At 50.0% G+C, this 57671-nt stretch carries 49 protein-coding genes and 1 pseudogene (1 of these 50 running past the window's edge); 16 read left to right on the top strand and 34 right to left on the bottom strand.

Annotated elements, in window-relative coordinates:
• On the bottom strand, positions 1–795 hold the 5' end (the start) of the coding sequence (locus tag ACFPYJ_RS20030) for a response regulator (protein ID WP_379189970.1). 3072 nt of this gene lie to the left of the window's left edge; 795 of the gene's 3867 nt are visible here — the first part of the coding sequence; the start codon lies at positions 793–795; the stop codon falls past the left edge of the window.
• A gap of 584 nt (positions 796–1379) precedes the next feature.
• Between ACFPYJ_RS20030 and ACFPYJ_RS20025 the strand changes: the two genes are divergently transcribed.
• The gene (locus tag ACFPYJ_RS20025; RefSeq protein ID WP_379189969.1) at positions 1380–2264 is read left to right on the top strand and encodes a helix-turn-helix domain-containing protein; all 885 of its coding nucleotides are present in this window, start codon (positions 1380–1382) and stop codon (positions 2262–2264) included.
• Positions 2265–2360: 96 nt separating this feature from the next.
• Entirely contained in the window at positions 2361–3275 is a 915-nt protein-coding gene (locus ACFPYJ_RS20020; protein ID WP_379189968.1) for a phosphatidylinositol-specific phospholipase C/glycerophosphodiester phosphodiesterase family protein, read from the top strand.
• Between the two features lie 87 nt (positions 3276–3362).
• Here ACFPYJ_RS20020 and ACFPYJ_RS20015 read toward each other — a convergent pair whose 3' ends face one another.
• The 5 genes and pseudogenes from ACFPYJ_RS20015 to ACFPYJ_RS19995 form a co-directional block, all read right to left on the bottom strand.
• On the bottom strand, positions 3363–4841 hold the full coding sequence (locus ACFPYJ_RS20015; protein WP_379189967.1) for an HD-GYP domain-containing protein: 1479 nt from the start codon (positions 4839–4841) through the stop codon (positions 3363–3365).
• Between the two features lie 175 nt (positions 4842–5016).
• The gene (locus tag ACFPYJ_RS20010; RefSeq protein ID WP_379189966.1) at positions 5017–5967 is read right to left on the bottom strand and encodes a DUF4097 family beta strand repeat-containing protein; all 951 of its coding nucleotides are present in this window, start codon (positions 5965–5967) and stop codon (positions 5017–5019) included.
• The gene (locus tag ACFPYJ_RS20005; RefSeq protein ID WP_379190003.1) at positions 5964–6338 is read right to left on the bottom strand and encodes a DUF1700 domain-containing protein; all 375 of its coding nucleotides are present in this window, start codon (positions 6336–6338) and stop codon (positions 5964–5966) included. The genes ACFPYJ_RS20010 and ACFPYJ_RS20005 overlap by 4 nt, the downstream gene beginning before the upstream one ends.
• A 19-nt stretch (positions 6339–6357) precedes the next feature.
• A pseudogene (locus ACFPYJ_RS20000) lies at positions 6358–6519 on the bottom strand (DUF1700 domain-containing protein); the annotation flags it as partial.
• Positions 6519–6839, bottom strand: a complete 321-nt coding sequence (locus ACFPYJ_RS19995) for a PadR family transcriptional regulator (RefSeq protein WP_379189965.1) — start codon at positions 6837–6839, stop codon at positions 6519–6521. The pseudogene ACFPYJ_RS20000 and the gene ACFPYJ_RS19995, both read right to left, overlap by 1 nt.
• 430 nt (positions 6840–7269) lie before the next feature.
• Between ACFPYJ_RS19995 and ACFPYJ_RS19990 the strand changes: the two genes are divergently transcribed.
• Both ACFPYJ_RS19990 and ACFPYJ_RS19985 read left to right on the top strand, forming a co-directional pair.
• On the top strand, positions 7270–8160 hold the full coding sequence (locus tag ACFPYJ_RS19990) for an aldose epimerase family protein (RefSeq protein ID WP_379189964.1): 891 nt from the start codon (positions 7270–7272) through the stop codon (positions 8158–8160).
• A gap of 26 nt (positions 8161–8186) precedes the next feature.
• Positions 8187–9167 carry an aldo/keto reductase gene (locus ACFPYJ_RS19985; protein ID WP_379189963.1) on the top strand — a complete coding sequence of 327 codons (981 nt, stop codon included), beginning with the start codon at positions 8187–8189 and terminating at the stop codon, positions 9165–9167.
• A 198-nt stretch (positions 9168–9365) separates the two neighbouring features.
• On the opposite strand, the gene ACFPYJ_RS19980 is transcribed toward ACFPYJ_RS19985, so the two are convergent.
• Positions 9366–10340 (bottom strand): TRM11 family SAM-dependent methyltransferase, encoded by a 975-nt coding sequence (locus ACFPYJ_RS19980; protein WP_379189962.1) that lies wholly within the window; start codon positions 10338–10340, stop codon positions 9366–9368.
• The gene (locus tag ACFPYJ_RS19975; protein WP_379189961.1) at positions 10330–11262 is read right to left on the bottom strand and encodes an ArsR/SmtB family transcription factor; all 933 of its coding nucleotides are present in this window, start codon (positions 11260–11262) and stop codon (positions 10330–10332) included. The genes ACFPYJ_RS19980 and ACFPYJ_RS19975 overlap by 11 nt, the downstream gene beginning before the upstream one ends.
• Before the next feature lie 172 nt (positions 11263–11434).
• On the opposite strand from ACFPYJ_RS19975, the gene arfA reads away from it, so the two are divergent.
• Positions 11435–12925 (top strand): arabinosylfuranosidase ArfA, encoded by a 1491-nt coding sequence (gene arfA, locus ACFPYJ_RS19970; RefSeq protein WP_379189999.1) that lies wholly within the window; start codon positions 11435–11437, stop codon positions 12923–12925.
• An 877-nt stretch (positions 12926–13802) separates the two neighbouring features.
• Positions 13803–14237 (top strand): hypothetical protein, encoded by a 435-nt coding sequence (locus ACFPYJ_RS19965; protein ID WP_379189960.1) that lies wholly within the window; start codon positions 13803–13805, stop codon positions 14235–14237.
• Positions 14238–14368: 131 nt separating this feature from the next.
• On the opposite strand, the gene ACFPYJ_RS19960 is transcribed toward ACFPYJ_RS19965, so the two are convergent.
• The 13 genes from ACFPYJ_RS19960 to ACFPYJ_RS19900 form a co-directional block, all read right to left on the bottom strand.
• Positions 14369–14974 carry a pentapeptide repeat-containing protein gene (locus ACFPYJ_RS19960; RefSeq protein ID WP_379189959.1) on the bottom strand — a complete coding sequence of 202 codons (606 nt, stop codon included), beginning with the start codon at positions 14972–14974 and terminating at the stop codon, positions 14369–14371.
• Positions 14975–15138: 164 nt separating this feature from the next.
• Positions 15139–16650 carry a sensor histidine kinase gene (locus ACFPYJ_RS19955; protein WP_379189958.1) on the bottom strand — a complete coding sequence of 504 codons (1512 nt, stop codon included), beginning with the start codon at positions 16648–16650 and terminating at the stop codon, positions 15139–15141.
• On the bottom strand, positions 16647–17330 hold the full coding sequence (locus ACFPYJ_RS19950) for a response regulator transcription factor (RefSeq protein WP_379189957.1): 684 nt from the start codon (positions 17328–17330) through the stop codon (positions 16647–16649). The genes ACFPYJ_RS19955 and ACFPYJ_RS19950 overlap by 4 nt, the downstream gene beginning before the upstream one ends.
• A gap of 183 nt (positions 17331–17513) precedes the next feature.
• Positions 17514–17804: a small, acid-soluble spore protein, alpha/beta type gene (locus tag ACFPYJ_RS19945; RefSeq protein WP_379189956.1), complete on the bottom strand. Its 291-nt coding sequence runs from the start codon at positions 17802–17804 to the stop codon at positions 17514–17516.
• Positions 17805–17927: 123 nt separating this feature from the next.
• Positions 17928–18878 carry a magnesium/cobalt transporter CorA gene (gene corA, locus ACFPYJ_RS19940; RefSeq protein WP_379189955.1) on the bottom strand — a complete coding sequence of 317 codons (951 nt, stop codon included), beginning with the start codon at positions 18876–18878 and terminating at the stop codon, positions 17928–17930.
• Between the two features lie 157 nt (positions 18879–19035).
• Positions 19036–20448 (bottom strand): transglutaminase domain-containing protein, encoded by a 1413-nt coding sequence (locus tag ACFPYJ_RS19935; protein WP_379189954.1) that lies wholly within the window; start codon positions 20446–20448, stop codon positions 19036–19038.
• A 182-nt stretch (positions 20449–20630) separates the two neighbouring features.
• Complete coding sequence (locus ACFPYJ_RS19930) at positions 20631–21233, bottom strand: response regulator transcription factor (protein WP_379189953.1); 603 nt, start codon at positions 21231–21233, stop codon at positions 20631–20633.
• Positions 21230–22384, bottom strand: a complete 1155-nt coding sequence (locus ACFPYJ_RS19925) for a sensor histidine kinase (RefSeq protein ID WP_379189952.1) — start codon at positions 22382–22384, stop codon at positions 21230–21232. The genes ACFPYJ_RS19930 and ACFPYJ_RS19925 overlap by 4 nt, the downstream gene beginning before the upstream one ends.
• A 3-nt stretch (positions 22385–22387) precedes the next feature.
• Positions 22388–23137 (bottom strand): ABC transporter permease, encoded by a 750-nt coding sequence (locus ACFPYJ_RS19920; protein ID WP_379189951.1) that lies wholly within the window; start codon positions 23135–23137, stop codon positions 22388–22390.
• 87 nt (positions 23138–23224) lie between these two features.
• Complete coding sequence (locus ACFPYJ_RS19915; protein ID WP_379189950.1) at positions 23225–24118, bottom strand: ABC transporter ATP-binding protein; 894 nt, start codon at positions 24116–24118, stop codon at positions 23225–23227.
• Between the two features lie 555 nt (positions 24119–24673).
• Positions 24674–25654, bottom strand: a complete 981-nt coding sequence (locus ACFPYJ_RS19910) for a Gfo/Idh/MocA family protein (protein WP_379189949.1) — start codon at positions 25652–25654, stop codon at positions 24674–24676.
• Between the two features lie 418 nt (positions 25655–26072).
• Positions 26073–27182, bottom strand: coding sequence for an ABC transporter substrate-binding protein (locus ACFPYJ_RS19905; RefSeq protein WP_379189948.1), 1110 nt, complete (start codon positions 27180–27182; stop codon positions 26073–26075).
• Between the two features lie 190 nt (positions 27183–27372).
• Positions 27373–29655: a beta-L-arabinofuranosidase domain-containing protein gene (locus tag ACFPYJ_RS19900; RefSeq protein ID WP_379189947.1), complete on the bottom strand. Its 2283-nt coding sequence runs from the start codon at positions 29653–29655 to the stop codon at positions 27373–27375.
• 102 nt (positions 29656–29757) lie between these two features.
• Here ACFPYJ_RS19900 and ACFPYJ_RS19895 point away from each other — a divergent pair, with 102 nt between their 5' ends.
• Positions 29758–30693, top strand: a complete 936-nt coding sequence (locus tag ACFPYJ_RS19895) for an ArsR/SmtB family transcription factor (RefSeq protein WP_379189946.1) — start codon at positions 29758–29760, stop codon at positions 30691–30693.
• Positions 30694–30755: 62 nt separating this feature from the next.
• Here the strand turns inward: ACFPYJ_RS19895 and ACFPYJ_RS19890 are convergent, their stop codons facing one another.
• The 4 genes from ACFPYJ_RS19890 to ACFPYJ_RS19875 form a co-directional block, all read right to left on the bottom strand.
• Positions 30756–31706 (bottom strand): glycoside hydrolase family 43 protein, encoded by a 951-nt coding sequence (locus ACFPYJ_RS19890; protein WP_379189944.1) that lies wholly within the window; start codon positions 31704–31706, stop codon positions 30756–30758.
• Positions 31707–31747: 41 nt separating this feature from the next.
• Positions 31748–32605 (bottom strand): carbohydrate ABC transporter permease, encoded by an 858-nt coding sequence (locus tag ACFPYJ_RS19885; RefSeq protein ID WP_379189997.1) that lies wholly within the window; start codon positions 32603–32605, stop codon positions 31748–31750.
• 51 nt (positions 32606–32656) lie between these two features.
• The gene (locus tag ACFPYJ_RS19880; RefSeq protein WP_379189996.1) at positions 32657–33514 is read right to left on the bottom strand and encodes an ABC transporter permease; all 858 of its coding nucleotides are present in this window, start codon (positions 33512–33514) and stop codon (positions 32657–32659) included.
• Positions 33515–33691: 177 nt separating this feature from the next.
• A complete protein-coding gene (locus tag ACFPYJ_RS19875; RefSeq protein ID WP_379189943.1) occupies positions 33692–35335 on the bottom strand; it encodes a type 2 periplasmic-binding domain-containing protein in 1644 nt (547 codons plus the stop codon).
• Between the two features lie 446 nt (positions 35336–35781).
• Here ACFPYJ_RS19875 and ACFPYJ_RS19870 point away from each other — a divergent pair, with 446 nt between their 5' ends.
• On the top strand, positions 35782–36249 hold the full coding sequence (locus tag ACFPYJ_RS19870) for a heme-degrading domain-containing protein (protein WP_379189942.1): 468 nt from the start codon (positions 35782–35784) through the stop codon (positions 36247–36249).
• Between the two features lie 1066 nt (positions 36250–37315).
• Here ACFPYJ_RS19870 and ACFPYJ_RS19865 read toward each other — a convergent pair.
• The 3 genes from ACFPYJ_RS19865 to ACFPYJ_RS19855 all read right to left on the bottom strand — a co-directional run bounded on the left by ACFPYJ_RS19865 (position 37316) and on the right by ACFPYJ_RS19855 (position 41368).
• Positions 37316–37744, bottom strand: coding sequence for an MFS transporter (locus ACFPYJ_RS19865; RefSeq protein ID WP_379189941.1), 429 nt, complete (start codon positions 37742–37744; stop codon positions 37316–37318).
• 455 nt (positions 37745–38199) lie between these two features.
• Positions 38200–39102, bottom strand: a complete 903-nt coding sequence (locus ACFPYJ_RS19860) for a DMT family transporter (RefSeq protein ID WP_379189940.1) — start codon at positions 39100–39102, stop codon at positions 38200–38202.
• Positions 39103–39307: 205 nt separating this feature from the next.
• Positions 39308–41368, bottom strand: a complete 2061-nt coding sequence (locus tag ACFPYJ_RS19855; RefSeq protein WP_379189939.1) for a GxGYxYP domain-containing protein — start codon at positions 41366–41368, stop codon at positions 39308–39310.
• Between the two features lie 438 nt (positions 41369–41806).
• On the opposite strand from ACFPYJ_RS19855, the gene ACFPYJ_RS19850 reads away from it, so the two are divergent.
• Complete coding sequence (locus tag ACFPYJ_RS19850; RefSeq protein WP_379189938.1) at positions 41807–43039, top strand: aminopeptidase; 1233 nt, start codon at positions 41807–41809, stop codon at positions 43037–43039.
• Positions 43040–43168: 129 nt separating this feature from the next.
• On the opposite strand, the gene ACFPYJ_RS19845 is transcribed toward ACFPYJ_RS19850, so the two are convergent.
• Positions 43169–43834 carry an ABC transporter transmembrane domain-containing protein gene (locus ACFPYJ_RS19845; protein WP_379189937.1) on the bottom strand — a complete coding sequence of 222 codons (666 nt, stop codon included), beginning with the start codon at positions 43832–43834 and terminating at the stop codon, positions 43169–43171.
• 17 nt (positions 43835–43851) lie between these two features.
• Between ACFPYJ_RS19845 and ACFPYJ_RS19840 the strand changes: the two genes are divergently transcribed.
• Complete coding sequence (locus ACFPYJ_RS19840; protein ID WP_379189936.1) at positions 43852–44796, top strand: alpha/beta hydrolase; 945 nt, start codon at positions 43852–43854, stop codon at positions 44794–44796.
• A 117-nt stretch (positions 44797–44913) separates the two neighbouring features.
• On the opposite strand, the gene ACFPYJ_RS19835 is transcribed toward ACFPYJ_RS19840, so the two are convergent.
• The 3 genes from ACFPYJ_RS19835 to ACFPYJ_RS19825 form a co-directional block, all read right to left on the bottom strand.
• Positions 44914–46740 carry an APC family permease gene (locus ACFPYJ_RS19835; RefSeq protein ID WP_379189935.1) on the bottom strand — a complete coding sequence of 609 codons (1827 nt, stop codon included), beginning with the start codon at positions 46738–46740 and terminating at the stop codon, positions 44914–44916.
• A 315-nt stretch (positions 46741–47055) separates the two neighbouring features.
• Entirely contained in the window at positions 47056–49344 is a 2289-nt protein-coding gene (metE, locus tag ACFPYJ_RS19830; RefSeq protein ID WP_379189933.1) for a 5-methyltetrahydropteroyltriglutamate--homocysteine S-methyltransferase, read from the bottom strand.
• A gap of 236 nt (positions 49345–49580) precedes the next feature.
• On the bottom strand, positions 49581–50483 hold the full coding sequence (locus ACFPYJ_RS19825) for a LysR family transcriptional regulator (protein ID WP_379189932.1): 903 nt from the start codon (positions 50481–50483) through the stop codon (positions 49581–49583).
• A gap of 171 nt (positions 50484–50654) precedes the next feature.
• Here ACFPYJ_RS19825 and ACFPYJ_RS19820 point away from each other — a divergent pair, with 171 nt between their 5' ends.
• Entirely contained in the window at positions 50655–51329 is a 675-nt protein-coding gene (locus ACFPYJ_RS19820) for an HAD family hydrolase (protein WP_379189931.1), read from the top strand.
• Positions 51330–51345: 16 nt separating this feature from the next.
• Entirely contained in the window at positions 51346–51786 is a 441-nt protein-coding gene (locus ACFPYJ_RS19815; RefSeq protein ID WP_379189930.1) for an HIT family protein, read from the top strand.
• 274 nt (positions 51787–52060) lie between these two features.
• On the opposite strand, the gene ACFPYJ_RS19810 is transcribed toward ACFPYJ_RS19815, so the two are convergent.
• Entirely contained in the window at positions 52061–52597 is a 537-nt protein-coding gene (locus ACFPYJ_RS19810) for a PadR family transcriptional regulator (RefSeq protein WP_379189929.1), read from the bottom strand.
• Between the two features lie 208 nt (positions 52598–52805).
• Here ACFPYJ_RS19810 and ACFPYJ_RS19805 point away from each other — a divergent pair, with 208 nt between their 5' ends.
• The 3 genes from ACFPYJ_RS19805 (at position 52806) to fdhD (ending at position 56544) form a co-directional block, all read left to right on the top strand.
• Positions 52806–53177 (top strand): Na-translocating system protein MpsC family protein, encoded by a 372-nt coding sequence (locus ACFPYJ_RS19805; protein ID WP_379189928.1) that lies wholly within the window; start codon positions 52806–52808, stop codon positions 53175–53177.
• Positions 53178–53326: 149 nt separating this feature from the next.
• Positions 53327–55681 carry an FdhF/YdeP family oxidoreductase gene (locus ACFPYJ_RS19800; protein ID WP_379189927.1) on the top strand — a complete coding sequence of 785 codons (2355 nt, stop codon included), beginning with the start codon at positions 53327–53329 and terminating at the stop codon, positions 55679–55681.
• Between the two features lie 68 nt (positions 55682–55749).
• Entirely contained in the window at positions 55750–56544 is a 795-nt protein-coding gene (gene fdhD / locus ACFPYJ_RS19795; RefSeq protein WP_379189926.1) for a formate dehydrogenase accessory sulfurtransferase FdhD, read from the top strand.
• Here the strand turns inward: fdhD and ACFPYJ_RS19790 are convergent.
• Positions 56541–57035 (bottom strand): glutathione peroxidase, encoded by a 495-nt coding sequence (locus ACFPYJ_RS19790; RefSeq protein ID WP_379189925.1) that lies wholly within the window; start codon positions 57033–57035, stop codon positions 56541–56543. The genes fdhD and ACFPYJ_RS19790 overlap by 4 nt on opposite strands.
• A 156-nt stretch (positions 57036–57191) precedes the next feature.
• On the opposite strand from ACFPYJ_RS19790, the gene ACFPYJ_RS19785 reads away from it, so the two are divergent.
• Positions 57192–57569, top strand: coding sequence for a ribosomal maturation YjgA family protein (locus ACFPYJ_RS19785; protein ID WP_379189924.1), 378 nt, complete (start codon positions 57192–57194; stop codon positions 57567–57569).
• Positions 57570–57671: the final 102 nt, after the last annotated feature.

Raw genomic sequence — 57671 nt, 5'->3', positions numbered from 1 at the left:
GAAAGGGACCTTCATCGCAATATGCCAGGACGTTCCTTCTACCTTCGCAAAGAAAACAAGCGATTCGCTTCCTTTTTCGTACACAGCCAGATATCCGTTACCTTCCTTGATCATCTCCATCGAGATCTCGTTATAAGGAAGCGTCGGTGATGTTAGATATTGAATCTCTCCCTCTTTGGCAGAGCGGGGTGCAATCGCACCTTTGTCGGTGTATAAAAACGCCGGCTCCGATGATCCCACATGAATATCCAGATGCTCCTTATACAATCGTTCCGTCAAAATAGCGGCATCAACAGCACCCTGGATCTGCTGCATGTTATCATAAACCGGGACCTGAATGACAAATATATGATTTCTTGTAAGCTGACTCCGAAACGGATCCGTGATTACGGTTTGTCCGCTCATGACAATTGGAAGTGAAGGTTCTTCGCGGATATCAATGGTTTTTCCGTTGCTGAGAAGGGCGCTTCCGCTCGGCTTAGCATAACCGATCGAAAAAAAATCCGAGGTTGCGCGGTCCGTTTCCCTGGAAAAATAGAGTAAACGTCCGCTGTCCGTACCTGAACGAACGATATCCGTCCGGCTCATAACTTCTACTTCTGATCGCTTGGCGCGAATCCAGGCCGACAAGTTGTCAGCGCTGCTCTGCACCCGATTATAAGCTTTATCGATGAGGGCTTCCGTAACGGTATGCTTAGCTGACAAGTAGTTACCATAACCGACAAAAGACAAGGCGATTGATGTGATAAGAACGACTAACACGAGTACTTTGGTACGAAGTGAGATATTCCTCAAGAATCTATCCTCCGGATATAAATCTTTTCCACCAGTATACCGTCTGTGCAAGATCCTTCATAGAGGCATGGAAAGTCAATGAATTGAAAACGGTTTCTTTTCTTCCAAGCAAAGATGTCGTTGGATATAGTAATGCTTCGAACAATATCCTTTGCTGATTGCGGCCCTCTCGCATTTTACCCATTTACAGGTTGTGGAATGCACGGATTTACGGACTTTAATGATTGCCGGGTCACCATGTCTGCGCCAACGCTGATGGTGCATCGAACACATGCCCTTCGCTTTTACCGGCTTTTCACAATTTTCAATTTTACAGCAAGTATTCATTGCTTTCCCCCTTCCATGATGAGCCGCTGATTATTCACTATGTTGATGGTCTTCATTCCAGTATGGAGGAACGGGACAAATCAATAAAGTTCGTTAAATCGCCTATTTTCGGCCTGATTCTACAGATTCGACAGCATTTTCGGCCTATTGAACCCTCTGATGCAGGTTAGTTTAAATAATTAACCAGTTGAAATCAAATACAAGCTTTTTTATACTTATACAAGACAACCGGGTATAGACTGTAAAGGAGTGGTTAAATGAGCATTTTCGATACTATATTTAGCACACTTCAAGCTCCAATGGCCGTGATTGCAGGTACCGAGGATGAGCTTCGATTCATCCGGACCAATGATGCCTTTGACAAACTCGTCGGGTATACAGAAGATGAACTGATCGGAACACCTCCTACTAGGCTCTTCTCGGCATGGAACAATCATATCGGACGGATTAACGACCGTTCCGGATCTTTCCTACTGCAGCTCAAAATTAACCGAACCATGCGTATCCGCTTAACCTGGGAACCCATCGCGAATACGGAAGTGCCTACATTCCTCTTAATTGCAGAGGACATTACCGCCAAGACATGGATTGAGATGATGGGCAAATCGCGGAAGGTCCTTTTATCAGGAATAGTCAACAAAGATTTCATCATTGAACGATATATACAAAACTACCCGGCACCTATGTTTGATTATCAGTTAAAGGTAGAAGACCAGTCCGTGTTTGAATTCCTGAGTGAGAATGACCGTGAGCGGTTGACCCGGATTATGGAACAAGCCGTCATCCGGAAACAGACGGACAGCCTGGTGGTATGCACGAAGAAGCTGGCTAATATGGCGCAGCTGGAAATTGATGTTACCTTCTGTCCTTTTTACTGCGGGAATGGAAGCCTGAAACATTACGGGTTTGTGGTAACGGATATTAAACCTGTTATGGAACCGATTGATTCAGCCGTTTTACTCAAGATTCTTATGGCCCGCAAGCATATGTCTGCTCAGCAATTAGCTGAGGCGACCGGCATCTCTCTGCAAACCATATCCAAGCTTCGCAACGGCAAGATCGGTAAGCCGCAGCGGTTAACCGCTGAGCTGATCGCAACAGAGCTCAATGTATCGCCGCAGGATATTTGGCCGCAGTCCTAATCGGATTTGCGGTTTTTTGTCAGTTTTTAACTGTTTCTTAATCCTCCTAAGTGTCTAAGTGTAATGAAGAATGTTCTGCATAGGAGGACGGAATCGATGAATACAGCCCCAATCCAACGAACCATACCCCATCTTACTCTAATTGCCCTGATCTTCGTAGCCTCACCTTTCATCTTTACATGGGTCACAGCCGAATCTTCCTCATTGACTGCTTCATCTGAATCATCTTCTGCCTACATCTTAAAGCCGGCGATTGAACCCTCACCTTATGAGTGGGTTAAACATTACCCGCTTATCTCTCATGCGCTTGGAGGAATCGGCGGCTATGACGGGACGAACAGCTTGGAGGCCCTCGTGCAAGCCTACCGAAGCGGACAGCGTATATTCGAAGGGGATTTGAGCGTCACCTCTGACGGTCATCTGGTGCTCAGGCATGATTGGGAAGCTGGAACCTATCCTGTTCTGGGACAAAAGCTGCCAAAATCCATTGCACCTATGTCGCTTAAGCGGTTCCAGTCACTTCCCATCCAACAGCACTACACACCTATAACTTACAAGCAACTGGTGTCCTTCATGTCCGGGCATCCCGATATGATGCTCATAACAGATACAAAGGAGCCGGACAGCGCCAAAGCTGCTGACATCTTTAAGCGAATCGTGAAGGAAACGACTGAAGTCAATGCCGACATCCTGCGGCGGATTATTCCACAGCTTTATGAAGCCGATAACTTCGAAGCCATCAGCGGCGTATATCCATTCACCCAGTATATCTATACCCTTTACATGAATCAGGACTCAAAGGATCAAATTATGGATGACATCATGAAAAGGGGGATCCATCTTGTCGTTATGGACGAGAACCGGTACACACCCGAATTTGTTCAAGCGCTGCGCGGCAAAGGCGTTTATACCTACATTAATACGATTAACGATGTCAGCCAAATTCGTCAATATAGGAATGAAGGCGTTCAAGGCGTCATGACCGACTTCGTTGTCCCTGGCGACTTGTAGCCGTGCGGCTGCGAATCATTCATCTCTAATCGAGGAGCATGCAAAAAAGGCTGAATCTCAGCAATGAAAGACAGCCTTTTAGAATATTTATTGCGCTTCTTTTCTAACCTCCTCTTTTCTAACCTCCTCTTTTCTAACCAGTTTAAGCGACCGGTCGCTTTCGGCGATTTCCACTAGAAAAGCCGGATCTTCGGCTGCCAGTCTCACCCACGCTCTCACGCAAGCAGGGTCAAAATGCACACTGCTTCCTTCTTCTATAATCCGCATCGCCTCTTCATGGGACATCGCCTGCCGGTATGACCTTGAGGAGGTGAGCGCATCGTATACATCTGCAATTGCCGTAATGCGGGCAAGCAGCGGAATATTCTCACCTGCAAGGTGATCGGGATAACCGCTCCCATCCCATTTCTCGTGATGAGAACGGATAACGGTCAGCTCATCATTAAGGAACCCGAGCCGCTTGCACATATCATAGCCGGAGACCGGGTGAAACTCCATGACAGAGCGTTCATCGGCCGTCAGCTTGCCTGGCTTGTTCAGAATGGAGTCCGGTACTTTAAGCTTTCCTACATCATGAACGACACCACCCTGGGCAATTGCCCGGAGCTGTTCCTTATTCACGTTTAATTCCTCCGCAAGTCTCAGTGCGTACAGCGCAACACGCAAATTATGACCCGCTGTATAAGCATCGCGGGCCTCCGTGGCCATGATCAGAGCTCTAACGCTTGGCGTAATGCATGCCTCAAGCCATGTGCGCGGGTCGGATTGAAATAACACCCTGATGGAAGTGGTGAACGAGCCTTGAGAGAAATATTGCTTCACTAAGCCGCCCAGCATAATTATCATAGAACCGAGAAGCAGCACATGGTACATCCACCAGCTGAGCTTCCACGTCGTGCCGGTTACCATAATATATTGAGCGACAATGAGCCATCCCAGACAATACACAATCGCCTGCTGGAGCGGAAAACGAGCGCTTCGATACGATTGCCAGTACCGGTACATCGTCCATAAACTCATCAGCAGGGTTAAGGATGCGGCTAACCATTTATACGGACCATGATTAAGAGGAAGCTTGTCCATGACTTCCGGTGAATGCAGGGTAAAATAGACAAGTCCGGCAAGAATGAGCAGCCAGACCGGGATTAACCAGCGCCGCCACATCGCAAGAATGCCAACGACAGGATGATCGGAGGAAAGCGCTGATAAGAAAAGCCATGTGACAGCGATCAGGATGCTCAGCTGTGCGGCTATTCCGGCAATATGTGTCTCATGCATCATGAATCCCGGTGTCGATATCCCATGCAGAACGAATATCCCGGCCAGGGATACGTAAGCTAAAGACATGAAAGCTACCTTTATATTACGCAGCCGGTGCCCGGTGATCCCGACAGCGATTGCAACAATCATTGCCAGAGCAGCGATAGTGCTGACGATATAAAAATGACCTGTAACCGAAGTTACGGAAATATCAAAGGCTTGGAAGGATCGCAGCCATTCATAAACGACGATCGGCAGCAGTGTTGCTGTCATAGGTCCGATTATTGACCGCCCTTTTCCCTGCATGAGAATATCCTCCTCTTTCTTGATTCATTGCAGCTACTACTATCTTCCATAATATCGGCTTTTTCAGCACTAAAATTTAGTTTTGAAACTACAAAATAATAAAAGGCAATACCTGCTAATTATAGCATGCATTACCTGTAAGAAGTTGTTAGCATGAAATTGCTGCGCCGGTCTTTTATCTTTCACCGACTAATAAATCACCTGAACCGGTATCCACCGCAATAATTGGGCCATCCTTACCGAAAATTAAATTCTCATCCTCGCTGCCGCTTGACTCCTGGGCGCTTTCCCACTCATTGTTTAAATTGCCTGATGAGGTGCGGTATTGAATCTGGACGGCTGCCGGCTGTTCATCGGATAACAGCTTGACATCCCCGCTGCTTGTTTTGAATGCCATTGCACGGTCAAGCGAATGCAGCTCAGCGCGGATATTCCCGCTTGCCACCTCCGTTTTAAGCTCAGCCGCATCCACATCGATCAGCTTGACATCCCCGCTTTTAAGGTCAACCTTCAGCGAATTCCCCTTTAGATCCTCCAGCGCAACGTTTCCCGATTTCCCCTCGATCTCGGTTGTATCGGCATCGATACCTGCAAGATCTGCATCGCCGCTCGTTAAACTGACGGTTAACGAACGGGCCGTCAACTGATTTAGCACCATATCTCCTGATTTGCCCTCAATCGTAATCGAATCCGCCGAAAGCTTGGTAATCTCTGAATCTCCGCTGCTGGAATCCAGAACGACGGATTTCCACTGCTGCTCGGGTAGCTCGAGCTTCACATTTACATCCAATATATTAATTCCGAGAGAGAACCTGGTATCCTTCACAACCGAGAGATTAGCTGTATCCCCGTCGCGTTCGAGCTTAAGCTCAATCTTTCCGATGTATTTCTTGCTCGCCGAACCGCTAAGTGTAGCTGTTATCTTCTTCGATGCAGTCGGTACGACCTTCACATCCATCGAGTTGATTTCCAAATGGATATTGCTCAGCCCTGATGCGTCGATTGCGCGTGTCTGCTCCACCTTCTCCGTTCCAAAGCTTAGCCAATTCTCTCCTCTAAACGTACCGAACAGTCCGATTAAACCAACAACAACCAGTATGAGTGCAATAACGATCCAGTTTCTCATCCTTTTTTCACCCTTATCATTCTGGAATTAAACTTCAAATATTGAAGTGTCATTCTGGCTACTGCGCGTGTCAAAGAGTGCGTACCTGCGCCAAGGAGCATCCCCAAACCCAGCAGTACAGCTGCAGCCGAAGCACTCTGCGGGATTGTAAATGATTTCCCGAACACACCCTCATAGACCGCCGCGAATGCACTTAGCCCGAGACTCAGCGATGCCGCCCACAGCGCAATAAGAACGCCGAGCAATGCGATAAAAGGGCCGAGTACGAAGATCAGATTGAAGAATCCCAGACTGACCGCAGCCAGCACCGCCACGGGATACCAATGTAATACTGCCTTTCTTATCATCGGCCATGTCGACCCGGTAGCCAAGCAGCAGCTCCCTGGCAATCAGACGAGGATCACCGAGCTCGCTGGCCGCCTGTGCTTCCGAACGCCCATCCTCAGCAGCAAGCCGAAAATGCTCCTCATAATCAAACATCCATTCCCGGCGGAGCTTCTCAGGAACCGGCCTCAACAACTCCCATAGCTGCTGAAGATATTGATCTCTCATCATCTTTCTACACCTTCCTTAATTAACTCGTCTACAGCGGTAGAAAAAGTCCGCCATTCCCTTACCAGCTCCATCAAATGCGTGTGGCCGAGCGGAGTAAGCTTATAGTACTTCCGCGGCGGTCCTTCCGGCGATTCCCGCAGATAGGTTGAGAAGAAACCTTCAACGGTCAACCGGTTCAGCAGCGGATATACACTTCCCACCGCGACCTCCAATTTGGCTGACATGGCAAGAGCCAGCTCGTAGCCGTACCGATCCTCCCAAGCCGTCAAGGCCAGCACACACAGGTCCAACACGCCTTTCTTAAACTGCACATTCATTCGTATCGCCCCTATGCCATATTGTTTAGTATTCATCATTGTAGAATAGCTAGGTAAAAAAAATGTCCGTTTCCGGATACCATCTTCCTGCTATAGTATATAACTGACTATTCAATTATGCAATATAGCTGGATTGGAATTTAAATATTTATTATCCACAGACTTATACACATATTACCCACATTATACACAGTTAAGTGTCTTTTAACTCTCTGAATGCGTCAAAGAACCGCGAATCCAACACTTTCGCTTGTGGATAAGTGTTTTGGAAAAGTGGATGATGGACTTCGGCAAGGTGCAGGATACCCCCTATCGCACTGGTACCCGGGGTGATGGGGTCCGCACTTTAGAGAAGTAGCGTAATATGGTATGCTTGACCAATGAAGCTATACAGCAGCAGTGCAACTATTCCATTAACGGAGGCCTGATTATGACCCCAACTAACAATCGATATGAAGTACGTAAGCATCATGACATCTACACGATGTATACCTTAACAGACAGCCAAACGAACTCCTCCGTGACAATCTGTCCAGATCGCGGCGCAATCGCCATTAGCTGCAAACTGCTTGGCGAGGAATTGTTCTATTTGGACGAGGCAACCTTCATTGACCCGGATGCCAATATCAGAGGCGGCAATCCTGTCCTCTTTCCCATCTGCGGGCAATTGGTCGAAGGGCGTTTCGAATGGGACGGAGCTGTGTACAAGATGCGGAATCACGGCATAGCCCGCAACCGTCCATGGGATGTCGTATCCACCTCAGAGGCTGGGGAAGCTTCCGTAACGGTTCGGCTCCGGAGCGGAGAAGGAACACGAATGGAATATCCTTTTGACTTCGAGCTGCTGTTTACCTATGCCTTAGTGGACGGCCATTTGCAAATCCGGCAAACCTATCACAACTTATCTGACCGCAGCATGCCTTATTATGCGGGCTTCCATCCGTATTTCCGCATCGGAGCCTCCAAGAAGCTTGACTTTGTAACGGATGCAACCGAATATGTGGACTATAACGACAATGCAGTGAAACCATTCGAAGGAAGCATTGAGATGGATGGGCTTAAAGAGTCCGTCGTCTTCCTGAACGCGAATAGACGGGACATCAGCTTCCCTGGGCCGGCTGGAGCAGGGGACGTTATTCATCTCTCCTACAGCGATGCGTTCAAATACGTCGTACTGTGGCAGGTGGACGGCAAGCCGTTCATTTGTGTGGAGCCGTGGATGGCAATTAACAGCGCTCTTAATACAAGAAAAGGGCTGCCTCTCCTCGAGCCGGGCGGCAAGCAGGAGCTGGAGCTGACCATAGGATACACCAAATCATAATCGAGCCCGGGAAAGCAGGGATAGGCATGGGTGCAGAATTGCTGAGGCGGTTTGGAAACTCGGATTTGCAATTGTCGCCGCTCGGACTCGGCTGCTGGCAGTTCAGCAAGGGCAGCGGGATGGTCGGGAAGTTCTGGCCGGTGCTTAGTGACGAGGTTATCCACGATATCGTGCGCATTAGCCTGGAGGGCGGCATCAACTGGTTTGATACGGCTGAAGTTTACGGCGGAGGCCAGTCTGAAGAAATGCTCGCCGATGCGCTGAATGCGCTTGGCGACAGTGCCGCCGGCGCTCATGTTGCCACGAAGTGGTGGCCGATTATGCGTACCTCTGCGAATATCCCAAAGACCATAGATGAGCGCCTGCGCAGACTGAAAGGCTGGGCGATCGACCTGCATCAAGTCCATCAGCCGTACTCTTTCTCCTCTGCGGCAAACGAAATGCGCGAGATGGCGAAGCTTGTGAAGCAGGGTAAAATCAAGCATGTCGGCGTCAGTAATTTCTCTGCAGCCAAAATGTATGAAGCCGATAAAGCCCTGCGCGAATCGGGACTGCGGCTCGTATCCAATCAGGTCAAATACAATCTGCTGGACCGCCGAATCGAGCAGAGCGGCGTAATGGAAGCAGCGAAGGAGCTCGGCGTGGTGATTATTGCCTATTCTCCTCTCGAGCAGGGCATTCTGAGCGGCAAATTCCATAAGAATCCTGAGCTTGTGAAGCAAATTCAAGGGCCGCGCAAATGGGCTGGCGGCTTCAAAACCGGCGGCTTGAAGCGTACGCTTCCGCTGATCACCCGCCTTGATGAGCTCGCCGTCAAATACGAGGCGTCCGCCAGCCAAGTAGCGCTGAATTGGCTGATCCATGCGCATGGCGAGACGGTGTTTGCGATTCCTGGCGCTTCTAAGCCGCATCATGCACAAGAGAATGTAAAAGCTATGCGTTTTGTGCTGAGCAAGGACGAGATCAGCGAGCTTGCAGCGATTTCCGCGGCCTGCGGGAGAGCTTAGCGATGGCTTGCCCGAAAAGCGGGGAATAAGCCGGTACCCGAGTACCGGCTTGACTTGGGAGCTCGATATATAGAGCAATTTAGATCTTGCTGGTTAATAGCCCGTTTGTGCCTGCTGCAGCAGGTGCCGGATTAACAAATAAGGGCAGTACACAGGTCATGATGAACCTAACTTGTGTACTGCCCTTTGCTTTCATAATCAGCTCTTGCAGGCGATGATTTGACGCGAGAAGCTGCCTTTGCGAACGGTGCAGCGGTCCACGATGTGAAGTCCCGCTTCCATGATGGTGTCATCAATCGTCTCTGTAGTGACGATGAGTACTCTCTTGGCTAGGCGGCGCGCGCTGAGCAGCATATCAAGCCGCTCTCCTGCGGACAATACGGAGCACAGATTATACGGCAGATCGATGATAGCCGCATCGTATCCCCCACTGTCTCCGGCAGGATCCAAAGTCCGCATATCTGCCCGTGCTACGACATCCGGCATCTCGAAGTGAGCCAGATTCACTCGGGCACCTTTTAGAGCCAGAGGATTATGATCATAACCAATGATGTCAATCCCCATTGACAGAGCTTCGATTACAACGGTCCCGATCCCGCAGCAGGGATCGATCAGCTTGAGCTTATCCGGCGGCGAATCCCCTGCTGCGATATTCACGACGGCTCTAGCCACTCTCGTGCTAAGCGCCGTTGAATAAGGCTGCGGCTTCTTATTATGCTTCAGCCACACCGCTTCGCTTTTCTCATAGGCTCCGAATAACCAGCTGCCCTTCACGCAGGCTATGCCCAGCAGCCGATCAGGTCTGCGCATCTCCGCCTTCCCTCTGATCCGCCAGCCGACCTGCCGCTCAATTGAGCGCTGCTGCTCATAGGTCATTCGATCATCCGTCTCCATGAAAACTACTTTGAACGTCTGGCCTTGCAGATGAACGGCATCTCCTGCTTGCCCCGCTATCCCATCCACATCAGATGCTTCGAGATCAACCGCCAGTTTCCCGCGGATAAACGGGCTGCGGCTGGGATCGAGGTTTTTATCGCTGCGCACACAACCATGAATAGGCTCAACACCGAATAAAGCACGCATTTCCATTCGGCAAAGCTCTTCTTCATCCTCATGAAAGGCAATCGTGTAGACATACTGCCCCTTTAACGCTTCAATTGTTTTATTGCTCATTTGCATCCACTGTTCCCCCGCTCACATTGCGGTACGTGCGAAACAGAATATTTTGATTGTAGTTGCCGAAACCCTCGCCGTATATCGTTAAGCCCCCGACATGCTCCGCCCCCTCCGGAACTGCGAGCCGGAAGATCCAGTCATTGCGCGTCATCACAATATCCTTGAGCGTCACATCCGACAAACGCTGCCCGTCGATATACGTCCCGTCCTCGGTCACCCGAATCATCTTAAGCCAGCCGTATTGGTTGACGGTCCACCAAGCCGGTGTCAGTATGCCGCGTCCATTCCCGGAATCGCCCGGGCTTGTCCATATGCCAAGAAGAGTGTCATTCAGGTAGAAATGGATATCCGACGGCCAGTCGGCTTGAACCCCCGGCGCCTCTGAGCCGATCTCCAGCGAGATCTCAATTTCCTTCAACGCCTGTCCCATCAGTACGTAGTTAGGAATCCGGTACTCTACGAACCCCCGGCCGAACCATAAGATTTGCGCATGCATCCGCTCCGGTTCAAGGAAAAAACGCGGGTCGTCAAACTGCCCGATCACATGCTCCGTAGTGGAAAGCCCGCAGGTCGGGTGCACCTCGAAGCGTGTATAATGACCGACAGGAACGGATACCTCCTGATAATCACGCTGCTGCTCAGTGCGCTGCGGCAGAGACAGCTCCACCTTATCGATCGCAAGTGAGCATATTTTGTGCGTGCCGCCATTGCGCCGGATAAGCGTAGTTTGAATCAGACCGCCCTTCTCCAGCTTCTTCGTATGCATCGTAACGATTGCACTGCTGAGCCCTAGAGCGGCAGCTAATTCCTTCACATTCATGGACTCCTTCGACAGCAGCTCCAGGATATGAAGACGCACATCGCTGGCCAAGGCTTCATAAAGAGGAAGCCACTTGCGCTCTGTATTTGCTCGTAACATCTTCTCACACTCCGTATCAGGCATTGATTAACTCATTTATTAATCCAAGAAATAGCCTTGAAATCGCTCTCTTAATCGTGTTTAATAGATTTTGAGAAAAGTTTTATTATTAATTAGTTAATATAATTATTAATTTAACCATGAGGTGATGGATGTGTCAACCAAAGCAAAAATGATCGTGGATAAAGATTTTACGATTGGTGAAGTGGATAAACGTATTTACGGTTCCTTTATTGAGCATCTGGGCCGTGCCGTATATGGCGGTATTTATGAACCAGGCCATCCTGAAGCGGATGAGCAGGGTTTCCGCAATGATGTGATCGAGCTAGTCCAAGGACTGGATGTCCCGATTGTCCGTTATCCGGGCGGTAACTTTGTATCCGGCTACAACTGGGAGGATGGCGTAGGGCCTGTCGAGCTGCGTCCGAAGCGTCTGGAGCTGGCTTGGAGAACGATCGAGCCTAATCTCTTCGGCTTTAACGAGTTCGTGGATTGGTGCCGCAAAGCCGGAACAGAAGCGATGATGGCCGTCAACCTTGGCACACGCGGACCGGAAGAAGCCCGTCAGCTTGTCGAGTATTCCAATCATCCGTCAGGCACGCACTTAAGCGACCTGCGTATTAAGCACGGCTATAAAGACCCGCATAACATCAAAACCTGGTGTCTGGGCAACGAAATGGACGGTCCTTGGCAAATCGGCGCCAAAACTGCAGTCGAGTATGGCCGGATTGCTGCCGAAACAGCTAAAGTGATGAAATGGGTTGATCCAACGATCGAGCTGGTTGCTTGCGGAAGCTCTGCTCTAGGAATGCCGACATTCCCGGAGTGGGAATCGACTGTCCTTGATTTGGCCTACAATCAAGTCGACTACATCTCGCTTCACCAATATTATGGCAACCGTGACAACGATACGCCGAATTTCCTCGCGCAATCGATGGGAATGGATTCGTTCATCAACACGGTTATCGCGACCTGCGACTATATCCAAGCGAAGAAACGCAGCAAGAAGAAGATCAACCTCTCCTTCGACGAGTGGAACGTATGGTACCACTCTAATGCCGCCGATTCCAAAATCGATCCTTGGTCCATCGCTCCTCCGCAGCTGGAGGATGTGTACAACCATGAGGATGCCCTGCTTGTCGGCAGCATGCTGATCAGTATGCTCAAACGTGCTGACCGCGTGAAGATGGCATGTATTGCCCAGCTGGTCAATGTTATCGCACCTATTATGACTGCAAACGGCGGCGCTGCCTGGAAGCAAACGATCTATTTCCCATACATGCATACTAGCATTTTTGGCCGCGGGACTGCACTTGTACCGCTCGTTACTTCACCGAAATATGATTCGAAGGATTACAGCGACGTGCCATACCTTGATGCGGTAGCGGTGCTGAGCGAGAACCAGGAGGAGGTTACGGTATTCGCTGTTAACCGTCACCTGAGTGAATCCTTACCGCTTGAAATCGATCTGCGCAGCTTCGGTTCCTGCCGCGTAATCGAGCACATCGTGCTGGAGCATGATGATCTGAAAGCAGCCAATACCATCGATGCACCAAACCGCGTCACACCGCATACAGGCGGCGACGCAACGGCTGACGGCAGCAAAATCGAGGCTCTGCTTGGCAAAGCTTCATGGAACGTCATTCGTCTGAAGCTGGTTTAATACACAGCTGTCTAAGAAGTTAGAATAACCGGAGGGTTCATTCTTGTAAAGCGGCAGCTGCTGCTTATAAGAATGGGCCTTTTTCTTTTTTCAGGAAAATAAGGGGCAAACCGCTGAGGATCATCGCTGCGGAGAATAAGGAATCCGGCATAACGAGCACAAATCCAATCCCGACCAAAGTAGACCAGCGGTGCTTCAGGATTTCTACGATGCGGCTAAAATACAAATACCCCCGACAGCCTGAAAGAGCCAGCGGGGGTTGAATCTTTCATCTATTCAATGCTAGTGGACATGCAAGGAAGCAGAAGGTGGTCTGCTTTGCTTAATTTAGAAAAACATAGAACGGGAGACGATTACCAATAGGATAAAGAGTACGAGAATTACACCGGCACCAATGCCACATCCACCACCGTAACCTTGGACGCCTCCAACTGGACCACAATTACCTTGACCTACTCCTCCAACGTTGTTATATCCGTAACTCATACATCCATCTCCTTTTAAGTTAAGGTACAACGTAGCATATGTAATTAAGTTAATGTGGCATGGGCTTTTATTATAAAAGGGCTATTTCACTAGTAAAATCAAAATGTTACAGAAATATGTCACACCTTCAATGATTTCATATGTGCGGATTGCCTTTCCGTCAATGTACGGTGTTGCTTCTTGAGATCTCCATTCAACTGTATACCCAAGCGCTTCTCCGGGCTTACGGATTAGCAGATATACATGTCCGTTCTTTACCTGACCATAGGCCATAGGCGGCCAGCTTATCATTCACTACTCTTCTCACTTAATTTTGCTTACCATGGGGGGTTGTCCAAACATTTTATTTTATTCTCCATATGATAAATAGTAAAAAGGAGGAGGTGATAGTATGACGAGATTTCTAGATTCAAAAACCACACAAAATGCAAGCTATGCCAATTCAATTTCTATACCAATTACGGTAATTAACACACCGCAATTGGTGGCACAGCAGACATTAAATTTATCTGGAGGTATAGCTAATTTTACCCGTGTAGGGTTCACAGGAGTGGTCGCAATACAATTGCCACTTCTTCCTGTTGCTACAAATGTTCTGGTTACCGTTGTAAGGGGGTTGACTCCATCCGATTTGATCGTCTTTTCTGCCTCTGAAAATCTTAATTTAAGCATCTTAGGACCACAGCTTATCGCTTTTACGGGATCTGATTTTAACGCACCTAATAATCCCAGTGTTCCATATACAGTCTTTGTTCAAGTTTCTGCTCTTGGCACAACAAGAGTAGGACCGGAAAGCTTCAACTTTACAGCATATTCTGATTTCTAGCCTTAATCCTCCATTTTAAGCCTTATTATACGGCTTTTTTTTTTGCGAAGTTCATGTATCAAGAAACTTTGACATTCTATCACCTCCAATATTCAAGATGTGATAGAATATGCCTGAACTTCTTCCCCGCACTACTGGATCTTTGCTCCATACGACCTTGCAAAATCCACCGCTTGGATCGCATCAATGCGGACATCCAACATAACGATCGACTTGAAATCGATCCCGCCAAGAACGGCTCCTCTTAGATCCGCTCCCTTGAGCAGCGCATTCCCGAGCCGCGCTCTTGTCAGATCGGCATCCCGCAGATCAGCTTTCTCCAGCTTGCACGCGGATAGATCGGCTTCTACGAACATAACCCCGCGCAGGGACTGCTTCGTTAGATTCGCATTCCGCAAATTCGTGTACGACCAATCTCCGCGCACAATGGTTATGCCATCTAAGTTCGCCGCGGCGAAGTCCGAGCCGATCATTTTACACTCCTCAAATTTGGAAACGAATAAATTCGCATTGGTAAATCGGCAGTTCGTGAACGCCGAACGGGTATGAATAGATGCATTCAGCTGTGCCCCGGAGAAATCACAATCGATGAATTGACAACCTGTTGAATTTATTTCCTCCAGATGCGCTCCCCGAAACCTGCAGCGCGTAAAGGTACAATGATGAAAGTCATATTCGCTAAACAGCCCGTTATTAAAATCCACTTCCATAAACTCGCGATCCGTATACTCACTCATACCAGCCCGTTATCCCCTGACCTTTCGCAGATAGTAAACCTTCTCCTAATTATAGCAAACCCGCATCATCATTCGCTAAGGGGCTATTCAACAAATTGGTGTCCGGGTTCATGCAGGAGACTGCTCCATCAGCAAGCACGGTCATCATCACCTGATTTGATATCTCAAGCAGCCTTCAGCAGCAGGCTGAACTTCACGCCTTCCGGCGTGTTGGTAATCTCATATTCAGCTCGATGCGCATCCAGCACCTTGCTCACAATATACAGACCCAGGCCGCTTCCACCGGTTGAGCGGCTGCGGGATTGCTCTAACCGGTAGAACGGATCGAATAACCGGTTTAACTTCGTTTCGTCCAGCTGCGCCCCGGTATTCAGCACCTCCAGCGTATAATGCCGCTGGAGTATGGAGAGCTCTTCACCCTCCTGTGCTTGATGAGTTTCCGCCAGGTTTACCACCACTCGTTCCCCATCCCCCGAATATTGGACGGCATTACACACAATATTGGCAACGGCCTTCGCCATAAGCCGCTCGTCAGCAACGATAAACGCTTCTTGAGGCAAATGGCATTCCATCTCCATCCCCTTCACTTCAGCCAAATAACTCATGTTCTCCACGGATTCACGTACAAGCTCCGCTAAGTCCACTTCCCGCATAAGGGGCAGAAAATCACGGCTTTCCAGCTTGGACAAGTCCAAAATCTCATGCACCAGCTTATCCATATCCCGCATAATCTTGTACGATTGGCGAAGATACGTGTCCCGGTCGCGGTAAATGCCGATATTGCCGATCATCGCCTCAAGCTGTCCGCTTACTGCAGTAATTGGAGTCTTGAGCTCATGAGAGATCGTAGCCACGAACTCGCGGCGCTTCGCTTCCTGCTCCCGTTCCCGCTCAATGTCATCCTTAAGCTGGGCGTTTGCATCCTGCAGCTCAGCCATAGTCGCCTTCAAATTGCTAGCCAGCTTACTCAAATTATGGGACAGCTCGCCAATCTCATCCGTTGACCGATGAGGCGCTTCCTGTACGATAAAGTCCAGCTTAGCAAGTCTCCTCGCCACATTATTGAGTCCGATTAACGGGCGGGCAATCAAGCGCGAGTAGATCGCTGCACCAGCAATCGCGATCAACAAAATCGCAATCAGCATGTACGGAAGGAATCGTAAAATCACTTCAGACGCTTCATCAATCGGCTGCAGCGGCGCGTCAATCGACATCGTGAACGCCTCATCACTCTCGGCGAAATGAAACGAACGCTCTACGCTCAGCATATGATTCTTGCGGTCTTCCCCGCCGATACCGCCGCGGCCATAGTCAAAGCGGCCGCTGCCCTGAAGCTGCTTCCGAAAGCCAGGGAAGCTCCCATCGTCCATTAACCCATTATTAAACCGCATTAAATTTGGCGGTATATAATACCCGAATCCGTTTTTATCCTTGATAATAAGCGCCGCATTATGTTCTTGGCTGAACTTCGCCATCAGCGGCAGCGACTCTTTGGCAGGCTTGTTGTCAATGGCTTGAATAAGCTCATTCACACCGGTCTCCAGACGGGACTGCTTAATATTCTTGTAATAGCTTGGCAGCATGAAGTACAGCGTCAAGTAAATGAGCAGGGCGGAGACGATGAGCAGGATCGTCGTAATGATGAAGATTTTGAAGGTAATGCCGCGCCGCCTCATCCTTCTGCGCCTACCGCTTCATTTTCGAGGGCATAGCCGACGCCTTTAACGGTCCGGATCACGGGGATCCCCAGCTTTTTACGGATATTCTTGATATGGGCATCCACGATTCGCGAATCGCCGAAATAATCATAGCCCCATACTTTATCGAGCAGCATATCCCGCGTCATGATGCGGCCCGCGTTGCTGAGCAGGGTTTGCAGAATATCAAACTCCTTGGTCGTCGTCTCGATAAATCGGCCGTCGACATATACCTTGTAAGCATCCGCATCGAGCCGAAGCCGGTCATCGAAAGACAGCTCCCCTGATTGCACATGCCTCGTCCGCCTGAGCACAGCTTCCACCCGTTTGATCAGCACCTGAAAAGAAAACGGTTTGGTCACATAATCATCCGCTTCCTCTTCGAACGCCCGCAGCTGATCCTTCTCTTCACTGAGCGCAGTCATCACGATGACGGGCGTCTCCGATTTCTCCCGAATCATCCGGCAGATGCTGTATCCATCAAGGGAAGGCAGCATGAGATCGAGAATGACAAGATCGTAGGCTTGCTGCTGAAATTTGTTCCAGCCCTCTAGACCGTCACCGGCCACGTCCACCTCATACTGCTGAGCTCTCAGGAATTCACTGATCAGCTCTTGAATATATTGATCGTCTTCTACAACGAGAATATGGGTCCTCATCCCTCAGATCCTCCCTATTTAAATTAGGATGAACCTATCTTAACGCAGAAGTATGAATATAGGATGAATAGAGTCTGAATACGTGCTGAATCGTGAATGAATCTGCGCGCATGACAAATAACCTGTTTCCAGCCCAGGATGGGGATGAAAACAGGTTATGAGTACACCGGAGCTTACCTCCGATTAGTGAGGCTGATTCTGGTCTGCAAGCTTCTGCTGTGCCATGCGTATGAGCTCCTTCACCATTGCTCCGCCGATCTGACCGCCGATTTGTCCTGCCGATTCCGTCGATAACCCGCCATTATAGCCCGGCTCTAAAGGAACACCGAGCGATTTGGCCACCTCGTACTTCACATCATCGGGCCGGCTCGGGTTAACCGCATAACCTTCGCGCCGCATCACCTCTGCCTTGAATGCGCTCATCTGAGCTTCCGCACCTGGAACAACAAGTCTGCGACGACCTCTTCGCGCCATCATCATCCGCCTCCTTGATCCTTATATTACTGATACCTTGCCCCAAGGAGGAAACATGTATGTACGCGGCCAATATCGGATATTCGCTTGATGCTTGTTTAACAGGATTGATCGTATACGCCGTTAATCAAACCATCCTTTAACCTTAAACCAAACAAACATGCCGGCTCCGAGCAGCCCCATCAGAATCAAGATGATATAATAACCGGAATGCCAAGTAAGCTCAGGCATATTGGCGAAATTCATCCCATAAATCCCGGCGATAAAGGTGAGCGGCATGAAAATCGTCGTAATGACCGTCAGCGTCTTCATAATCGTATTCATTCGATTCGAGCTGAGCGACATATAATGATCCCGCATGTCCGAGGTCAGGTCGCGGTTGGAATCCACGATTTCCGCGAGCTTCAATAAGTGATCGTAGACATCCGTAAAGAACGGCAGGTAATGGCTGAGTCCATCAATCCGCTGCGTATTAATAATCCGGTAGAGCAATTCCCGCATCGGTACGACGGTCTTGCGCAGCTTCAGCAGCTTGTTTCGAATCTCGAACACATCATTCAGCTTGCCCTGCACTTTGACGTCCTGACCACCCGCGTCGAATTCCAGCAGCTGATCCTCAATGACACGGGCTGCCGGGAAATATTGATCTACAAACTCATCGATGACGACATAGGCGGCATGCAAATTGCCATGAGTCTCGTAACGGGGCTTAGCTGATACCTTCGTCCAAGCAGCATCAATTTCGCGGTGGGGCTTTGCATGAAAGGTGACGATAAAACCGGGACCAATAAACATGTCGACTTCATCGGTTCGCAGCGTTTGCTCGTCCAGGGCATGCAGGACAAAGAAATGGACATCCTCGTAATGGTCCAGCTTCGGCCGCTGCAGATACATCAGGCAATCCTCAATAGCAAGCGGGTGAAAATTAAAATAACTCTCCAGAAGCTTCGCTTCCTCCGGTGCAGGCTCACTGAAATCCACCCAAAACCATTTGGCCTCACTGCGGTCAATCTGCTCCAGCGGCATGTTTTCCAAGACCCTATGATCTTTTGTAATAACCAAATAGCGAATCACAGCGATTTCCTCATCCCATAAGCTTTTCCCCTATTGTAGCACTACAAATTTTGCCTGGGCAAACGATGGGGGCGCAGCACCCTCAGTTGTGCGAGAGCGTGAAGCTCACGACACCGTTCTTCAGCGGTGCGAGAATGTGAAATTCACACTCCGTTCTTCAGCGGTACGAGAATGTGAAGCTCACGACACCGCTGTTGTCCGTCGCATACGAATATTGCGCGATTTCCGGGAACCGGCTGAATAACGCACGCCAATCATCTTCCACACCTTCTCCATCCGTATATAATCGCTTGAGCGTCAGGGCCGAATCCCTCACCTGAATGGCCGCAGCGACTCTCGCTTCGAATTCACTTCGGCTGGTAACCGTCAAACCATTGTATTGAAAATAGTTAAAAGTGCTGGCTGCCGCCTTCGGCAGGCTATCTGTCCATATATGATCCCGTCTTAATTCCTCATCCGTTACGTTAAAGTAGCCGTAGGTGACCCGGCCCTCGACATCCGGCACAGGGTCATCCCAGGTTACATCCAAATTATAATAATTGCCCTCAATTTTAACCTTGTTCCATGCATGTACGATTCCACTCGCTGTACCTGTTACCACATGGGACTCGATGCCTGCCATACCAAGCAGCAGCTTGGCCGAATAAGCGTATCCCTGGCACACGGCGATGCCTTTAAATAACGAGCCGTAGATCGTATAGGAATCATCAGGCAGCGTGCCATTCTTATAATTCTCGTAATCGTAGGCGATATGCACCAGTAAAAAGTTATGAATGGCGAGCTCTTTGTCGTAATCACTCATTCCCGGCTTAAGGATGGATGCCAAAATCCCCTTAGCCTTCTCATCAATTTGTTTGGAGCGCTCATTCTTGATCACGACCGGCAGTGTCTGATCAGCCGCATTCATCAGTTCGTATTCACTGTTCACATAATACGTTCCGTATTTCACGTAGATGCGGTTCACAAGAACAATGGCCTGTTCACGCGTCGTGGTTGTCTTTGGCAGGAACCATATCCGGTCCTTGTAGGCGCTCCCCTTCATAAGCTGATTCCCATTGAGCACTCGGATGGCCTCTTGTGACCAGGAGGAAATTTGCTTACTATCGGCAAAAGCAGGGGCGGCCGTCTGTCCATCCTGCAGCTTAGATGCCAGCCCCGCTTTCTTCAGCGTGTTATATATCATGGACGCCAGCTGCTCGCGCGTCACTCCAAGCTTCGGGGAAAAAGCCGTTCTGCTCGTGCCTTGTACGATACCAAGCTCATACGCCTGCAGCACCCGATAATTATTCAAATCCCGGAATGGGTTAGTGCCTGGTGCGGCTGCTTTCCGTCCGGTCAGCACCTCATAGAGCTGAACGGCCATCTCGCCGAATTGCTCCCGCGTAACCGTTAGCTGATACTGATTGTTAAGCTGGGTTGGAACCAGCTGCCGGTCCCAAGCTTCACTTACATCCTCCTTCGCCCAGCTGCTCGGCTCCCGGGATTGTGCGAAGGCGTCTTTGGGAGCACTTCCGGCAATGAGAAGTGCAGCTGCGGCTGCCATTATGAATCGTTTGGTTTGATCGTTCATCCGGGCTGTTAATCCTCCTATAAATCTAGCAATCTGCCAAGATAGTTTTACAGAAATCCAGATCTAATAGTAGCATAAAAAAACACTTTATTTACATGATTTTGAATTAAAAAAAGGACATTGCACCTGCCTGAACTGGCAAGCGTACGTCCTGATCTGTCTTTGTCTACTGGCGTGATGAACTAGTCCAGCCAACCATTCTTCTGGGCGATGCCGATCGCATCAATGCGGTTCTTAGCCTCCAGCTTCTGAATCGCCTCGGACAAATAGTTTCGCACCGTTCCTGCAGAGAGAAATAATTGTTTGGCAATATCCCCGGCTGCATGCCCGTCGGATGCCAGCTTAAGCACCTCCCGCTCCCGCTCGCTGAGCGGGTTCTCAGCCTCCCAGAATGTAATCGCAAGCTCAGGACTAACTGCTCTGCCGCCATTATTTACATTTCTTAATGCGGCTCCAAGCTCATCTATGGGTGAGTCTTTCAGCAGAAAGCCCCGGACACCTGCCCGCATGGCACGCTGAAAGTATCCCGCGCGCGAGAAAGTCGTCAGGATCACAACCCGGCAGGAATGCTGCAGCTCCTTCAGCTTCTCTGCAACGTCGAGACCCGACATCTTAGGCATTTCTATATCCATTACGACAATATCCGGCACCAGCTCCTGAATCATCTGCAGGGCCCGCTCTCCATTCTCAGCTTGCCCGATAACCTCAATATCCTCTTCGAGGTCCAGCAGCGCACTCAGCGCTCCGCGGAGCATACCTTGGTCTTCAGCAACAATTACCTTCATGCCCGGCTCTCTCCCTCCTCTCCCGATTTGTTCACAAGGGGCACAGTAAACAACAATCGTGTCCCCTTATGAGCAGCAGATTCAAATTCCAATTCACCCTCAACCAGCTTTAGCCGGTCGCGCATGCCCTTTAACCCATTACAAGAAGCCGTTTGGGACTCGGCTGAGCTGCTGACGTTATCCGTACCGTCACCATCGTCAGTCACGATCATCTGCAGGGTGCCGGTCTGTTTAAGCAGCTCCACTTTGCACATGCGCGCACGGCTGTGCTTGACGACATTTGTCACGGACTCTCTGAGGCACATGCCCAGAATATTATCAATAAGCGGTGAAGGGATGCGCCCGTCCAGCTCGCTCTTCGTCTCCATCCCTATACCTGCTGCCGTCAAAATCTGTTTCGCATGATCCATTTCTTCCAGGACCGTGACAGCGTTCATACCGGATACCAGCTCCCTCACCTGTTTAAGCGCCGCCCGCGAGGTGACCTGAATATCCTTCACTTCTTGGATCGCCCGTTCCGGATTCCGTGTAATCAGCTTCTCTGTCAGCTCGCTCTTGAGTGTAATCAGCGACAGCGTATGCCCGAGCGTATCATGCAGATCCCGCGATATCCGCTGGCGTTCCTCATTCTTGGATAACCGTGCGATTTCTTCATTAGCCAGGTTAAGCTTTGCCCGCAGTTCTTTGGCTTTATGCCCGGCCCGCACAGCGAACGGCAAGGCAAGCATAACAAGCATAGCGGGAACTAATTGAATGAGTGAATTACTATCCAGGTAAAGCTTGTAGTTCCAGCAAACCGCCGCATACAGCACCACCTTCGCCGACATCGAGATGACGATCTGCTTCTTATTAGGCAGCATACCTATTAAGGGTGAGGGATAGAAGGCAAAATAAATGAATGAAGCATCATATCTAAAGGTGAAGATCCCCACCATGAGCAGCTGCCCCAGAACACTGTACAACCGGCCGCGCTGTCTTCTATAGCTGTACAGATACAGCCCCACAAATACAATAAGCAGCGCAATCCCTTCTATTAGCTGGTCAATTGGCCTGCTCGAAAAATCATATAGAGGATATACTAAGTAGATAAGCCAGACGAAGGAGAAAATATAGGGCGGACCCGAAGGTCGACGCCCGCCCGCTTTCTTCATACGTTACACCGCTTCCTGTTTTTTGAGGATATACGATGATAATACCATAAATACGATTACATAGGCCGCCAGAATTCCAATACCATTCCAGTCCACCGAGCCCCCGGCAATAATATTCCACGCGCCTTCGCCAAGCCGGTAAGTCGGTGTGAATTTGGAAATGGTCTGCATGGTGGAGGACATCCCTTCAACCGGGAACCATAGTCCGCCAAGAACGGAAAGCCCCATATAAAGAATCGTGCTGAGCACCTGCACAACATCCGGATTTTTCATCGAACCGACAAGTGTACCAAGCGCCATAAAGGATAACCCGCCGACCCAAATCCACAGCCCGCTCTGGATCCAAGCGGAGACCGGCAAGCTGATTTGTTTGCCTAGCCCGCCGATGATGAACATCATGAGGATGATAAACAGATTAATAATGCCCTGTGCGGCTACCTTAGAAACGACATACGCCCATGACGGTAGCGGTGTGATTCTTAGCAATCTTATCCAGCCTTGGGAGCGTTCGCGGGACAAACGGTTGCTGAAGGTCGTGAAGCTGGCGCCTATGATACCGTAACAGGTCATCGACATCAGATAATACGAGGACCAATCGACACCGCCTACTTGCATGCTGCTGTCCATGGTGCTTGTGAATAAGAAGAAGAAGGCAACCGGCATAATAATGGAGAACATCACGAAACGTTTATTCCTTGCTGTCCGCAAAATTTCGGCTTTGCACTGAGCCATCGTCGCTTTGAAATTATTCATAAAAGGATCATCTCCTAAAGAGGATATTGTTTATTAAGTACGTTAATTACGTTAATAGCTTCTCCTTGTGGATCGGAGTCCGCTTCGTTATTTTGCAGCTGTTTGCACGAGCGCCTGGAAGGCATCTTCAAGTCCGCCGCTTTGAATTTCGATATCCCGCATCTCAAAGCGTTTTTCGACCAGCGCTACAATCAGCGCATCCGTATTGCTGCTCGACAGCTTTACTTTACGTCCGCTCCATTCGACGTCCGATACACCAGGAAGCGCCAGAAGCTGCTCTGTCGTTACGGACTGTCCGGCAATGAAGGAAATCACCCGGCCGGTCGTTTCCGCTTTGATCTCGCTTGGCGTTCCATCTGCAATGAGCTTGCCGTTGTTGATGACGACAATGCGATCAGCAACGCTGTCCGCTTCATCCAGATAATGCGTCGTCAGAACAATCGTCCTGCCCCGGCCTGCCATCGCCTTAACCGTATCCCAGAAGAGCTGGCGGGATGTTACATCCATGCCTACCGTCGGCTCATCTAAGAAAATAACCTCAGGATCCCCGGCAAGCGCAAGCGCAAAGCCGAGCCGGCGCTGCTGACCGCCGGATAGCGAGGATGCGATTTTGTCCTTCTCGCTCTCAAGGTTAGACACTTGCAGCAGATACTGAAGCGGCAGCGGCTTCTCATAATAGCTGCGGAACAGGTTAATGCTTTCCGAAACCTTCAAGCCGTCAATTACACTGACATCCTGCAGCATGGCGCCAATCCGATTCCGCACCTTCTGTTCCCGCGGATCTCCGCCGAGCAGCTTCACTGTTCCTTTGGTCGGCTGCTGCAGTCCGAGGATCATCGAGACCGTCGTTGTTTTTCCTGCCCCGTTGGGTCCAAGCAGAGCGACTACCGTTCCTTCTTGAACGGATAAAGTCAAATTATCGACCGCCGGTTTTCCTTTGAAGATTTTGCTTACACCTGTCAGCTGAATGGCTGCTTTCATGCCCGATCACTCCTCTTCTATTCTGGCCGTTCATTATGTCCTGCTGCACTTGTTTGTCTTTCGTTGTTTGATCTGTATTCATCATACTCAAAACCGAATTGGCAAGTAATTCATGAATGTAATGCGTTTCGCATGACAAATGTCATATAGTACATAAAATTTGTGATTCCCAAAGAAAAGCAAGCATTGGTACTTGATTTCCATGTGCAATGCATGTATAATAATAAATTGTATCAAGTGTAACCTCTGGTTTTTTCCTCATATTGGGTCAGGATTTCCTCAAATCCACGACTATCTTCTTTTTCCTTTTAAACACGGCTGCTTTAAGGAACACGGATTCACACTGGCGCGGTCGAGGAACCGCAAGGACGATTGAGAGGTTAGGGCTTTCGTTGCTTTCGTGCATGATTTATGAAAGTAGGAAGACATTAGCGGTTACGCTTCTTATACATGGCGGCGCAGACTAGGAGCGCACGCATCCATAGCAACACAAATTAGACCCCCGCTTCCAATGAAGCGGGGGTCGTCCAATTTATACGAACGATTACATTGAATTTAAGGGTTAATCAGAGCCTCGACCAGCCGGTGGCCGGGAAGCACGAGGTCAGCCCGTATGGTACAAAGAGACGGATCATCGATCGATTGCAAAACATGCTGAATGATTCCAATGAAACCCCGGCGATACAAGTGAGAATCCCACCCGCCGAAATTCAGCGTCTGACCGCCTGAGTCAGGGTCGGTGAGAACCGCCTGCTCCAAGTCCTGCACGATCGCCGTCCGGCCGTGTCCATGCAGTTCCACACGTTCACTGTCTGTCCCGGCACGGCGCTCCATAGAAAAGACCGATGTTCTCCCGGGCTGCGGTGAACGAAGCATACCGAATACCGACAATAATCTCCCTTCCTTGTTCTCACGGAGCGTATGAGCGGCAAGCTCCATATCGAGCCCGGGACTCGCAAATGCATCCGAATCGCCGTTCATTCTCAGATTGCCTGGAGTGCCCAGCCATAATGCAAGATCAATGCTGTGAATGGCATCATCATACAGCGATTCTATGGCAGAACGCTGCTGCAGCTTCGTCCGGTTCTTCTGAACGAGAATCGTTTCTGCTCCTCCTGCCGCTTCCACCCATTGTCTGCTTCTCTCGACCATCGGCGCGAACCTCCGGTTAAAACCAACTGCAAGAAGCTTTCCCGTCCGGAGCGCTTCTGCAGCCATTTCTTCGGACTGTGAGATATCATAAGACAGCGGCTTATCTACATAGACATGAATTCCCCTGCTCAAACAACGCATAACCAGCTCATAATGGCTTTCTGTCGCCGTATGGATGAATACAAGCTCGGGCTGCTCATCAAGCAGCCGATCCAAATCAGTGAACCGGCCGCTGATTCGATACTGCTCACCAATGGACTGCACCTTATCTGCATGGCGGCCCATTATTCCAACTAAATCTATATCGCGATGCGCCGCAAGCACTGGCAGATAAGCCTTCTGGGCAATATCACCCAGACCGACCACAGCAATTCGTTTTGACATCAGACACCCTCCTGAAAGTTTCCGCAGGAAGCAGCTTCGAAAGCATTTGCTGGTTCCCATAGAAAAACTTCTTCGTTAGCATGCTGCTCTCCTTATAGGAAGCAGCTTCGAAAGCATGCTTAGCTCCCTAAACATGTGCTAGATTTCCTACACGAAGCTACAACTCAGCATAGCACGAATTTGCAGGAGATGCCCGAATATTAAGACATTAATGGAAGACAGGCTTCCCGCGGGATAATTACACGTATCGCGGAGCCGGGCTCAATTCTGCGCTGGCCGGGTGCATTCAAAGCATCGACAGTCAGCGTAAGCTCCCGTATTCGAACCGTATACCGGTGAAAGAGCTTCCTCCTGATCATGCATGACGAAGATCATCGTCATCTCAAGGAGCCCCCGTCCCAGCTGAATCTGTATCCGCTTAATCCAGATGAACCAGAACTTGATCCTGCCAAAGCTGCGGCAGCTTCTTGGAAGTCTCATCCCATACTTTGTAATCGCCCACCGGCTTTGCATGCTTGTATTCAGAGCTGTCGATAAGCTTCGATGCCACATCGTCCGGAAGCTTCACGTTCTCGCGGATCGGTCTGGCGTAGCCTCGTGCCAGATTGATTTGGCCGAAGTCGCTTAGAATATATTCCCGTGCCAGCTTTGCTGCATTCGGATGCGGTGCATATTTATTAATAATCGTCGCATTGCCGCTTACGACACTGCCCTCGGACGGAATGACGACCTCGAACTGCTCATAATCAATCTGTTCCCGGTAACCGATCGCATTGAAATCCCAAAGCAGCGCAACCGGGATCTCGCCCTTTTCGATGTTAGCCACGGACAGCTCCGCCTTGCTGATCCGTTTCTGCTTAGCAAGCTTCCTGAAGAAGTCGATGCCCGGCTGAATGTCGCTCTCGTCCCCGCCCATTGCCATTGCAGCTGCGAGTACACTCATTTGCGCCTGCGCTGCTTGGGTTACATCGCCGACAACGATTTTATAATCCCCTTTCGCCAGATCCTCCCAGCTCTTAGGCACATCCTTCACGAGCGTCTTGTTCACGAGAAATCCGATGGTGCCCTGGTAGCCTACGACCCAGTTTCCATCCTTGTCCTTGGCCCAGTCCGGAATTTCGTCCCAGTAGGTTGTCTTGTACGGCTGCACTATACCCTTTTCTACCGCAACCGGGGCAAAAGCGATCCCGACATCGCTGATATCTGCTGCCCGCTTGTCTTTCTCGGCTTCGAATATTGCAATTCCCTCTGAGCTGGACATGGCGGTGTCCGTATGCTTCAAGCCGTAGATTCCCGTCAAATCCTCCCAAGTATCCTTCCAGTTCGCCCAGGAATCCGGCATCCCTACACTTACGATTTGGCCTTCCATTTTGGCCGCTTTCTCTAAATCAGCAGCTGCCGCTACGTAGGAAACGGATTCAATACCGCTTGCTTTAACGGCTGGTTCGGGCTTGGTGCATGCCGTCAAGCTGACAGCCATTCCCGCGATAACAAGCAGGCCTATCCCTGTTCTCCACAACTTACGCATAGTACCATGCTCCTTCCCGGTCCGTGTTTTTGTATAAGTGTCCGTTCTGGATGGATGTGCACCTTTATTGAATGTAACGAAGAGATGTTATCCAAGGGTTATGGCGGTATATTTGATTTGTAAAAAAATGCGAAAGACCCCGTTCCTAAGAACAGGGTCTTCACTTCAATAATGTGAGAGTCGTTTAACCTTAGCTTAATTTCTCCCTTAGGGTCTTGATGCCATATACAGCTCCTGCAGCTTTGCCCAAGGCAGATGAGAATTTCACTTCAATGGTTGACTTGCCAGCGGTCAGACGGCTTGGAATTTCATAACAGGTATCGAAATTGCGGTCCCCCTGATCCCCGACGAGTCTAGGCTCGGCAATAACTGATCCGTCTACGGAAATGGCGAATTCGCGCTCATAGGTCCTGCCATCCGCAAAAAACGCCCGATCCCCGCCAAAGTAAGTGACCAGCAGGTACATCTGCCGGTCCGGCTCCACCGCCATTTCATAGCTGAAGAATCCTTCGCCGCGGCTGTCGCGCCAGCCTCTTTGGGCAACGTTATAGTAACCGGAGTTTGAATGGAGCGTTTGAATGTTGTGCTCCACTTCCGGCTGCTGCTCGCTTGGCTGCACCTCGTCAACCGTGATTGCACGAACCCGGTCATACACTTTCTTTTCTTTATCCTCAAACGTTCTATACGCCTCTTCATTCATTATATTCCAATACAGCGTATACCGTTGATGATGCAGCGCATAGAAGGGAATAAGGGTCACCTTGACATTCCCGGGCTGTCCGATCAAGTCTGTCTCAAAGGTTAGCGGTGCGCCTTCAACGGGCTTTATCCAAGCCTGGAGATGCTCCTTATCCGCCACCAGCGCAGGCACATCGATTAAGGGGTGATTGTTCAGCTTCAGGTGGTCCTCCAGAATATCGCTTTCCGGGAAATTCTTAGTCCCTAAAGCGCCCGCCAATACAAGAGGGCCGTACATGATACCGATTTTCCTTGGGTCATCCTTGGCCTCATAGGTGTGAAGAGCCATTGGAAGCCTGATCTCGACCGCATCTCCGGTCTTCCAGCACCTGGCGATCGTTAAATATCCTCCCCGCTCCGAGCCGGAATGCGCTTCAACGCCATTAACAACAGCTAACACATCACCGGCTGCCCAGGAAGGAACCCGGATATGAAGGGATAGAAATTCGCCATTCGCCTCTTCAACCTGCAGGGTCGTCCGATCCGACACTGGGAAATCCGTTATTTGCTTGAGTATCATTTTCTTATCCTCCAGCTTAAGCTCGGAAGCGATGAACAAATTGACATAGAGGTCATCATGCTCTCTGTAGTAGATGTTTCTCGTATAACGGGCGGGATTCTCCATCCCCGTTCCGGTACAGCACCAGAAGGAATCATCCGGCGAGCAATATACCTTGAAATGCCCCGGCTGCGTCGATACAAAATACGTTTTCATGCCGGAATCCGGATCCTGTGAGGCAAGGATATGATTGTACAGCGCCTTTTCGTAATAATCCATATAGGACGCCTCGTGCGACCATTGAAATAAGTGCTCTGTCAGCTTAAGCATGTTGTAGGTGTTGCAGGTTTCGGTCGTCGTGATCCCTAGTCTTTCTTGATTGACAGGCCCGAAATGCTCGCCAATACTGTTCCCGCCGATGATATAGGAGCGATATTTCGTCACTTCATTCCAAAAGAACAACGCTGTGTTCTTATATGCTTCATGACCGGTTAATTCATACAGCCTGGCGGCCCCGATTACTTTTGGTATCTGGGTGTTGGCATGTTTGCCTTCCAGTTCGTCCACGCCGCCTGCCAGCGGGTCCAAGATCGTTTTATGGCAAAATCGGATCGCGATCTCCAGATAATCTTGATTTCCGGTTATATTGTACAGCTCAGCCATGGCATCATTCATACCGCCATGCTCGCAAATAAGCATTCTCTGGAACTGTTCATCCGTGAGGCTGTCCGTTCCTCTTATTGCCCAATCGGCCAGCTTTGTGACGACTTCAAGCGCTTTTGTGTTCCCGGCGATCGAATAGGCATCCAGAAGTCCGGCATATATTTTGTGAATGCTGTACCATGGCACCCAAGCACCAGCCAGGCTGAAATGCTCAACCTCAAATTCTCCGGTAAACACTTGATCAAAGCAAGCACGGGGGAAGCCGCTGACATAGCCATCCTTGTCAAAGCTCTGGATATGAGCAAGCTCATCCACCGCATAATCAATCTTCAGCTTGAGCTGCTCATCGTTCGTCACCTCATACATAGCGGCCGCGGCAGAAAGCCAATGGCCGATGGAATGGCCGCTGATCGGGGTGGATTCCCAACCGCCGTACCGCGGTTTCTTGGCTTCCTGCAGGGCGGCTTCATAACAAGGGGCCGCAAGCCGGTCAACATCAAGATAAACCAGGTACTCTTTCCCTTTGTCCTGCGATTGTTTAAAAATTCCTTCTAATAATGTCACGTTTTCCATAGCTGCTCACTCCTAAAATCAATAGTTGATCATTCGTTAATAAAGATATATATTATTAATATAATAATTAACATTACAATTACCTACCAGTGGAGGTAGCCTATGAATTTAGACGTAACCGAAAACTCTCTGCCCTTCTATGAAGCGATGGCAAGCAGCGTGCGGCTCGAACTCATCCGGCTGCTTGCCAAGCAGCCGATGAATATACGTCAGCTGGCTGAAGCTGTCGGCTTAAGCAGCGCAATTATGACGATGCACATCAAGAAGCTGGTGAAGGGCGGCATTGTAAGGACGGATATGCAGCCCGGCAGAGGCGGCATGCAGAAGATGTGCACCTTGATTATTGATCAAGCCGATATTATCTTCCCGAACAAAATGGAGCATATCCGCGAATATCATCAAAGCTTTATTCCAGTCGGCCATTATACGGATTTCCTGGTTGAACCGACATGCGGCCTCGCGACCAGCGAGAAGATTATCGGTGAACTGGACGATCCGCGTTATTTTCTTGATGCGGAACGGTTCCAGGCACAGATCCTTTGGTTCAGCGAAGGATATATTGAATACAAGATCCCGAACTTCCTTCTATCCACGGAAAATCCGCAGGAACTGCTGATCTCCATGGAAATTTCCTCCGAAGCCCCGCTGACCGACGAAAACTGGCCATCGGATATCACCTTCTATTTGAATCAGGTCAAATTGGGCACCTGGACAAGCCCCGGTGATTATGGGGATAAACGCGGCAAGCATAACCCCTCCTGGTGGCCGGACGACGTCAACCAATACGGACTGCTCAAGCACCTGACTATCACCAACCACGGCACCCGCGTAGATGGCAAGCCCATTTCAGATGTGACGCTGGAGCAGATCAACGTCCGGGACAAGCAGTGGACCTTTCGGATCGCCAGCGAGAAGGATTCCCGCAATGTGGGCGGCATCACCCTGTTTGGCAAAGGATTCGGCAACTACAATCAGGATATCGTGCTAAGACTCTATTACGAGAAGGTCGTACCGGCTGCCGAAGCTGTTCATAGATAGCTCAGCCCTTAAAGAAAAGGACCGCTGAAGATGCGCTTGCACTCTTCAGCGGTCTTTCGTATTTATGAACAGGATGAGAAGCAAGGATTGCCATCTTGATCCCATCTGACCTTCATGACCATCGCATGGCGATTAGGGTCATACAGCGGGTCTCCAACGATCTCCTCATACGGCCGCGCATGAAAAACAATTAAGTCCTCGCCATTCTCCGATACGGTGAAGCTGTTATGCCCCGGACCGAATAGATCCTTCTCCTTATCGGTGGACAGAACAGGATGCCTTGATTTCGTCCAGGCTTGCGGATCCAGCAAATCCGCCGTATCCGGGGCCGTTAATAACCCCATACAGTAGCAAGCGCCCGTTGCGCTGGCCGAATAGGTGATGAACACCTTGCCGTTGCGTTTGAGAACGGCAGGACCCTCGTTCACCCAAAATCCGACCCGTTCCCAATCATAATCCGGGGTCGTCAACAGCACCTGCACCGTTTTCAGCTTTGCAGGGGTTTCCATCTCAGCGATATACAGATTGGATATGCCCTTCTGCCCGCCCACTTTCTCGGCCCAGACAAAATATCTTCTGCCGCTCTGTTCAAATACGGTGGCATCCAGCGAGAAGTCCGTAAAAGAAAAGGGGTCCTGATCTGCCTTTTCCATCATTCCCAGCTCAATCCAGGAATCGGCCAGCGGATCGGGGCCCTTGCATGCTAAGACATAAGGACGAATCCGCCATTTATTCTCCATCTCACCGGCCGCAAAATAGATGTACCAATTGCCGTCCAAATAATGAAGCTCCGGCGCCCAAATATGTTCACTCATGATGCCGCTCTCGTGTTTCTCCCACACCTTGACCGGTTTCGCCCCAGCCAGGCCGTCAATCGTCTTGGAACGCCTTAATTCGATGCAATCATAAGCCGGCACCGAGGCGGTAAAATAGTAGCAGCCATCCCCATGCTTATAGACATAGGGGTCTGCCCTCTGCTCAATGAGAGGTTTGATGATTTCTTCTGTTCCCATATTGAAGTCCCTCTTCCTGGAATGATGCAAAATGAATCGTATCAGCCTTTAACAGATCCGATCAGCACACCTTTTTCAAAGTATTTCTGCATAAAAGGATAGACCAATAAAATAGGCAGCGTTGATACGATGATGACCCCGTACTTGATTTGATCCGCGTATTTCTGCGCGTATCCGCCCGCAGCGCCGCCGGCGCCGGCTCCTTGGGAGAACACTTGATTCGAGAGCAGAATATCCCGCAGCACAATTTGCAGCGGCTGCAGGCTGTTATCCCTGATGTAGATCAGACCGGTGAAGAAATCATTCCAGTGCGCAACCAGGTAATAGAGGCCGATGACCGAAACAACGGCTTTGGACAAAGGCAGCGCTACTTTCCAGAAGAATCTGAAATGCGTGCAGCCGTCGATCGAAGCCGCTTCAAACAGCTCTTTAGGCAGCGAATCGAAGAACGTCCTCGTAATAATGAGATTGTAGACATTGACGGAGAATGGAAGAATGAATACCCACATGTTGTTCGTCAAATGCAGATCCTTCATCAAGAGATAAGTCGGAATCAATCCGCCGCTGAAAAACATCGTAAAAACAAACGCGAACATCAGAAACCTTCTCGCCCTGAATTCCGGTCTCGATAACACATAGGCCGCCGGCAGCGTGAACAACAGGTTGACGAACGTGCCTAATAACGTGTAGAGCACGGTATTTCTATAGCCCACCCAAATCCGGTTATCCTTAAAAATCTCCTCATAGCCGAAGGTGCTGAATCCCCTTGGAAACAGCGTAACTTTACCCGTTGAAACCAGCGTCGAATCGCTGACGGAGGCAATCACGACAAAATAAAGCGGGTAAACGACGATCAAAAAAACGAAGGTGCATAATAGGAAGATAATCAGATCGAACATCAAGTCGCTGCGGCTTTTTCCTCTTAACAGACCCATTGGTTTACCTCCCTCCTACCACAAGCTGATATTCGAGAATCTTCTCGATAACGCATTCATCGCGTACAGGAATACAAAGTTAATCAGGGTGTTAAATAGACCAATCGCCGCAGAATAACTGAATTGGTTGGATATAATCCCTATCTTATAGACGAAGGTTGAAATGACCTCGGAGACCGGGAGATTCAGCGTGTTCTGCATCAGGAATACTTTCTCGAAGCCTGTACCCAGAACGCTGCCCATGCTTAAGATGAACAAAATAATAATCGTCGGAATGATAGCCGGAATATCTACATACCAGATGGTCTGCCACCTGCTGGCTCCGTCGATCTTGGCGGAGTCGTACATCTGAGGATCGACGGTAGAGAGCGCTGCGAGATAAATAATGCTGTTCCATCCGCAGTGCTGCCAAATATCAGATATCACATACACAGGCACGAAGGCCTTGGTAGATGCGAGCAGATTGAGATCACCATACCCGAGCGAGCTCATAATATGTCCGACCACCCCAGTATTCGGGGACAGCAGGACGTTCAGCAGGCCGACCATAACGACCAAGGAGATAAAATGCGGCAAATATACAGTCGTCTGCAGCGTCTTCTTCGCTCGTTTCGATTTGACCTGATTCAGAATCAGCGCCAGAATGATCGGAGCCGGAAAACCAAGCACGATTGTCGCCAAGCTGATGAAAACGGTGTTCTTCATTAAATCCTTGAACTGAAAGCTATGGATAAATTGGGAGAAATAATGCAGTCCCCGCCATTCCCCGCCCGTAAGCCCCTTTGTAAAATCAAAATCACGGAAGGCCAATTGAATGCCGTACATCGGCACAAAATTAAAAAGGAAAATAACGATGATCGCGGGAAGAATCATCACCCACAATTGATAGTCGCGTATAAAAGTGTTGATGATATTCGGTTTTTTCGCTGCCGGGATGCGGATGCCCGCCTTATTCTCATGGATATTCGGAGAGTTTGAATTCATAATGATCTCCCTTATTTGGGGAAGATGCCGTATCCGCCAGGGACACAGCATCTTCCTTCATGGATTTTATTTCATCTTGGTTTTGTACTCATCGTAGTACTTTTGCATGATTTCAAGGTTTTGCTGCAATCCGACCTTGCCGGCATTGTCAACGAAGGAATCCCATTCTTTGTCTACGCCGCCTTTGATGATCCACTGTGAGAATTTAGCCATAGCGAGGTTCATCAAGTTGGTATTCACCAAGCTCATCGCATTGTTGTCGTCTTTGCTGTATTTCATGAACATGCTGGGCAGGACACTGCTGCTCTTATCGATCCCATTGATAGCCGCCATTAACGGCTCCGTCTGTTTCCCAACCGATTGCATGTCCGTACCGAGCGTCAGATTCAAGGAATCGGCGATGTACATCGGTCCGTTATCCGCCCATGTAGAGGTCCATTTCCAAGTGCCGGGATCCATTGCAGCATCCATCGGAGGCAGTACCTTGAAGCTGCCGTCGCCATTGTCCCCGATGTTCGTGCCTAATGAACCGAACAGTACCTGCATGCTCACTTTCGGATCATACAGCTCGTTGATAAATTTCATCGCAGCGTCTTTATTCTCGGTTTGGGCCGACATTGTCACCATATTTGCCCCGTAATTCAGCGTATTGTAGTCATAGTCCCATGAGGTTTGAACGGTTGAATCCGCAGATTCCTTCAACGGAGCCATCGATGTGTACTGAGGCGCCAGTGTATTGCCGAAGCGGTCCGTTACTTCCCAGCCCCACGTAAATCCGACTTTAGCCTTATCACCCGTACCGCGGGCAACCGATTGGAATTTCGTGTAATCCTGCGTGAATACTTCCGAGTTAATGAGTCCGGCTGCATAGCATTTATTCAAGAACTCCACCAGCTTCTTATAGCGCTCATCCGTTAGAAAGTTCTTCACCTTGCCGCCTTCTACGAAGTAGCCTTGACCGCTTCCGTCCGACAGCGTAATGCCTTCGCTGCCCAGCAGAACCGTTGGCTGGAAGAAGCCGAATCCGCCTGTGCCCACCGGTGAGAAGTCCATCGGGATTTCATCAGCCGCGTTGCCGTCCCCGTTAGCATCTTTGTCCTTAAAAGCTTTCAATACATCAAATAGTTCGTCCCAATTCGTCGGCATTTTCAAGCCCAGATTATCAAGCCACTTCTGGTTGATGAATTGTCTGGTTGCTGTTGCCGGCCAATATCTTTGGTATTTTGGCAAGCCGAAGATTTTCCCGTCGGTTTGAGAGGCGATGACTTTCGTCTCGGGCTTCTCAGTAAACATCGCTTGGACATTCGGTGCATCCTTGTCGATTAATTCTGTCATATCTTGAAACAATCCCGGGAATTGAGCATAGTCTGCATCCGTGATCGCGTTAGGTCCGATGATTAAGTCCGGAATATCTCCGCCTGCCAGCATCGCGCCCTTCTTCTGATCCCAATCCGCGGTTACCTCCTGCCACTGAATGTCGACACCTGCCCGCTCTTCGGCATCCTGCAGCCATTTCATTTTGGCAAGCTCTTGCGTTAATGGATGTTTCGTAATAAGTGCCGTCAATTTCACTTTTGCGCTGCCGCCGCTGCCGGAAGCGGTGTTTGTGTCTGTATTCCCGCTGCCGCCGCTGTTATCGTTGCTGCTGCACCCAGCTGCCAACATCGCACCCAAACTAACTGTTAGAAAAACGGATAAAACTTTTTTCATTTCGCTTTCCTCCATTTTCTATTTTTATGGAAACAGTTTTCATGCGACCCCCTCCTTGCAGATGCATAAAAACCACTTCATCATCCTTAACAAAACTATTTATAATAGTTACTACTACTTTTTGTTAATACGATGTATTTTTATTAACGTATCTCAGTTGTAAGACCTAATATAAACGCTTTCATTGTCGGTGTAAAGGTTTTTTTTCTTTTATATTTCTTGTAAATGGATCATTTATATTAATGTTTTTATTAATCATGTGGGAGCGAACTTCTGCGAACCGGAATATTCTAGCGGCTAATTACGTACAGTGCGGGCGCTTTTTACGAGTATATTCTTCCCATGTCTCTGGTACTGGAGGGTTTTAGGTTTTCTATCATTGACGATGACAATGCAGAGGGATAATATAAAAGATAGACAAATTCAACCAATAGGATGTGCTTACCATGAGCGAATATAAAGCGGAGTTAGAACGCTTGCTGCAGCAAGAGGACGACCTGCAATTCCCGGAGTTCACGAACCATACTGCTTTTCAAATCGGCTGCAGATTAATAGAAAAAGCGGTCCAGGAGAGCAAATCCATCGCCGTTACAATCGTAAGAGACGGTGAAATGCTGTTCCACAGCAAGATGGAAGGAACGAATGCAGGCAATGATTCATGGATCAAACGCAAAAGTAACGTCGTTCATCATTTTGGCCATAGCTCCTACTATATGCATGTCTTGTTTAAATCTAATGGGTCCTCCATTGAATCATCCTCTCTGGATTCCGCGGATTATGCGGCCGAAGGGGGAGCATTCCCTCTCATCCTCAAGAATGTCGGCATCGTAGGAACGATCGCCGCTTCCGGTCTGCCCGGAGACCAGGATCACCAGATCATCGTCTCCGTGCTGGAGGAGTTTCTCCGCTCCTAATGTGAACATCCATAGCTCGCAAGGGGTTGTTCTAAAAGCCGCGTCGTTCCTGGCTTTCCGGCGCCCCTTTTTTATGCGTTAGGGTTCATACTGAACCGCTGGCAGCCCCGGCCAATCAGACTGGGGACTGCAGAATTGATGCGAATGTATGGATGCTTGGCCAAAAAAACAAAAATGAGGCAGGCGCTTGGCTGTGCAGCCGCGCCTGCCTCTATCACGCTTAAACTCCGCCATACGGGAGTGAAGATGTGACGAAGATTTAGCCTAGATCTAGGCTAGTTGCTGCTTACCGGCTGCAGTCTCACTCTCCGACTATGCTAGTTGCTGCTTACCAGCTGCAGTCTCACACTCCGACCTATGCTAGTTGCTGCTTACCAGCTGCAGTCTCACACTCCGACCTATGCTAGTTGCTGCTTACCAGCTGCAGTCTCACACTCCACCTATACTGGATATATACAGCTATTTAATCCAATTCAGCTTCAAAAGGAGAGCTATACTGGAAAATTACCGTTATTTCCTCGAAATCAGCTCATTTTGTGCCAAACCGAAGCATTTAACTGTATCAAATACAGGATAGCCCACTCATTTAGCTTGATCAGGCTTCTATACTGCATCAAATACAGGATAGCTCCGCCCATCTAGCTTGAACAGACTTCTACTTCGCATCAAATACAGGATACCCCACTCATTTAGCTTGAGCAGCCTTCTATACTGCATCAAATACAGGATAGCTCCGCCCATTTATCTTGAGCAGACTTCTACCCCGCATCAAATGCAGGATAGCTCCACCCATCTAGCTTGAGCAGACTTCTACTCTGTTTCAAACACTAGATAGCCTCACTCATTTTACTTGAGCAGCCGTCCCTCATTCAGCTTGTGAGTTAAAACCCAAGGTGCCTCCATTATCATCCTATGATGTGCAAGCTCAAGGTCATCATTTCGCAGCCTTCTATTTATTTCGTCTTCAAATGCCGAACCCAGCCGTCTACACCATGCACAGCTCTTGGCTCCCAGCGCGAGGTGTTGAGCACAGAGCGCCGGCGGCATGTGAGGCTCCATTGCTGTATCACGCGGATGGCTGATCCTGCCGCTTACTTGAGACGGCAAGCCCAAACTGCAAGTAGTACAGCAGGGCGACACTTCCGATTAACAGGGCAAAGTAAAGAAATAAGCTGCTGTACACCGAGCCTGCCAAGCTCCATCGCACAGGGTTCCCAAGTACGGAGGACGTACCCAGATCCAATATTTTACCCATAATTGCCGAAGAGGCTGCCCCGGAGATAAAGGCGATCATCGAGAAGAGCCCCATGCCAACTCCGGCCTGATCCTTGGCAAGCGTTCGTGAGACGGTATTCGATAGCGAAATTTGCATGAAGGTTTGCCCCAAATTGCCCAGGATGAGGATCAGCATAATATAAAGCGGCGACATCCCTGCGAAGAAGGAGAGGAGAATAAAGCAGCTAAGCAGCAGCGATGCGGCCGTGTAGACGAGCAATGAATTTCCTCTCGCATCTGCCAGCTTTCCCCTTTTCTGCCCAAGAGCGCGGAAGCAAGTGCAGCCGGGAACATAATGAAACCAATGCTGGCAGGCGACAGATGGTTCAGATTCGCAAGCAGCTGAGGCGTCAAGAAAGGAATTCCCATCAAGACCCCGGTGTTGATTAAGGTGATAAACAACCCGATGGAGTATTCGCTCAAATATTTCCTATAGAACGGGATGGTAAAGAGAATTAGGATAGACAGCCCGAAGAGAACGCGTCAGCTCGCCACACTGGTGACCAAGCCTCCAACAATCGGCGCCATTGCAATCCTGTCAACTCTTTCCTTCCCATATTTTAAAAAAAGGGCCTTTAAATCCGCTGCACACGAAAAAAGCTGTTTCCCCAGTCCCATCCGACCAGAAGAACAGCCCCCGCGAATTAATATATCTCGGGCACACTTCCATTCCCATTAAGACGGCTTGCCGCTCTTCCTCTCCAGGCTGATCCATACGAGCCCTGCCGCCATAAGGACGGTACCGGTTAATTGCCAGACTGTTACGCTCTCATCGAAGAACAGATAACCAGCCGCAACTGCCGCCGCCGGCACCACGTACCGGAAGAAATTCGCCCGCGCAGCCCCGACTTTGAACATGCAGGCATTCCAAACAACGAAAGCGAACACGGTGCAGAACAGCACATTATAGATAATGGACGTGTAATGACCCGCATTTAAGGCGCTCCAATCCACCTTGCTCCACGAAGTGATTGTCAGCGGGAACATAAACAAAGCTCCGAACAAGATGTACCAGGTGCTGACACGCAGAGCCGAATACTGCTTCATAAGCGGCATACAGGCAAGATTGAACAAAGCTCCAATGATGCTGACACCAAAAGCGAGCAGGTTGCCGATCACATTATCTGAGGAAAAGCTCAGCCCTTCACTGCCGCCGAGAATGACGAAGCAGACGCCGAACATGGAGGCGGCACCACCTGTTATCAGGCGTGAAGATATCTTTTCCCTTACAAACAAGGGACCGAAGAGCGCCGCAAAAATGGGCCACGGTGCGACATTGAGAAGAGAAGCGTTGGCAAGCGTCGTATATTTGATTGAATACATGACTGCGATTTCTAAGCCCGTAATCCCGACAAGACCAACAGCTGCAAGCTGCAGCGCCGTTTTTACGGGAATACCGACGCTTCCTTCCTTCCATTTCAGGATGAGGAAGAAGAAAGGCAAAGCCAGTCCAAATCGTAAGAAGGCGAACAATTTAGGATCGAATGTATCCATTGCAAGCCGTGACACCCCGAAGTTGGCACCCCATATGCCGGCAACCAAAGCAAGTCCGAGGTAATAAATCCATTTTCTGTCCATGTCCGTCCAAATCCCCATTCTAGCTGCAAGGTAGCGCTGTCATATTCGGAAAATAATAAATGACACTATTTATCCCCCCGTTGATCAGTTTGCAGGATTTTGACAGTAAATACAATCCTTTTCTTGCACCTCAAACTCCCCCGAGGCGCAAGGCATAGAAAAAAGGCAGCGCCATAAGGAGGCTGCTGCCTTTCTTCGATAGACATTACGGCTTAGCCGGCAATCCGTTCGCATTTCGGATGAGCCCAAAATATTGATCGGCGCGAACCGCTTCATATTCAGGTCCAAGCGAAGCTTGAAGCGCAGCTACATCAGATGGTGTCATGCTCCAGGCAAGCAGACCCAAGGAAACGAACAATGGTGATTTACCGTCCCACTTCGCTTTTGCATCCGCAAGAATTTTCTGTCCATCCTGCACGGTGCTGATTCCTTGAATCGTTGAAACCGGCAGTTTGCCTTTCACAATCTCAACGCCATGGCGATCCTCCCAGCTTAAGAATAAACCCGGTACATGATACTCATTGAGATAAGCATCCACGTTGAAATCGCTAAGCGGTACATTCTGCGTACCTATGCGATTCAATACATAAGGAATGGTCATGCCGGTTTTCTTAAGATAGGAATACGAAGATTTCAGGAAAGCTGCGAATGACTTCTCAGGCCATGCATTCGGGTAGAAATACCCTGCACCGGAAGGACCGGCGATAATCAGGTCGTTCTGCGTAGCGGTTTCTCTGAAGTAATTCAAAATAGCAGGAGCTCCGTCGTAAAGCAGCGGACTTGATGTCCAGTTAATCGGTACCTTACCGCGGCTTGGATCATCCCATAGAATCCGCATCCGGTGCTGATTGTACTGGAAGTTATCACCTTCACTGAGTGTGTACGTGACATAAATTTTGTTCTCCAGCTTAGGCGTTGGGGCCGGCTTAACGTTGGTTCCGCCCGGCTTCGTACCGGAGAAAACGGTCATGTTGCTGAACCAGTCGGCAGCCAGGACATATACTCCGTAATTAGAGGCAATCTCAACACCATTGAATTCCCCGTCTGTATCGTTACTGAACCAGCCTAGATACGGCGTACCCGGGTTGACACCCGATAGGATTTTTTGGAAGAGCGCCTTCTGCTCCGGTACATTCGAATCCAGCCAGAATACCATGGCTTTGTTGGCTACCGCATAATCGCGGAGATAACCGTACGGCTCCTTCTGACCGGAAGACGGAGGCTGAACATTACCTGCGGAAACCTTGTATTGATTCCACATATCTACAGAGGCTGTCAGCTGCTTCGTACCTGCTGGCGGCGTAAATTTATAGACGAAATAGCGGTTATTATCCGCGAAACGGTGGCCGCCATTCCCTGTGGAGACCTGCGAGCTTTGTGCGTCATAGAGGAAAGGCTGCTCCTCAGGCGTGCCAGGGATGAACTGAGCGATTGTTGCACCGTCGGCCTTCACCGTCACCTGATGGACAGCCGTTCCCCATCCATCCTGCGGGAATGCATCGTCAAACCGGAGATAAACATCCGACTTGCCAAGATTAGCGCTCAGGTCAAAATCATAGACCTTGCGGTTATTGCCGTCCCGCTCTTGCGTAGTATCCTCAGCGATTACCTTAAACGATTGAGGCAGCCCGCCGGGTATTTTGATGGAGGTATCCGGGCTGAGTCCGACAAGCATCCGGTGCGTCGTTTGATTCCACAGATTCTCGTACTGCCACGTATACGCGTCCATCCTGTCTTTGAACTTACCCTGCAGGTCGTCAAGGATCTGCATGTTGTAAGGGGCGGCCTGCAGCTTGGCAGCCAGTTCAGGGCTTGCTACAACAGCGTCTTTCAGCCCGGCGAGCGTAGTTGCCACATTGATGGAGTCCGAAACTTTTGGATCATAAACAATCACACCCTTTACTTCATCCTTAAACGTCTTGACGATCTGCCAATAATCATCACGAACCTTGTAAGGAACGTCCAGATCATTCAGCCAGGTATATTTTCCCTCCTCTTTATTCTCAAGCAGGTAGATGCGCGGCTCCGAACGGTTGACAATTCCCTGCAGGGTAGCCAGAAGAATCTTCACGTCTCCGGGAGCGTCATAAATATCCGCTACTTCTAATTGTTTGACCTTCGCAAAGCTTGGAAGCGCTTGCTCTTTAGACCAAGTAATATGATTCGCAGGCTGCTGCGGATTCGCCTTAGACTCGGCAGAGGCCCCAATAGACATCGATACTGTACACAAGAGAGCAAGACTTACGGTCGTTAATTTACGAAACATGTATGCACCTCGATTGGTCAGGGTATGTGGGTCATCATTAACTTGTCCTCTTTGCACCCCCCTGCAGAAGATATTATTATCATGCCCACAAATATATATTTAATATAATATTGAATATATATCAATACCTTCGACAAAAGCTCTTATAAAATAATATTTTCAGGCTAATTCCCTAGGTCTAATTCAGTAAACACGCTTGTTAATTACACCCTTAAGTCCTTGGCAATCCTGAAATTGAATCATTCAAGAACTGATTATACATATTATATATATATAATTTAATTCGTCGGAATTAAAGCAGCTGCTTAACCTTTAATATATATACAAGTCAGGCTTCAGATTTCACATCATCCTTGAGATGCCGATAAGAGAAGGAATATAATAGGATAGTATCAACGCTTTGAACGATATCCCAATGATGGAGGCGGATCTACATACATGTATCCAACAGGGCAGCAATTAGAGAATTACGCAGCACTTACCGTTAAAGTTGGTGTCAATGTCCAGCAGGGGCAGACGGTTGTCGTTATGGCGCCAGTTACTGCCGCTCCGCTGGTGCGGCTTATTGCATCGAAGGCTTATGAAGCCGGAGCGAAGAATGTGCATGTCGAGTATAACGACGAGGAGCTCTCCCGCATTAAGTTCAAGCAAGCGCCGGAAGAAGCCTTCTCGGAATACCCGATGTGGCGGGCTAAAGCATGGGAAGAATTCGTGGACAATGGCGCAGCGTTTATTTCCATCTATTCCCCTAATCCTGATCTGCTAAACGACGTAGATCCGAAACGGGTTGCTACAGCGTCGAAGACGGCTTCCACTGCGCTGAGCAGCTACCGCAGTTCCTTGATGAACCATTCCAATGCCTGGACTCTCCTCTCTTATGCGACACCCGAATGGGCGGCCAAAGTATTCCCGGATGTCTCTGCGGAGGAAGCCGTAGAGAAACTGTGGGAGCGAATTATCGAGGCCACCCGGATCGGCCTGGAAGACCCTATTCAAGCATGGAGAGATCATAATGCGAAGCTGCTGCAGATGGTTGAAGTGCTGAACAGCAAACGCTACAAGCAGCTGCAGTACGAAGCGCCGGGCACAAGCTTGACGGTAGACCTGCCCGAAGGCCATATCTGGCTGGGCGGTGCCAAAGCGAACTCGAAGGGCGTGTACTTCAACCCGAATATGCCGACCGAAGAAGTCTTCTCCATGCCTCATCGAGACGGCGTGAACGGAACCGTCCGCAGCACGAAGCCGCTGAATTACAATGGTCAGGTGATTAACAATTTCTCGTTAACCTTCCAGGATGGCATCGTGACCGACTTCTCCGCAGAGCAGGGCTACGAAGCACTGTCCAACCTGCTGGGCACGGACGAAGGAGCCAGACATCTGGGCGAGATTGCGCTGGTGCCGCATGACTCCCCTATTTCGAACTCCAATGTGATTTTCTTCAATACCCTTTTCGATGAGAATGCCTCCTGCCATCTGGCGCTGGGCCAGGCTTATCCGGTTAACATCAGCGGCGGCACTTCGATGTCGCCAGAGGAGCTCCTTGCTCACGGAGCAAACAGAAGCCTCACACATGAAGACTTCATGATCGGCTCACCCGATATGAACATTGACGGCGTGACGCAGGATGGCGCCCGCGAACCCATCTTCCGAAACGGGAATTGGGCGATCTAGCTTGAGCCGCCCTGCCTTATCCATCTAAACATAAAGGCCCTCCTTCGAGCAGTGTTCCTGCCGGGGGAGAGCCTTTTCCGGTTATAGATTAGGAATGGCGGAACGTACACTTAAGCTATGCGCCTAACCCTATATCGTCCATGCCCCGGCCCAATCCTCACGGCTCACCTCGGAAAGATCAATGCCATTGACGATCATCTTCCCGCCGCGTGTACCGTATTGAAAGGCAAGGCTTGCGAGCTTCAGCTCCCGTATCGGCTCCTTAAGCGGAATGCTGCCTTCATGAATCGATGGGCCTTCGAGCACACCGCGCAGTCTCTCGACGGCAGCCATTCGCCCCGATAATCCCATCAGGCTGTTGTAGATGCCATTCAAGGTATCCATCAGCCTTGAAGTAAACTGGAACGTAACAATGAATAATCCAATCGACAGTTCATGATGCAGCACCAGCCATCCGCCATAAAATAATACCGCTAGCGTAGCCATCCACTTTATCGGATCACTCATCAGCATCTGCTTATTAATCAGCTTCGCTTCGCCCATGACGCTGTTGAAATACTTGCCGAACAAGGAATCATACCGCTTGTTCTCCCAGCTCTCACGTCCGAAGGCCAGCACTTCACGGGTAGACGAAACGCCCTCCTCCAGATGAACGAGCATATCCGACTTATGACGGCTTACATCACTCTGCGCTCTTTCCCCGTTTGACATTAGGGCGGCGGCGTATAGAATTGTTGAGCAGGTTTCAAACCCTGCTGAATCCGTGTAAAAGTTAAGCAGTATTCCACTCCCCATTGAAAGGAGTTATACATATGCCAAAAGAAGTGAAGCTGGAGCCGGAAGCGCAAAAATTCGTGGAAGCGACGGCGAATCCGCCCTACCTGTACGAGCTCGGGCCCGAGAAAGGCCGTAAGCAAGTGGATGAGGTGCAGTCGAGCCCTGTTGAAAAGCCGGACGTTGATATCAGTGAGCGTACGATTCCGGGAGGCCCAAAAGGAGAGGTATCCGTAACGATTCTGAAGCCGAAGAACGCTCCGGCCCAGCTCCCCGTTATCGTCTATACCCATGGTGCCGGCTGGGTGTTCGGCAATGCGCATACCCATGACCGTCTTATTCGCGAGCTGGCTGCGGGATCGCAATCTGTCGTCGTATTCCCGAGTTACAGCCTGTCTCCGGAGCACAAATATCCGACTGCGATTGAAGAGATTTATGCGGTCGTGAAGTGGGTCGCCGATAATGGCGGCGAAATCGGCGCCGATTCCTCCAAGCTGACAGTTGCCGGCGATAGCGTCGGCGGCAATATGACCGCCGCAATCACCCTGATGGCCAAGGACCGCGGAGGTCCTGCTATCCGTAAGCAGCTGCTGTTCTATCCGGTCACGGATGCCTCATTCGATACCGATTCCTACGAGCAGTTCGCAACCGGCTACTTCCTGAGCCGCGAAGGCATGCAGTGGTTCTGGGACCAGTACACGACCGACCCCGAGCAGCGGGCGCAGATTACGGCGTCGCCGCTCCGTGCTTCAACGGAACAATTGAAAGGTCTGCCCCCGGCACTGGTCATCACCGGCGAAGCCGATGTCCTTCGCGATGAAGGAGAAGCTTATGCAGACAAACTCCGCGAAGCCGGAGTGCGCGTGACAGCCGCCCGCATTCAGGGCATCATTCACGACTTCGTCATGCTGAATGCGCTGGCCGAAACCGCCGCCGCCAGAGGCGCGATCGCACTGGCTAACGCGTGGCTGCAGGAAGATTGAACCAAGGTGACATCGCCCTTTATCTTTACGGCCGCATGACATAAAGCCGCTTACACTCCATAGGGAGCTGTAAGCGGCTTTATGATTGTGACGGAAGTGCAGCAGAAGTCAGTTATATTATTCCTTTAAATGATACGGCACCGTCGTGACGATAACATTCCTCCGGTACAGCAGATGGGCGCGGATCAGTAGGCTGGATTGATTGTGCAGGATGTTGTGCCAGCCTTTTTTCGGAATAAATTGCGGGATGACGACGGTCACCTGAAAGTTCGCTTCACCCGCTTTGCGTTGAACCGTATCGATAAACTTGGACAGCGGGTTAATAATGCTCCTGTATGGCGAATGCAGCGTCACCAGCCTCACTTCAGGCTGCCACTTGTTCCATTTGGCTTCGAAGATGGCTTCGTCTTCCCGTTCAAACGGGACATATACGGCAATAATCTGGTGGGCCGATAGTGATTTTGCATAGTTTAACGAGTTCTCCACGACATGAGTAATGCCTGCCACCGGAAGAATGATTATGTTCCCCTCGATCTGCACAGCCGGCTCGCATGTTGAAAGGCTTAGCTGGTTGCCCACGGCCACATAATGCTTCTTAATGCGGTGGAAGAGATAAATGATTAAAGGCAGGAACACTAATACCGGCCAAACCTGAGAGAACTTCGTTAAGAAGAACATCATGGAGACGGTCAGGCTGATAAGGGCACCTATGGAGTTAATAATGAGTTTTGGCAGCCATCCTTTAGGCTTCTCGCGAACCCATTTGACCACCATTCCCGACTGGGAAAGGGTGAATGGGATAAAGACGCCAACCGCGTAAAGCGGGATGAGATGCTCCGTTCTTCCTTCAAAAGCGATGATTAAGAGGATGGAAAGGAAGCCGAGAATGATAATTCCATTGGAATATCCTAACCGGTCGCCTCTGACCGTGAACATTCTTGGAATAAATCTGTCCCTGGCAAGATTGACAGCTAGCAGCGGGAAAGCCGAATAGCCGGTGTTTGCGGCCAGGATCAGGATCAAGGCTGTCGTTCCTTGAATGAAGAAATACATGAAATGCCGTCCAAATGTCTGTTCCGCGATCTGAGAGACGACGGTAACTTCTTCTCTGGGGGAAACTCCGTAATAATAAGCCAGGAAGACGATTCCCGAGAACAATACAGCAAGCAAGGAACCCATGGCGATCAATGTTTTTGCCGCATTATGAGGAGCAGAATCTTTAAAATTCGGAATGGCATTCGAAATCGCTTCAACTCCCGTTAATGCAGAGCTCCCGGAGGAAAATGCCTTAAGCAGCAGAAATAAACTGATTCCGGCGACCGGCGTGCCGACAGGTGTATGAAGATCAGGAGGAATCTGCCCCGTTAAGATATTGTAGACGCCTACACCAATTAATATAAATAACGCGAAAATAAACAAATACACCGGATAAGCCAGTACCGATGCAGACTCGGTTACCCCGCGCAGGTTCAACGTTGTTATGAAAAGAATAAAGACAATGGCAATGATAACATTATATGGATGCATGCTCGGAAAAGCCGACGTAATGGCATCTGTACCGGCAGATACACTTACCGCTACGGTTAGGATGTAGTCTACCAGCAAGGAACCGCCGGCGATTAATCCGGGGTATATACCCAGATTTTCCTTTGAAACCACATAAGCTCCGCCGCCATGAGGATATGCAAAGATAATTTGTCTGTAAGACAGGACAAGGGCCAGTAACAGAATTAGTACGCCAACAGCAATGGGAATGGAATACCAAAATGCTGCGGCACCAACTGTTATTAACACGATTAATATTTGCTCGGGGCCATATGCAACCGAGGATAGAGCATCGGAAGAAAGGATTGCTAACGCTTTTGTTTTATTAAGCTTCTGCTCCCCAAGCTCGGTCGATTTGAGCGGCCTTCCAATTAAAAATCTCTTTATCGAAGTAAACATACTGTCTCACCACCACTTATGATTTCTTTCTAGATTACCCTGTCAGTGGAAAAATAAATCCTGGCAGCATTGGGCACAATTATAAACCTCATCTTCCTAACAGTAAAGGGTATTGCCATCCAGTCCATCTATACTTTAAGTAAATACGCAGCGGGTTACACGAATACAAAAGTTCATTTTACACTTGAGTTTTCTCACTGGAAGCCAAATAAAGCAGCGCGACCGGAAACCGGACGCGCTGCTTAAATAAACGGGATACATCTATTAATACTATCTTAAGCCAGCTGGCCAGCCAAGATCGTTTAGCATAGTTGATTAAACGAATGCGGTATACTTCTCACGGGCAAGCTTAGTTGCTTCGACCATATTGCGCAAGGAAGAGATCGTCTCTTCATATCCGCGCGTCTTGAGTCCGCAGTCCGGATTGATCCAGAACAGCTTCGGATCCAGCACATGCAGGGCACGGTCGATCATATCGGTCATCTCTTCGACGGCCGGTACGCGCGGACTGTGAATGTCGTAAACACCAAGGCCGATACCCAGCTTGTACGTGTTCTCCTCAAAGCTATGAATCATTTCGCCATGGCTCCGGGATGTCTCGATGGAGATTACGTCCGCATCCATCGCTTCAATGGAATCGATCATGTCGTGAAACTCACAATAGCACATATGCGTGTGAATTTGTGTGGTGTCTTTCACGGTGCAGGTGGAAATGCGGAATGCTTTGACCGCCCATGACAGGTAATTGGCATGCTCCTCTTCCTTGAGCGGCAGCCCTTCGCGAACCGCCGGCTCATCAACCTGAATCATACCTATTCCCGCTTGCTCGAGCGCCTCCACTTCCTGCCGGATCCCATAGGCCAGCTGATAGGCAACCTGCTCGCGCGTAATGTCCTCCCGGACGAACGACCAGTTCAGAATCGTAATCGGACCGGTCAGCATCCCTTTTACGGGCCGAGTTGTCTTCGACTGGGCATACACCGTTTCTTCTACGGTCATCGCGTCCTTATAAGCGACGTCACCGTATATAATTGGCGGTTTCACGCAGCGCGAACCGTACGACTGCACCCATCCGTTCTGTGTAAAAGCGAAGCCCTCGAGCTTCTCGCCAAAGAACTCAACCATATCGGTCCGTTCAAATTCGCCATGCACGAGCACGTCCAATCCGGTCTCTTCCTGCAGCTTGATCCAGATATCGATCTGCTCCCGGATGAAAGCGGCATACTGCTCATCGCTCCATTCTCCCTTCCGCCACAGCTGACGGGACTTGCGCACCTCTGCCGATTGCGGGAAACTGCCGATTGTCGTTGTGGGAAACAGCGGCAGCTGCCACTTCTTCTGCTGGGCGGTATGACGCTCCGCGAAGGGCTTGCTGCGCTCAGGCTGCTTCGTGCTGATGAGCGCAACGGCATCCTGTACATCTTTGCGGTTCCGTGCATTCGACAGCTTGAGAACCTGCAGCGCGCGATCGCATTCCTTCAGTTCGCCTGCGATTGCGGATCCGCCTTTCGAAACTGCTGTGCTCAGAAGCACGAGCTCTCCGAGTTTTTCATCGGCAAATGCAAGCGCATCTTTCAACTCAGATGGGAGTTTCGTTTCCCGATCGGTCGATACAGGCACGTGGAGCAAGCTGCAGGAGGACTGCACGATCAGCCGTTCCGCCGTTACGAGCTCAGCCAATTCCTCGAGCAGTCCCAGCTTCTCGCCAAGCGCCGCCCGCCATATGCCGCGGCCGTCGATAACACCTGCGCCGAGCACCTTGTCCTGAGGAAAGCCCAGTGCTTTAATCGAAGACAGGTTGCCGGAGAGGCCGTGTACGAAATCAAGCCCGATTCCTTTGACGGGAAGCGTCACAATGTCGTTGTAATTATCTACAGACTCGAAATAAGTTTGGAGCATAATATTCAAAGCCGGAACTTTCGCAGCAATTGTCACGTAGATCGTCTTCAGCCGCTGCAGGTCATCCCCGCTCAATTTTGTCGTTAGAATAGGCTCATCGATCTGCACCCACTGAACGCCTTCACTCTCAAGCTCTTGAAGCAGCTGCACATAGAGCGGCAGCAGGCGGTCCAGCCAGGCATCCGTCTCTGTTGCCTTATACCCTTTGGACAGCTTCAGGAAAGTAAGCGGTCCGACGATAACCGGTTTTCCCTCAATGCCAAGCTTCTCTTTCGCCTCCCGGTAAGCCTGCAGCGGACGGTTCTCCGTAAGAACCGGCTGTGCTTCGTTAAGTTCGGGTACGATATAGTGGTAGTTGGTGTTGAACCATTTGGTCATCTCACTGGCCGCAGCATCCTTCGTCCCGCGTGCGATACCGTAATAGACGCTGACCGGAACGACGCTGCCCGTGTAAGCGAAACGCTTCGGAACGATACCGAACATCGCTGCCGTATCGAGCACATGATCGTAATAGCTGAAATCATTAACAGGGATGATATCGATCCCCTTTTCCTGCTGCTTGCGCAAATGATTCAAGCGTATTTCCTGCAGCTGAGTATGCAGTTCCGATTCTTCGAGTTTACCTGCCCAGAACGCCTCGAGCGCTTTTTTCCATTCCCGGTTCTCACCGATACGCGGATATCCCAGAACACTGCTTTTGACCATTGTATAAAACTCCTTCGCTTATCATTAGTAAACCCCTGCTGCCGAATGGACGGAGATCACGGACAATAGAACGCTTCTCTCACGGTCCCCAACTTCTTCAGCTCGTTCAAGAAATCCGGTTATTCCCTTCGCCTTGAACAATTAGAATGGCTACAAAGAAGATATCACGAAAGATTAAGTATAGCGTAACTTCAATTAACTATATCTAGCTATAGTCTGAAGCTATATCAAAAAGTTTATTGGGCGGTAGCCTGCTTCAGCGCTTCTACATAAGCCGCTCCCAGCTTGGACAGCGAAGCATTTTTATGAGAAATCCATCCGACTCTGATCGTTTCCTCGCAGTCCAAAGGCACGGGAATGATCTCATTGCCATTCAAATCCGCACTCAGCACCCCAGTCGATATGGTGTATCCGTTCAGTCCGATCAACAAATTGAATAACGTCGCCCGGTCGTGAACCCGGATGCTCTTCTTATGGGACAGCGTGCTGAGAATCTCTTCCGAGAAATAGAAGGAATTATTCTCCCCTTGTTCAAAGTACAGATACGGGTAATGCTGAAGCTGGTCAATGGTTACGATGGACTGTGTGGCCAACGGGTTCTTAATGCTGATAAAGATATGCGGCTTAGCTGTAAATAAGCTGTTGAATTGCAAATTGGCGGATTTTAGCAGCTTGTCGATGACTTTGCCGTTGAATTCATTCACGTATAAAATCCCGATCTCGCTGCGCAGGCTTTTGACATCCTCAATAATTTCATATGTTTTGGTCTCCCGCAGCGCCAGCTCGTATTCATCCTGGCCATGTTCACGGACCAGACTTACGAATGCGTTAACTGCAAAAGCGTAATGCTGGGTGGAAACCGAGAAATGCTGCGGGGAAGGCTTCGCATTGAGATAACGGCTCTCCAATAATTCAGCCTGCTCGATGATCTGCCTGGCATAGCTTAAGAACTCAGCCCCCTCCTTGGAGAGGGAGATCCCTTTATTCGTCCGCTCAAATATCGTAATCTGCAGTTCTTCTTCCAGCTCTCTGATTGCGTTGGACAGGCTGGGCTGAGAGATAAACAGACGCTTGGCCGCTTCGTTAATGGAGCCCCGATTGGCGGCCTCAATGACGTATTTTAATTGTTGTAGAGTCAATGAAATAATCCCCGTTTCCATGGATGTAATAAAGGTGAGACGGCATTCTTTTGTACAGTATAACATGCACGATTCGGCGATCATAAACAAGGAAATAAGATTAACTTCACGAATGGATGGAATAAGGAATTTCTGTATTTGCAAAATCCAGAACCGCTAAGGAGTGATTAAGTGACTGTAGAAGCCGTTATTTTCGATTTGGATAATACGCTAATCAACCGCAAAGCTGCTTTCCAAGCTTATTCGGAACGGTTTATTGATCAATTCGTCGAGCTATCGGAACAGACCGATCGAGCTGCGCTTCTAGACTATATGCGGGAAGCCGACCAAGACGGCTACCGCCACAAACGCGAGCTGCATGAACAATTCTTGCAGGAGCTGACTATGAAATATGCAGAAACAACCGTTGATGAGCTGCTGCAGTTCTGGTTCGCCGAGTTTTTCAAATCGACCGTTCTCATGCAGGGCGCTGTTGAACTATTAATGGCATTAAGATCGCAGGGGATCAAGCTCGGATTGATCACCAACGGCTCCGTCCACACGCAGAATGCCAAGCTTGACCAGGCCCAGCTTCGGGACTTTTTCGACGTCATTGTCGTTTCGGATGAGGTGCAGATTAAGAAGCCCGATCAGCGCATATTCGAGCTCGCATTAGAACGATTGGGTGCGGCTGCGGCACGTACCTGGTACGTTGGCGATCATCCGGTTAATGACATTAAAGGAGCACGGGATGCAGGGTTATCAGCCATTTGGCTGAGCGGGTTCATGGAATGGGATGATACCTTGGAAGAGCCGTCTGCGAAGATTGGCAGTCTGCTTGAGATATTAGATATCGTTAATCGTTAATAGGGGGACAACGGACATGAAAGAAATCCGCATGGAGTCAGACTGTCTAGGCTGCAGCCTTGCTAATAAACGGGTAGATGCACAGATCGTATACGAGGACGATAGGGTAACCTGTCTTCTCGATATTGCCCCGCTTCATGAAGGACATGTGCTCATTCTGCCTAAGCAGCACTACCATGACCTCGATGAACTAGACGAAGTCACGGCAGCTGCTGTTATGAAGACCTCTCAACAAATAGCCAAGGGGTTAAAGGCTCTATTCCAGCCGGATGGGATTACAATCATCCAGAATAATGGATCATTCAATGATTTGACCCATTATCATATGCATGTATTTCCGCGCTACCAAGCAGACGGATTCACTTGGGTAGAGCCGCTTGAAACGACAAATGCAGCCGGCAGACTCCCTGAGACAAGAGACAAACTGGTTCACGTATTGTCCGAAGCATGTGGTTGACCGCCGCCATACAACGCCCCACCGCGCACTGGGAGCTGCGCGAATAAGCGGGTGTGGAAGGTTACCCCTGCCGCCCTCCGCTTTCCAGCCAGCTACCGCTAGGCAGCGTATCGATAAAAGCTTGCAGCGCGCTGCTAATAAACGAATCCTTGATGCTTGCAGGTGGCGCTGTACTTCTTATTCTAAGCCTGCTGACCGGGCACCCCTATTTCAACATCACAGAGCATAACCGGCTGAATAATAGAGATCGTTTAGAGCAGCTGCAGCCCCTGAATTAAGGGAGCAGCGATATGGCCCAATGCACCCATTCGATCTCTTCTTCCTCAAGACGGAGCTTCCGCTTATAGAGCAAATAACGCCCGAATTGTTTGTTGGTAATATCGGTCAGCGAGTCATCCTTCTGAGCTTCCATCAAATTGATTTCCTTCTGCAGACGTGCAATGGTCACTTTCTTGGCAATCAGGCGCTCTTCGAAGATGCGCCGCGCCGTTTCCGGATCAGCAAGTCCAATCGCATACAGCTTAACCAGAAATTCATCCCGCATAACCGGAATGGCTGCAGGCTCGTCCACAATCCATTTCTTGAGCGCGGCGACTCCTTTATCCGTAATACTGTATATTTTCTTATCCGGCTTACCCGACTGGCTGATGAGCTCGAAGGTCAGCAATTCATCCTTCTCCAGCTTGGTCAGCAGCGGATAGATTTGGCTGTGTTTCGCTTGCCAGAACAGCTCCATCAGCTTCTTCAAATCGTAGCCGGAGAAAGGCTTCCGGTTCAGCATGCTGAGCAAGGCGTAAGATAAAGCATTCATTCCAAACTCCCCCTAAAATCCTGTATGTATCTTCAAAATAGTATACCATAGTTATTTTCATCGCCGAAACGTAAGAGAGCCGCCCGCAGTCAAACATCCTTGCCAGTGAAACGCTTTCTTGCTAAGATGGGGAAAGAACCCTATTCACCAATCCGTTTGATACGGAACAGCGCTCCTGTCACCGATTCCGCGGAAAAGAGGTAAGACGATGAATAAAACAGAGGCTGAATTCAGCAATCTCGTGAAAGCCTTCCGCAAACGCCATATGGGCAGAGGACCAAGCCGGATCACGACCACCTTCTGCAAGAGCTGGGCGATCTGTGAGATGGAAGGCAACTTATCTCCGGTCGAGAAATTCATCGCCGGCGCAGAAGACGGCAAACAAATGCTGCGCGAAGCGCGTACGCAGTGGGTGAAGGAGCTCTACCGCAATCATGCGCCAGTTGAGATGGAGCAGCTGCTCGAAGCCAAATTCGTCGAGCTGTTCGTCGATATTGATATTGATAAAGATTTCGGCATGTCCATCTTCGTCTTCGATTCGGATATTGAGGAGAAATTCGGCAGCAGCCGATCCATATAGCCTGTTGGCGCTTGGCAGCGAACCTGCGAGAGACTAACCGCTTAGAAACCATGATTTTTTCGTGATGAAAAAACCATCGTCTCTCAGCGGTTTTTTTGTTAACGGCGGAAGCATGCACCAGCATCATTCATTCATGGGAGGTCCTATTGATGGGAAAAACGAAGCATTCCGGGCCGATCAAGCTGCCTGGCAGGCTGGACCCGAAGCTGTGGGTAAGCAAAGTCCCCTTCGGGCTCGGCAAAATCAAGCCGCATCATATTCGGGATACGGTAAAGGTGATGGCGGAAAACAAGGATAATTTACCTTATGCGTTCCGGATATTAACGCAGGGCGTTTGCGATGGCTGCGCACTCGGTGTGTCCGGTCTGTATGATCAGACGCTGGATGGCCCCCACCTGTGCACAACCCGGCTTAACCTCTTGCGGCTGAACACGATGCCTGCCATTAAGCAGGAAATCCTGCACGCCGATATCGACGAGCTGCGCCGGATGGACAGCACCCAGCTCCGCAAGCTGGGAAGGCTGCCTTACCCGCTGATCCGCCGTCATGGAGACCGCAGGTTCAGCCGCATCACTTGGGATGAAGCGCTGGATATGATCGCGGGCAAAATCCGGCAAATCGATCCGAAGCAGCTTGCCTTTTACTTAACTGCCCGCGGAATTACGAATGAATCGTATTATGCCGCAGCCAAAGCCGCACGCTACCTCGGCACGAACAACATCGACAATGCTTCGCGGATCTGCCACTCCCCGTCCAAGACCGCGCTTAAGCGATCCGTCGGCATCGGTGCCTCGAGCTGCAATTACAAGGACTGGATCGGCACCGATGTCCTCGTCTTCTGGGGCAGTGTCGCGGCGAACAATCAGCCGGTCTCGACCAAATATATGTATGCCGCCAAACGCAGGGGAACGAAGATTATCGTCATTAACCCTTACCGCGAGCCCGCAATGGACGGCTATTGGGTCCCTTCTATTCCGGAATCCGCGTTATTCGGCACCAAGATTGCGGATGACTTCTATCAGGTCAACATCGGCGGGGATATCGCCTTCATGCATGGCGTTATGAAGCATTGGTTCGAGATGGAACGCGCTCAGCCCGGCTCCGCTGTCGATCATGCCTTCGTACAAGGGCATGTGAACGGCTACGATTCGCTCCGCTCGCATATCGAGCAGCAGAGCTGGGCACAGCTTGAGCGTTCCTCCGGATTAACGCAAGCGAGGATGAGCGAATTTGCCCGGCTGCTGGCCGGTGCCAAGTCGGCCGTATTTGTCTGGAGCATGGGGCTGACGCAGCATCGCTTCGGCACGGATAATATCTCGCAGGTGGCTAATCTTGCCCTGCTGCGCGGTTTTCTCGGGCGCGAGCATTGCGGCTTGATGCCGATCCGCGGACACAGCGGCGTGCAGGGCTCCGGTGAGATGGGGGCCGATCCGTTCAGCTTGCCCGGCGGGGAGTTCAAGGGCGATGACATCCCCCGTATCGAGAAGGCCTGGGGGTTTCCTCTGCCCAAGTGGCAGGGCGATATTGTCGGCGTCACCCTGGAGAATGCGCTGCTCCCTTATGATCATGAGCGGAAGCTGAAGCTCTTCTACACGTCCGGCGGCAATTTTCTGGAGACGATGCCGGAGCCCGAATTTGTCCGCTCCTGCCTGGAATCGGTGGATATCCGCGTTCATCAGGATATCGTGCTGAACACCTCGACGCTTGTCGATGCAAGGGAGACCGTCCTTGTGCTGCCTGCGATGACCCGGTATGAACAGCCGGGCGGCGGAACATCAACGTCAACCGAGCGGATGGTCTACTTCTCTCCTGAAATTGACGGGCCCCGGATGCCAGAGGCGAGGCCGGAATGGCAGATTTACGGGGATCTTGCAGCACGTGTTTACCCGAAGCGTAAGGAGCTTGTTACATTCAAGGATGCTTACGCCCTCCGCGAAGAAATGGCAGTGGCTGCGCCCAATTACGAGGGCGTGCAGCATCTGCGCAAGAAAGGCGATGTGTTCCAATGGGGCGGCGCATGGCTGTGCGAGGATGGCAGCTGCCCGACTCCGGATGGCCGGGGCAATCTGATTGCGGTGGAGCTGCCCGAGCTGCGCAAGCCGGAAGGCCATTTCTATGTAACGACAAGACGGGGCAAACAGTTCAACTCGATGATATACAGCGTTACCGATCCCTTCAACGCGGCGGACCGATTCGACGTGCTGCTCTGCAGGGAGGATGCCGCTAAGCTGAACATTGCGCAGGGAGATGCGGTTGTTGCCTATAATAAGTACGGCACCTTCCACGGCCGCGCCAAGCTTGTCGACATTGCCTCCGGCAACCTGGAGCTCTATTGGCCCGAAGGCAATGTTCTCCTGCCTAAGGGAATATACGAGCCGCATGCCGGCATTCCTGAATATAATGCAGCAGTCATCTTAGAGAAAGCCGAAACTTACTTCGCACTTAAGGATAAACGTTACGTGGAGAAACGGATTGATGAGCTCGAAACCGAAGTTATCGGATAGCGGCAAGTCCGGGCGAATGGAGTCCGTTCCATACGAAGAGCCGATTTGGCGAAAGAGGTGATCTCACGATGCTGCCACAAGTGACCACAAGCTGGCGCATTTGCAAATATTCAAGCGAAGCCGCGCTCGAACAGGAGGATGAGATCGCGGCGGAATACCCGCTGACGATCCGGCTCGACGGCGAGGAGTTCGCAACCATCGTCTGCTCTCCTTCCCAGCTGGAGGAGATGACGATCGGATTTCTCGCTTCCGAGGGCATTATCCGCCTAGCTGACGAAATCAAGTCCCTCCGGTTAGACGAGGAACGCGGCTTCGTTTATGTCGAGCTCCATCTGAAGCAATCGACGGGCAAGCATGATTATGCCAAGCGGATGATCGGGTCATGCTGCGGGAAGAGCCGGCAGTTTTATTTTCAAAACGACGCCCGTACCGCCCGTACATCTACCAGCAGCGTCCGCATCACCCCTGAGCAAATTATGTATCTCATCCAGCAGCTGCAGCAGGGCTCGGATGATTTCAAGCGTACAGGCGGATTCCACAATGCTGCGCTTTGCTCAACGACGGAATTGCTTGCGGTGCGCTCGGATATCGGGAGGCATAACGCGCTGGATAAGCTGTTTGGCTACCGGCTCCAGAATAAGCTGCCCATAACGGATAAAATCATCGCCTTCAGCGGGCGGATGTCCTCCGAGGTTGTCCTCAAAGCAGCCAAGATCGGCGTGGGCATCCTTCTATCGAAGTCAGCCCCTACTGATCTCGCACTTAAGCTGGCGCATGATCTGGGTATCACCTGTGTCGGCTTCATCCGCGGACAGGAGATGAACATTTATACGCACGCGGAACGGGTCGTAACCGCCGATTAGCGAGTTACGGCCGGCTTCCCGACCAGCTTCTGAATCCGGTTCTCGAATTTGAGCGGTTTCGTCGCAGGTGAGAACCGTTTGACGATATGGCCTTCCCGATCCACAAGGAATTTAGTGAAATTCCACTTAATGGACGATCCGAATAGACCGGAAGCCTCTTTCTTCAGATGCTTATATAACGGGCTTGCGTCAGTCCCATTCACATCGATCTTGGCGAACAGAGGAAACGTCACGCCGAAGTTGATTTTACAGGCCTGCTCCATTTCTCCATCCTTGACCGGCTCCTGATCCCTGAACTGATTACACGGGAAGCCCAATACGGCGAAGCCTTGATCCTTGTAAGTCTCATAGAGCTTCTGAAGCTCATCGAACTGCGTGGCGAACCCGCACTTGGTCGCTGTATTAACAATGAGCAGCACCTGGCCGCGGTAGGCTGCGAGCGGCTTTTGCTCCCCTTGGGATGTCTGGACAGTGAAATCGAATATGTTCATTTGCAATCACCTCTTATTTAAATTTTATACAATGTTATTGTAAGCAATCTAAATGGTTTTGAAAACCCATCTGCCCGTGGTTTCCTATCTTTGCTTGAATTCCCATGATAGAATAAAGGCGATCTTTATTATGAATTATTATGGGGCTGATTAATCGTGAACGCCAGATTGTTATATCTCGCTGCGTTAGCTGTGACGGTTGTGCTTGGCCTTGGCTCAAGGAAGTTTCCTGATTCCTTACCCGGCTTCGTCGCCAGTAACGCAGGCGATGCACTTTGGGCGAGTATGATTTACTTAGGCGTCCGCACGGTATGGATGAGCTCTCGCCGCATCACCGCTGCCGGTATCAGTCTGATCTTCTGCTTTGCGATCGAATGCAGTCAGCTGTACCAAGCGGAATGGATCAACAGCATTAGAAACACGCTGCTCGGTGCTTTAGTTCTCGGAAAAGGATTTCTGTTCGTGGATCTGGCACGGTACGCGGCTGGTATCGCGATTGCTTTTGCTGTTGATCAGTGGATCAACGTTGCATAACAAAACTCTTAACAAGCATAGCGGCAGTCTGGAATGATATGCTCCCCTTACGGTAGACAGGTGAAATAATAAAACCTGTTATCGTAAGGGGAGCTTTTTCAT

It is taken from the genome of Paenibacillus solisilvae (genome assembly GCF_042656405.1).
GTDB lineage: Bacteria > Bacillota > Bacilli > Paenibacillales > Paenibacillaceae > Paenibacillus_Z > Paenibacillus_Z solisilvae.
The sequence above is the reverse complement of the archived record's forward strand: the minus strand, read 5'-3'. Positions and strand labels throughout refer to the sequence as shown.

Bases quoted from the DNA above. Each gene is read 5' to 3' on its own strand.
- ACFPYJ_RS20025 (WP_379189969.1), top strand. From the start codon at position 1,380: ATGAGCATTTTCGATACTATATTTAGCACACTTCAAGCTCCAATGGCC.
- ACFPYJ_RS20020 (WP_379189968.1), top strand. From the start codon at position 2,361: ATGAATACAGCCCCAATCCAACGAACCATACCCCATCTTACTCTAATT.
- ACFPYJ_RS20015 (WP_379189967.1), bottom strand. From the start codon at position 4,841: ATGCAGGGAAAAGGGCGGTCAATAATCGGACCTATGACAGCAACACTG.
- ACFPYJ_RS20010 (WP_379189966.1), bottom strand. From the start codon at position 5,967: ATGAGAAACTGGATCGTTATTGCACTCATACTGGTTGTTGTTGGTTTA.
- ACFPYJ_RS19995 (WP_379189965.1), bottom strand. From the start codon at position 6,839: ATGAATGTGCAGTTTAAGAAAGGCGTGTTGGACCTGTGTGTGCTGGCC.
- ACFPYJ_RS19990 (WP_379189964.1), top strand. From the start codon at position 7,270: ATGACCCCAACTAACAATCGATATGAAGTACGTAAGCATCATGACATC.
- ACFPYJ_RS19985 (WP_379189963.1), top strand. From the start codon at position 8,187: ATGGGTGCAGAATTGCTGAGGCGGTTTGGAAACTCGGATTTGCAATTG.
- ACFPYJ_RS19980 (WP_379189962.1), bottom strand. From the start codon at position 10,340: ATGAGCAATAAAACAATTGAAGCGTTAAAGGGGCAGTATGTCTACACG.
- ACFPYJ_RS19975 (WP_379189961.1), bottom strand. From the start codon at position 11,262: ATGTTACGAGCAAATACAGAGCGCAAGTGGCTTCCTCTTTATGAAGCC.
- arfA (WP_379189999.1), top strand. From the start codon at position 11,435: ATGATCGTGGATAAAGATTTTACGATTGGTGAAGTGGATAAACGTATT.
- ACFPYJ_RS19965 (WP_379189960.1), top strand. From the start codon at position 13,803: ATGACGAGATTTCTAGATTCAAAAACCACACAAAATGCAAGCTATGCC.
- ACFPYJ_RS19960 (WP_379189959.1), bottom strand. From the start codon at position 14,974: ATGAGTGAGTATACGGATCGCGAGTTTATGGAAGTGGATTTTAATAAC.
- ACFPYJ_RS19955 (WP_379189958.1), bottom strand. From the start codon at position 16,650: ATGAGGCGGCGCGGCATTACCTTCAAAATCTTCATCATTACGACGATC.
- ACFPYJ_RS19950 (WP_379189957.1), bottom strand. From the start codon at position 17,330: ATGAGGACCCATATTCTCGTTGTAGAAGACGATCAATATATTCAAGAG.
- ACFPYJ_RS19945 (WP_379189956.1), bottom strand. From the start codon at position 17,804: ATGGCGCGAAGAGGTCGTCGCAGACTTGTTGTTCCAGGTGCGGAAGCT.
- ACFPYJ_RS19935 (WP_379189954.1), bottom strand. From the start codon at position 20,448: ATGAACGATCAAACCAAACGATTCATAATGGCAGCCGCAGCTGCACTT.
- ACFPYJ_RS19930 (WP_379189953.1), bottom strand. From the start codon at position 21,233: ATGAAGGTAATTGTTGCTGAAGACCAAGGTATGCTCCGCGGAGCGCTG.
- ACFPYJ_RS19925 (WP_379189952.1), bottom strand. From the start codon at position 22,384: ATGAAGAAAGCGGGCGGGCGTCGACCTTCGGGTCCGCCCTATATTTTC.
- ACFPYJ_RS19920 (WP_379189951.1), bottom strand. From the start codon at position 23,137: ATGAATAATTTCAAAGCGACGATGGCTCAGTGCAAAGCCGAAATTTTG.
- ACFPYJ_RS19915 (WP_379189950.1), bottom strand. From the start codon at position 24,118: ATGAAAGCAGCCATTCAGCTGACAGGTGTAAGCAAAATCTTCAAAGGA.
- ACFPYJ_RS19910 (WP_379189949.1), bottom strand. From the start codon at position 25,654: ATGTCAAAACGAATTGCTGTGGTCGGTCTGGGTGATATTGCCCAGAAG.
- ACFPYJ_RS19905 (WP_379189948.1), bottom strand. From the start codon at position 27,182: ATGCGTAAGTTGTGGAGAACAGGGATAGGCCTGCTTGTTATCGCGGGA.
- ACFPYJ_RS19900 (WP_379189947.1), bottom strand. From the start codon at position 29,655: ATGGAAAACGTGACATTATTAGAAGGAATTTTTAAACAATCGCAGGAC.
- ACFPYJ_RS19895 (WP_379189946.1), top strand. From the start codon at position 29,758: ATGAATTTAGACGTAACCGAAAACTCTCTGCCCTTCTATGAAGCGATG.
- ACFPYJ_RS19890 (WP_379189944.1), bottom strand. From the start codon at position 31,706: ATGGGAACAGAAGAAATCATCAAACCTCTCATTGAGCAGAGGGCAGAC.
- ACFPYJ_RS19885 (WP_379189997.1), bottom strand. From the start codon at position 32,605: ATGTTCGATCTGATTATCTTCCTATTATGCACCTTCGTTTTTTTGATC.
- ACFPYJ_RS19880 (WP_379189996.1), bottom strand. From the start codon at position 33,514: ATGATTCTTCCCGCGATCATCGTTATTTTCCTTTTTAATTTTGTGCCG.
- ACFPYJ_RS19875 (WP_379189943.1), bottom strand. From the start codon at position 35,335: ATGAAAAAAGTTTTATCCGTTTTTCTAACAGTTAGTTTGGGTGCGATG.
- ACFPYJ_RS19870 (WP_379189942.1), top strand. From the start codon at position 35,782: ATGAGCGAATATAAAGCGGAGTTAGAACGCTTGCTGCAGCAAGAGGAC.
- ACFPYJ_RS19860 (WP_379189940.1), bottom strand. From the start codon at position 39,102: ATGGACAGAAAATGGATTTATTACCTCGGACTTGCTTTGGTTGCCGGC.
- ACFPYJ_RS19855 (WP_379189939.1), bottom strand. From the start codon at position 41,368: ATGTTTCGTAAATTAACGACCGTAAGTCTTGCTCTCTTGTGTACAGTA.
- ACFPYJ_RS19850 (WP_379189938.1), top strand. From the start codon at position 41,807: ATGTATCCAACAGGGCAGCAATTAGAGAATTACGCAGCACTTACCGTT.
- ACFPYJ_RS19845 (WP_379189937.1), bottom strand. From the start codon at position 43,834: ATGGGGAGTGGAATACTGCTTAACTTTTACACGGATTCAGCAGGGTTT.
- ACFPYJ_RS19840 (WP_379189936.1), top strand. From the start codon at position 43,852: ATGCCAAAAGAAGTGAAGCTGGAGCCGGAAGCGCAAAAATTCGTGGAA.
- ACFPYJ_RS19835 (WP_379189935.1), bottom strand. From the start codon at position 46,740: ATGTTTACTTCGATAAAGAGATTTTTAATTGGAAGGCCGCTCAAATCG.
- metE (WP_379189933.1), bottom strand. From the start codon at position 49,344: ATGGTCAAAAGCAGTGTTCTGGGATATCCGCGTATCGGTGAGAACCGG.
- ACFPYJ_RS19815 (WP_379189930.1), top strand. From the start codon at position 51,346: ATGAAAGAAATCCGCATGGAGTCAGACTGTCTAGGCTGCAGCCTTGCT.
- ACFPYJ_RS19810 (WP_379189929.1), bottom strand. From the start codon at position 52,597: ATGAATGCTTTATCTTACGCCTTGCTCAGCATGCTGAACCGGAAGCCT.
- ACFPYJ_RS19805 (WP_379189928.1), top strand. From the start codon at position 52,806: ATGAATAAAACAGAGGCTGAATTCAGCAATCTCGTGAAAGCCTTCCGC.
- ACFPYJ_RS19800 (WP_379189927.1), top strand. From the start codon at position 53,327: ATGGGAAAAACGAAGCATTCCGGGCCGATCAAGCTGCCTGGCAGGCTG.
- fdhD (WP_379189926.1), top strand. From the start codon at position 55,750: ATGCTGCCACAAGTGACCACAAGCTGGCGCATTTGCAAATATTCAAGC.
- ACFPYJ_RS19790 (WP_379189925.1), bottom strand. From the start codon at position 57,035: ATGAACATATTCGATTTCACTGTCCAGACATCCCAAGGGGAGCAAAAG.